Annotated in this window: 50 protein-coding genes (2 of these 50 only partly in view); 33 read left to right on the top strand and 17 right to left on the bottom strand. The window is 67.0% G+C overall.

What is annotated here, in order from left to right:
• A protein-coding gene (locus tag AC07P1_RS21765) for a methyl-accepting chemotaxis protein (protein ID WP_494697795.1) crosses the window boundary here: on the top strand, positions 1-37 show its 3' portion. Its footprint begins 1,592 nt before the window's first position; 37 of the gene's 1,629 nt are visible here — the last part of the coding sequence; the start codon falls outside the window, past its left edge; the stop codon is at positions 35-37.
• A gap of 30 nt (positions 38-67) precedes the next feature.
• On the opposite strand, the gene AC07P1_RS21760 is transcribed toward AC07P1_RS21765, so the two are convergent.
• From AC07P1_RS21760 to AC07P1_RS21750, 3 genes are all read right to left on the bottom strand, one after another.
• On the bottom strand, positions 68-748 hold the full coding sequence (locus AC07P1_RS21760; RefSeq protein ID WP_494697794.1) for a ribonuclease HI family protein: 681 nt from the start codon (positions 746-748) through the stop codon (positions 68-70).
• 11 nt (positions 749-759) lie between these two features.
• On the bottom strand, positions 760-1,536 hold the full coding sequence (locus AC07P1_RS21755) for a YXWGXW repeat-containing protein (RefSeq protein ID WP_494697793.1): 777 nt from the start codon (positions 1,534-1,536) through the stop codon (positions 760-762).
• Positions 1,537-1,773: 237 nt separating this feature from the next.
• Positions 1,774-2,001: a hypothetical protein gene (locus tag AC07P1_RS21750; protein WP_494697792.1), complete on the bottom strand. Its 228-nt coding sequence runs from the start codon at positions 1,999-2,001 to the stop codon at positions 1,774-1,776.
• A gap of 212 nt (positions 2,002-2,213) precedes the next feature.
• Between AC07P1_RS21750 and AC07P1_RS21745 the strand changes: the two genes are divergently transcribed.
• The 10 genes from AC07P1_RS21745 to AC07P1_RS21700 all read left to right on the top strand — a co-directional run bounded on the left by AC07P1_RS21745 (position 2,214) and on the right by AC07P1_RS21700 (position 16,410).
• Positions 2,214-5,543, top strand: coding sequence for a penicillin-binding transpeptidase domain-containing protein (locus tag AC07P1_RS21745; protein WP_494697791.1), 3,330 nt, complete (start codon positions 2,214-2,216; stop codon positions 5,541-5,543).
• Positions 5,544-5,642: 99 nt separating this feature from the next.
• Positions 5,643-6,974, top strand: a complete 1,332-nt coding sequence (locus tag AC07P1_RS21740) for a hypothetical protein (protein WP_494697790.1) — start codon at positions 5,643-5,645, stop codon at positions 6,972-6,974.
• Positions 6,975-6,985: 11 nt separating this feature from the next.
• Positions 6,986-7,573 carry a hypothetical protein gene (locus AC07P1_RS21735; protein ID WP_494697789.1) on the top strand — a complete coding sequence of 196 codons (588 nt, stop codon included), beginning with the start codon at positions 6,986-6,988 and terminating at the stop codon, positions 7,571-7,573.
• A gap of 6 nt (positions 7,574-7,579) precedes the next feature.
• Positions 7,580-8,716, top strand: a complete 1,137-nt coding sequence (locus AC07P1_RS21730) for a hypothetical protein (protein WP_494697788.1) — start codon at positions 7,580-7,582, stop codon at positions 8,714-8,716.
• Entirely contained in the window at positions 8,713-9,771 is a 1,059-nt protein-coding gene (locus AC07P1_RS21725; protein WP_494697787.1) for a hypothetical protein, read from the top strand. The genes AC07P1_RS21730 and AC07P1_RS21725 overlap by 4 nt, the downstream gene beginning before the upstream one ends.
• A 99-nt stretch (positions 9,772-9,870) precedes the next feature.
• On the top strand, positions 9,871-12,141 hold the full coding sequence (locus AC07P1_RS21720; protein WP_494697786.1) for a hypothetical protein: 2,271 nt from the start codon (positions 9,871-9,873) through the stop codon (positions 12,139-12,141).
• 167 nt (positions 12,142-12,308) lie between these two features.
• On the top strand, positions 12,309-14,630 hold the full coding sequence (locus tag AC07P1_RS21715) for an SUMF1/EgtB/PvdO family nonheme iron enzyme (protein ID WP_494697785.1): 2,322 nt from the start codon (positions 12,309-12,311) through the stop codon (positions 14,628-14,630).
• Positions 14,631-14,687: 57 nt separating this feature from the next.
• Positions 14,688-15,032 (top strand): zinc ribbon domain-containing protein YjdM, encoded by a 345-nt coding sequence (locus AC07P1_RS21710; RefSeq protein ID WP_494697784.1) that lies wholly within the window; start codon positions 14,688-14,690, stop codon positions 15,030-15,032.
• 81 nt (positions 15,033-15,113) lie between these two features.
• Positions 15,114-15,512 (top strand): OsmC family protein, encoded by a 399-nt coding sequence (locus tag AC07P1_RS21705; RefSeq protein WP_494697783.1) that lies wholly within the window; start codon positions 15,114-15,116, stop codon positions 15,510-15,512.
• Between the two features lie 4 nt (positions 15,513-15,516).
• Positions 15,517-16,410 carry a pirin family protein gene (locus AC07P1_RS21700; RefSeq protein ID WP_494697782.1) on the top strand — a complete coding sequence of 298 codons (894 nt, stop codon included), beginning with the start codon at positions 15,517-15,519 and terminating at the stop codon, positions 16,408-16,410.
• A gap of 199 nt (positions 16,411-16,609) precedes the next feature.
• Here the strand turns inward: AC07P1_RS21700 and AC07P1_RS21695 are convergent, their stop codons facing one another.
• Positions 16,610-17,680, bottom strand: coding sequence for an SDR family oxidoreductase (locus tag AC07P1_RS21695; RefSeq protein WP_494697781.1), 1,071 nt, complete (start codon positions 17,678-17,680; stop codon positions 16,610-16,612).
• Positions 17,681-17,760: 80 nt separating this feature from the next.
• Between AC07P1_RS21695 and AC07P1_RS21690 the strand changes: the two genes are divergently transcribed.
• On the top strand, positions 17,761-18,693 hold the full coding sequence (locus AC07P1_RS21690; RefSeq protein ID WP_494697780.1) for a LysR family transcriptional regulator: 933 nt from the start codon (positions 17,761-17,763) through the stop codon (positions 18,691-18,693).
• On the opposite strand, the gene AC07P1_RS21685 is transcribed toward AC07P1_RS21690, so the two are convergent.
• The 8 genes from AC07P1_RS21685 to AC07P1_RS21650 form a co-directional block, all read right to left on the bottom strand.
• Positions 18,690-20,219 (bottom strand): FHA domain-containing protein, encoded by a 1,530-nt coding sequence (locus tag AC07P1_RS21685; protein WP_494697779.1) that lies wholly within the window; start codon positions 20,217-20,219, stop codon positions 18,690-18,692. The two genes, AC07P1_RS21690 and AC07P1_RS21685, sit on opposite strands and share 4 nt — an antisense overlap.
• Positions 20,220-20,405: 186 nt before the next feature.
• Positions 20,406-21,416, bottom strand: coding sequence for a protein phosphatase (locus AC07P1_RS21680; RefSeq protein ID WP_494697778.1), 1,011 nt, complete (start codon positions 21,414-21,416; stop codon positions 20,406-20,408).
• 131 nt (positions 21,417-21,547) lie between these two features.
• The gene (locus AC07P1_RS21675; protein ID WP_494697777.1) at positions 21,548-22,042 is read right to left on the bottom strand and encodes an SH3 domain-containing protein; all 495 of its coding nucleotides are present in this window, start codon (positions 22,040-22,042) and stop codon (positions 21,548-21,550) included.
• 10 nt (positions 22,043-22,052) lie between these two features.
• Positions 22,053-23,636 carry a hypothetical protein gene (locus AC07P1_RS21670; protein ID WP_494697776.1) on the bottom strand — a complete coding sequence of 528 codons (1,584 nt, stop codon included), beginning with the start codon at positions 23,634-23,636 and terminating at the stop codon, positions 22,053-22,055.
• Positions 23,637-23,639: 3 nt separating this feature from the next.
• Entirely contained in the window at positions 23,640-26,120 is a 2,481-nt protein-coding gene (locus tag AC07P1_RS21665; protein WP_494697775.1) for an FtsW/RodA/SpoVE family cell cycle protein, read from the bottom strand.
• A complete protein-coding gene (locus AC07P1_RS21660) occupies positions 26,120-27,157 on the bottom strand; it encodes a serine/threonine-protein kinase (protein ID WP_494697774.1) in 1,038 nt (345 codons plus the stop codon). Before AC07P1_RS21660 ends, AC07P1_RS21665 begins: the two co-directional genes overlap by 1 nt.
• A 278-nt stretch (positions 27,158-27,435) precedes the next feature.
• Positions 27,436-27,858, bottom strand: coding sequence for a glycine zipper 2TM domain-containing protein (locus tag AC07P1_RS21655; RefSeq protein WP_494697773.1), 423 nt, complete (start codon positions 27,856-27,858; stop codon positions 27,436-27,438).
• A 167-nt stretch (positions 27,859-28,025) separates the two neighbouring features.
• On the bottom strand, positions 28,026-28,556 hold the full coding sequence (locus AC07P1_RS21650) for a GNAT family N-acetyltransferase (RefSeq protein ID WP_494697772.1): 531 nt from the start codon (positions 28,554-28,556) through the stop codon (positions 28,026-28,028).
• A gap of 133 nt (positions 28,557-28,689) precedes the next feature.
• On the opposite strand from AC07P1_RS21650, the gene AC07P1_RS21645 reads away from it, so the two are divergent.
• Complete coding sequence (locus AC07P1_RS21645; RefSeq protein WP_494697771.1) at positions 28,690-30,123, top strand: M20/M25/M40 family metallo-hydrolase; 1,434 nt, start codon at positions 28,690-28,692, stop codon at positions 30,121-30,123.
• A 199-nt stretch (positions 30,124-30,322) separates the two neighbouring features.
• Here the strand turns inward: AC07P1_RS21645 and AC07P1_RS21640 are convergent, their stop codons facing one another.
• Complete coding sequence (locus tag AC07P1_RS21640; RefSeq protein ID WP_494697770.1) at positions 30,323-31,174, bottom strand: MBL fold metallo-hydrolase; 852 nt, start codon at positions 31,172-31,174, stop codon at positions 30,323-30,325.
• A gap of 125 nt (positions 31,175-31,299) precedes the next feature.
• Between AC07P1_RS21640 and AC07P1_RS21635 the strand changes: the two genes are divergently transcribed.
• From AC07P1_RS21635 to AC07P1_RS21615, 5 genes are all read left to right on the top strand, one after another.
• Positions 31,300-31,539: a hypothetical protein gene (locus AC07P1_RS21635; protein WP_494697769.1), complete on the top strand. Its 240-nt coding sequence runs from the start codon at positions 31,300-31,302 to the stop codon at positions 31,537-31,539.
• Positions 31,540-31,602: 63 nt separating this feature from the next.
• Positions 31,603-32,010 carry a hypothetical protein gene (locus tag AC07P1_RS21630; RefSeq protein WP_494697768.1) on the top strand — a complete coding sequence of 136 codons (408 nt, stop codon included), beginning with the start codon at positions 31,603-31,605 and terminating at the stop codon, positions 32,008-32,010.
• Positions 32,011-32,079: 69 nt separating this feature from the next.
• Positions 32,080-33,471: a TolC family protein gene (locus tag AC07P1_RS21625; protein ID WP_494697767.1), complete on the top strand. Its 1,392-nt coding sequence runs from the start codon at positions 32,080-32,082 to the stop codon at positions 33,469-33,471.
• Positions 33,468-34,832 (top strand): multicopper oxidase family protein, encoded by a 1,365-nt coding sequence (locus tag AC07P1_RS21620; protein ID WP_494697766.1) that lies wholly within the window; start codon positions 33,468-33,470, stop codon positions 34,830-34,832. Before AC07P1_RS21625 ends, AC07P1_RS21620 begins: the two co-directional genes overlap by 4 nt.
• A gap of 200 nt (positions 34,833-35,032) precedes the next feature.
• On the top strand, positions 35,033-36,301 hold the full coding sequence (locus AC07P1_RS21615; RefSeq protein WP_494697765.1) for a voltage-gated chloride channel family protein: 1,269 nt from the start codon (positions 35,033-35,035) through the stop codon (positions 36,299-36,301).
• Here the strand turns inward: AC07P1_RS21615 and AC07P1_RS21610 are convergent.
• A complete protein-coding gene (locus AC07P1_RS21610; protein WP_494697764.1) occupies positions 36,290-37,186 on the bottom strand; it encodes a DUF72 domain-containing protein in 897 nt (298 codons plus the stop codon). The two genes, AC07P1_RS21615 and AC07P1_RS21610, sit on opposite strands and share 12 nt — an antisense overlap.
• Positions 37,187-37,370: 184 nt before the next feature.
• Between AC07P1_RS21610 and AC07P1_RS21605 the strand changes: the two genes are divergently transcribed.
• The 9 genes from AC07P1_RS21605 to AC07P1_RS21565 all read left to right on the top strand — a co-directional run bounded on the left by AC07P1_RS21605 (position 37,371) and on the right by AC07P1_RS21565 (position 46,260).
• Entirely contained in the window at positions 37,371-38,390 is a 1,020-nt protein-coding gene (locus tag AC07P1_RS21605) for a dihydrodipicolinate synthase family protein (RefSeq protein WP_494697763.1), read from the top strand.
• 13 nt (positions 38,391-38,403) lie between these two features.
• Positions 38,404-39,855, top strand: a complete 1,452-nt coding sequence (locus AC07P1_RS21600) for an NAD-dependent succinate-semialdehyde dehydrogenase (RefSeq protein WP_494697762.1) — start codon at positions 38,404-38,406, stop codon at positions 39,853-39,855.
• A 28-nt stretch (positions 39,856-39,883) separates the two neighbouring features.
• Positions 39,884-40,609, top strand: a complete 726-nt coding sequence (locus AC07P1_RS21595) for an EthD domain-containing protein (RefSeq protein WP_494697761.1) — start codon at positions 39,884-39,886, stop codon at positions 40,607-40,609.
• A 113-nt stretch (positions 40,610-40,722) separates the two neighbouring features.
• A complete protein-coding gene (locus AC07P1_RS21590) occupies positions 40,723-41,619 on the top strand; it encodes a LysR family transcriptional regulator (protein ID WP_494697760.1) in 897 nt (298 codons plus the stop codon).
• Between the two features lie 112 nt (positions 41,620-41,731).
• The gene (locus AC07P1_RS21585) at positions 41,732-42,742 is read left to right on the top strand and encodes an ornithine cyclodeaminase family protein (protein WP_494697759.1); all 1,011 of its coding nucleotides are present in this window, start codon (positions 41,732-41,734) and stop codon (positions 42,740-42,742) included.
• A gap of 14 nt (positions 42,743-42,756) precedes the next feature.
• Positions 42,757-43,452, top strand: a complete 696-nt coding sequence (locus AC07P1_RS21580) for an EthD domain-containing protein (protein WP_494697758.1) — start codon at positions 42,757-42,759, stop codon at positions 43,450-43,452.
• A gap of 153 nt (positions 43,453-43,605) precedes the next feature.
• Positions 43,606-44,331 carry a MotA/TolQ/ExbB proton channel family protein gene (locus AC07P1_RS21575; protein WP_494697757.1) on the top strand — a complete coding sequence of 242 codons (726 nt, stop codon included), beginning with the start codon at positions 43,606-43,608 and terminating at the stop codon, positions 44,329-44,331.
• Positions 44,321-44,749, top strand: a complete 429-nt coding sequence (locus AC07P1_RS21570) for an ExbD/TolR family protein (RefSeq protein WP_494697756.1) — start codon at positions 44,321-44,323, stop codon at positions 44,747-44,749. Before AC07P1_RS21575 ends, AC07P1_RS21570 begins: the two co-directional genes overlap by 11 nt.
• Positions 44,746-46,260, top strand: coding sequence for a hypothetical protein (locus AC07P1_RS21565; RefSeq protein WP_494697755.1), 1,515 nt, complete (start codon positions 44,746-44,748; stop codon positions 46,258-46,260). Before AC07P1_RS21570 ends, AC07P1_RS21565 begins: the two co-directional genes overlap by 4 nt.
• 11 nt (positions 46,261-46,271) lie before the next feature.
• Here the strand turns inward: AC07P1_RS21565 and AC07P1_RS21560 are convergent, their stop codons facing one another.
• Genes AC07P1_RS21560 through AC07P1_RS21550 form a run of 3 tightly spaced genes read right to left on the bottom strand, consistent with a single transcriptional unit; the run spans position 46,272 to position 48,347 of the window.
• Positions 46,272-47,612, bottom strand: coding sequence for a YncE family protein (locus AC07P1_RS21560; RefSeq protein WP_494697754.1), 1,341 nt, complete (start codon positions 47,610-47,612; stop codon positions 46,272-46,274).
• A complete protein-coding gene (locus AC07P1_RS21555) occupies positions 47,609-48,013 on the bottom strand; it encodes a DUF305 domain-containing protein (protein ID WP_494697753.1) in 405 nt (134 codons plus the stop codon). Before AC07P1_RS21555 ends, AC07P1_RS21560 begins: the two co-directional genes overlap by 4 nt.
• A gap of 4 nt (positions 48,014-48,017) precedes the next feature.
• Positions 48,018-48,347 carry a CzcE family metal-binding protein gene (locus AC07P1_RS21550; RefSeq protein WP_494697752.1) on the bottom strand — a complete coding sequence of 110 codons (330 nt, stop codon included), beginning with the start codon at positions 48,345-48,347 and terminating at the stop codon, positions 48,018-48,020.
• A 406-nt stretch (positions 48,348-48,753) separates the two neighbouring features.
• Here AC07P1_RS21550 and AC07P1_RS21545 point away from each other — a divergent pair, with 406 nt between their 5' ends.
• The 6 genes from AC07P1_RS21545 to AC07P1_RS21520 all read left to right on the top strand — a co-directional run.
• On the top strand, positions 48,754-49,275 hold the full coding sequence (locus AC07P1_RS21545) for a sigma-70 family RNA polymerase sigma factor (RefSeq protein WP_494697751.1): 522 nt from the start codon (positions 48,754-48,756) through the stop codon (positions 49,273-49,275).
• A gap of 115 nt (positions 49,276-49,390) precedes the next feature.
• The gene (locus tag AC07P1_RS21540; protein ID WP_494697750.1) at positions 49,391-49,660 is read left to right on the top strand and encodes an MbtH family protein; all 270 of its coding nucleotides are present in this window, start codon (positions 49,391-49,393) and stop codon (positions 49,658-49,660) included.
• Positions 49,660-50,403, top strand: coding sequence for a thioesterase II family protein (locus AC07P1_RS21535; protein ID WP_494697749.1), 744 nt, complete (start codon positions 49,660-49,662; stop codon positions 50,401-50,403). Before AC07P1_RS21540 ends, AC07P1_RS21535 begins: the two co-directional genes overlap by 1 nt.
• Positions 50,404-50,449: 46 nt before the next feature.
• A complete protein-coding gene (locus tag AC07P1_RS21530; protein WP_494697748.1) occupies positions 50,450-51,427 on the top strand; it encodes a TauD/TfdA family dioxygenase in 978 nt (325 codons plus the stop codon).
• Positions 51,428-51,452: 25 nt separating this feature from the next.
• Complete coding sequence (locus tag AC07P1_RS21525) at positions 51,453-56,801, top strand: amino acid adenylation domain-containing protein (RefSeq protein ID WP_494697747.1); 5,349 nt, start codon at positions 51,453-51,455, stop codon at positions 56,799-56,801.
• Positions 56,798-56,868 carry the 5' portion of a type I polyketide synthase gene (locus AC07P1_RS21520; protein ID WP_494697746.1) on the top strand. 4,465 nt of this gene lie beyond the right edge of the window, so 71 of the gene's 4,536 nt are visible here — the first part of the coding sequence; its start codon is at positions 56,798-56,800; the stop codon falls past the right edge of the window. Before AC07P1_RS21525 ends, AC07P1_RS21520 begins: the two co-directional genes overlap by 4 nt.

Genomic DNA, 56,868 nt, shown 5'->3' with positions numbered 1-56,868 from the left:
TCGTCTAAACCACGTAGGGCGGATTAGCGCAGCGTAATCCGCCAACGCATGCGCCGTCGCCGGCGCATCACAGAGCCGCGTCAACGGCCATCTGCGACAACCGGTCCGCGTCACCATTGCGATGACGCGGCACCCACCGCAAACTCACCATCCCCAACGGCTCCAGCAAATCCATCACGCGCACGCGAAGCGCCTCCAACCCCTTCGCACCACGTCCGGCCGCAACGGCCTGCGCGCTCAGATTGACGTCGTCGACCACCACCCGGCTGTCGCCATACACCACCAAATCCTTCGCGCCCAATCGCACCGCCGCCTCCAGCAGCGCGGTCAACGCCAGATACTCGGCTTCGCCACTATTGCCATGACCCGCGCGCCGGCTGATCTCCAACCGCTCCCCCGCAGGCCCGCAAAGCAGCGCGCCGATACCGATCTGTCCCGGATTGGGATGCGCCGAGCCGTCGAACCACCCTCGCCAGGCATCGGCCGCCGGCTGCATGCGCGCCTTGCGCAGCGCCTCCCGCCGCGCCTTCTCATGCGTTCTGGCGGCGCGCAGCGATTCGTCGCGCAAACGCGCCTGCGCGCGGTCATCCAGCAAACGGGGCAGCCCGGCCAAACCCGCGACCCCGGTCAACACCTGACGCAGCGCGTCGGCCTCCGTCAACCGCATCCGCGCCGCCAAACGACGAGCGGCCACGCGCTCGCCCTTGTAGGCGGCCGTGGCCAGCTCTTCAAACCCGGTCTCGTTCATCGGCACTTCGGTCAGTCGCGGCGCGGATTGTCGGGACGGTGATCGTAGCGGTTCGGTACCCCGTCGCCATCGCGGTCGCGGTCATACCGGTTCGGCACGCCGTCGCGATCGCGGTCGCCACGGCCGCTGTTGCGGTAATCGTTGCGATGGTCGCCCCGATAGTCACGGCCGTCGTGGCGGTCGTAGCGGTTGGGGATGCCGTCATGATCGCGGTCGCCGTTCGGACCGCGTTCCCAGCGGCCGTCCTGACGCTCCCAGCGGCCGCCGTGTTCGATCCAGCGCGGCTGGGTGTAGACGTAGCCGGGGCGGGCGCCGACCCAATTGCCACCTACCCAAATATGGCGGTTGCCGCGCCAGTCCCAGTAACCGGGCGCCCAGATATACCCGGCGCGCGGCGGCGGCACGACTTCATAGCGCGGCGGTGGCGGGGCGACGGTCACATAGTCGACCTGCATCGGACGCGGGTCCACGGTGACCCAGCCGCCTTGATCGAGGCGCCAGCCGCCGTTGTCGCGTATCCATTCGGCGCGGCGGTATTGGGCGCCACGGCGCTCGGCTTCCCAGCGGCCGGCGGCCCACACGTGGCGGTGACCGTCCCAGTTCCAGTAACCGGGCGCCCACACATAACCGCGCCGTGCGACCGGCACGCTCTCGAAGCGCGGTGGCGGCGGGGCGTCCCCGATGACGATGCTCAGGCCGACCTGCGCGGACGCGGTGGCGGGAGCGAAGGCGGCGGCGCTCAGCGCGAGCATGGCGGCGGCGAAGATGGTGTGCGAGCGTTTGATCATGATGTTCTCCTTGACTGCGTCGATTGCGGCGCATGGACGAACTATATCAAGCGCGTATCGCGGTTGCGCCGAATGATGCAACTTTTTACATATGACACAAACATGCGCGGGTGATTTGTACGCTGGCGTACGGATGGGGCGTGCGCGGGGAGGGCGTTGCGGAGGGTGTGGAGGTGGCCGGCTTCGCCTGTTACGCGTGGGTGGGAAGGTGCGTACAGGCGAAGGGGTGGCGCGCGTTCAAATCTTGGTCGACGTGGAGACGTCGGTGGCCAGCGTGGTTTTGTTCTCGTCGATGAGCATCTGTTTTTTCTGCTCTTGGGTCAGGCGTTTGGCGCTGACGACGACCACTTGCATTTCCTGTGCCGCGACTTGGTCTTGTGCTGGAACTTGCAGCGCGAAGTCGGCGGCGAAGACCAGGCCAAGGGTGACGATGAATGCGGCTTCGAAGTTTTTCAGGACGTTCATTTTGCTTCCTTTCGGTGGTTGATTCGGTGGTTAAAAGTGTGTTTCGATGTGCTCACTTTAGGCCAGGCCCCGTCAAGGCGCCACGGGATTGCGACGAGCCGCGTTTTTCGCGGCGCGAACTGCGAATAGGCGCGATAAACCCGTTGAGGCCGCCAGCTTTCTCCGGCCCTCCGCTAAGGCTGGGAGACACCGTCCACCAGCGCGAGGGGCATATGCCGCCATTCATCAGCACTTTTCTGCAAGCTTGGGCCGAGCGCCGCCGCGCGCGCCGCCGGCGGGCCAACCTGCGCGCCGGTGAACGCGGCGATTCGGCCAAACCGGGCCGCCCGGCGCTGAAACTGATCCGTCTCGATGCTGATACCGCTCCCATTCGTCCCGGGGCCGGGTCGCGCCGCGCCGTCTGGATCATGGTCGCCGCCGTCTGCGCCGCCGCCGGTGGTGGCGCGGTGATCGCCGGCCACGCGCGCCATCTGGCGGCCACCACCGCCAGCACGCCGGAGGCGGCCAACAACATACGCGCCGCCAACGCCTATCAATCCGCCATGCCCGGCGTAGCGTTCACTGTGCCGTCGCAACCTGGCATCAGCACCAGTCTCTATCCCGGCGGTGTCTTGCTGGTGGCTGCGGGCATGCAAGCCTCGCCGACGGTGCGGGTGGACTTGTGCAGCCAGTTGCGCAGCCCGGCGGGGAACGATGGGCGCCTGCTGCCGCTGCGGATCGGCTACCGCTTCGACGACGTCAAGCGCTGGGTCGCCCGCAATCAGGCGGCCGATGTGCAGATTTCGCTGCGCAATGTACTGCTGGTTTCCGACAGCGGAGCGGGAGCGGACGCGATGCCGGAAGTGCAAATCGAAGGCACGGCGCGCGCCGACTTCACCGATCCCCTCAGCGAACCGCTGCAACTGAAATGGAACAGCCGCCGGGCCGACGTGCGCTGGCTGGGCGACGCTAGTCTGGGCCAGGTCGAGCAGGGCGCCAGCGGCCGGGTCGCGTTGCGCCAGCAAGGATGGCTGTTATGGGGCGCGGCATCGGCCCTGCGCATCGAACGGCGGGCCAACGTCATGTGCCCGCGGGCGGGCGAGCTGCTGGTGCGGATATACCGGCCGGCGGACGATGCTTCCACCGCGCCGGCTTCCGCGCTGGTCACCGCGTTCCCGGCGCGTGGCAAGGCGGTCGGCGCGTATCTGGCGGCGGGGCGGTATCAGGTTCCCGCGTCGCCCCCCGGCGCGTTGGAAGACCAGGCGCTGTTTCTCGCATTGCAAGAGCATGGGCTGGTGCGCCTGAACGCCGCCGGCGCCATCGAACTGGCTCCGCGCGATCTGCCGCAATGGCTGGCCGCCGACGCCCCTACGCGCGCGGCGGAGCTGGCGGACTGGAAGCAAGTCAAAGCCGATACGGCCACCACCAAATTGTTCAAGCGCCTGTACCATCAGGCCGATGGCGCCTACGTGCGTGAGCAGATCGACATCTACAACAGCGAGCGCCGGCTGCTGGCGTGGCGGGTCAAGGCGCCCGCCGGCATGGTGCTGGACTGGAACGCCAGCGTGGCCGGGCCGCCGAACGCCGGCGGCGCGCCGGTGATGGTGGCCACCACCGGCCAGATGCCGGTCGCCGCCTCGCGCTTGTTCGCGTCGTTGCCGCAGGGCTGGCAGCCTTGGACGCGTGTGGCCCGCTGGCCGCGGGCGGGCGAGACGCCCGGGGCGCGTCCGGTGCTGCGTTTGACGCTGGCGCTGCCGCGTTCCGCCACCGGCGGCGAAGTGCTGCGGATGATGGTGGCGGGCCGCGTCGAAAGCGGTGGCGTCTCGGGCGCCAGTGTCCAAATGTCGGCCGCCTGCACCGGCCGCGCGTGCGCCGGCAAGGCCGATGTGCAGGAACTGACGCTGTCGCTGCAAGCCGGCACCCGCGAGGTGTCGCTCAAGCTGCGGCCGCTCGACTTCAGCGCGCCGGAAGACCAGAAGTATCGCCACCTGCGCGTTGCCGGCGGCCGCGTGAGTTGGCAGGCGCTCGCGCTGACGGATGCCGGCGCCAACCCCGCCCGCGCTGCCGCTCCCGCGCCGGCGCCGGTGCGGCTGGAAGACCGCAACGGCACGCCGCTGTGGACCGACGGCGCCCCGACGCAGGCGGCCATCGATGCCGGCCTGGCGCCGTTGCTGGGCGTCGGCCCCGAGCACGCCAATAGCGTCGCCGGCATGCTTGCGCGGCTGCCGTCGGCGGGCGCGCAGGTCGACGCCAGGCTCACGCTCGACCTGCCGTTGCAGGCGCTGGGCCAGCGCATCCTCGACTGCGTCGGCATGCGGCAGGGGCGCTGGGATGGCAAGGGTTGCGTCGGCGGCCAGGCCGCGCCGGAGGCCCGTCATGCGGGGCTTGTGATCCTCGATACCGAAACCGGTGACGTGCTGGCCGCCGCCGGCGCCGGCGCGGGGGAGCTTAACAGCGGTAACTGGGCCGAGGTGCGCGACTTCGACCGCACCAGCCCCGCACGCAGCCCCCTGCGCCTGCCGGCGTTGCAGCACGACGGCGGCGCCCATCAAAGTCCGGGGTCCACCTTCAAGGTTGTCAGCGCGCTGGGCCTCGAAATGGCCGCCAAAACCGATCCGCAGATCGATGCGCTGTTGGGCGGCATGCCGCTGCCGGCCATCAACCGCCTTGCATCGCAGCGCGGCTTCGACTTCCAGACCGACGCCGCGACCTATCCGCTTAATCCCAAGCTGGCGCACATCACCAACTATCGCGAGCAAAGCCTGGACCGGCGTGCGCAGGAGGGGCGCCTGGGACTGGCGCAGGCGCTTACCTACAGCCTCAATACCTGGTTCGCCTGGTCCGGCGAATTGAGCGACCATAGCCTGTTCGGCCGGCCCGACGGCGGCGCGCCGGACCTGCAGGCGCTGGACGCGGACGCCCTCGATGGCGTGCGGCCGATCGTGGCGGCGGCGCACCGTCTCGGCTTCGAGCAATCCATGCGCCTCGACGGCGGGCTGCTGCCGGCGGACTTCAACTGGCGCAGCTGGGACGCGCTGCAGGCCACGCCGGCCCACATCGACACCATCCACACCCGCCACGAGCTGCGGCAGATGGCGATCGGCCTGCGCATGCAGGTCACGCCGCTGCAAATGGCGCTGGCGTCGGCGGCGGTCGGGCAGGGCAAGGTGGTGGCGCCGCGCATGCTGCTGTCGCTCGATGGCGCTGACAGCGTGGCCCAGGCCATGAAGCCGGTCGGCGTCCGCCTGGACCGCATCCGGGCCGGCATGAAGGGCGTGGTCGATGTCGGCACCGGCGCCGGTGCCTTCGGCGGCGCCGCGCTGGCCGGCGTGCGTCCCGGCTTGTACGGAAAAACCGGCACCGCGCCCACCGGCGACGACACGGCCACCGTCTGGTTCACCGGCTGGCTGGAACCGGGCAGCCTGCCCGGGCAAACCCACCGGCTGGCGATGGCGGCTTTCGTCAGCCATTCCGACGTCACCGGCGGTGCGCACGCGGCGCCGGTGGTCGCGGCGGTGCTGTCCACGCTGGCGGGGCAGCAGCGGGAACAGAAGGGGAAATAGGCTTGTAAACGGGATAATGAAAGCGGTCCGTCTGTGGCATTATTTATAAGCGTGAGCCATAGCGCCCATTTTTTGTTTTTCCATCATTTACAGGACCTTATGCGGTTGCCAGGAACCCGGTACCAGGAGCACGGCTGGGAACAAGTGCGCAAGCTGTTGGGACACTGCTCGTTGCAGGCTTTCCGGCGGATTGAGATGCAGCGGATGCTCGAACCAAGTGCGCACGCGGAGCTGCTCGATAGCTATACCGACGCGGTGGCGGCGGCCCTGCACGCGGGTGCCCGGTCGGCGCGCGGCGAGGCGGAGGGCAACAGCTATGGCGAAAGCGTCTACGAGCTGTCGCTGGGTTTGTTGTATGAACTGCAGGCGCATCCCGGCTTCTGGCAAGCCTTCGTGGCCGCGGTGGCCGCCGAACACGCGCGCAGCGGCGCTTTCTGGCTGGACGCGGCGGCCGACGGCATGATGCGCAAAAAGGTCAACGACATGTACGCAGGGCTGCGCGACAAGGTCGATGCCGACAACTACATCGTCATGACGGGGCGCGACTGCTCGCCCAATAAAATCTACACGTACCGGATGCTGGACACGGCCTATCGCGAGATCGCCGCCTTGTTCACCGCCTGGAAGGAGCATGACGCCCTGGTTGGGGCAATATTGGGCCGCACGCTGGAAGGCAGTCCTATCGAAGTGCGGCAGATGAAGTCGATAGGCGCTTGCAAGGCGGAGTGGATCATCCGCTGGAGCGAATCGCTGGAGCGCTTCGGCGGGGCTCCCGGGCCGCTGCACACCCGCTCCAAGCGTTTCGCCAGCCTGAAAAACAGTCCTGACAAAATCGCGGCGATGCTGGCCGAAATCGGCGATTATGAGGAGCTGTCGTCGAACATGGACCGTGCGGACGACTGGCAGGGCGAAGCCGGCGAGGCCGCGTCATGGCTGGAAGACTACTGGCGCGTGACCGGCGAATCCGAGCGGCGGGAGGCGCAAGGCGGCGTGTCAGAAGACGATCGCATACTGGCCGTTCCCGCGCCGGACGGATTCGAGGCGCAGGAGCAGGGCGGGGACGCCTGTCTGGAGGACGGCGGCGACGGCCAGCCGATCCCGGAGCCGGCCGTTCTGGCGGTGGAGCGGGAGGTGGCCGGGGCGCTTTCCCTGCCCCCCCGCTACATGGAATTGGCGCGGGCCGCGCAGCAAACCGGCAGCTGGATGCTGCGCGTTCTGCAAGACGAGTCGCTGCCGATACGCCTGGCCGTGTACCACAAGCTGCTGGGCGCCGCCGACGATACCTATCCGGATGCCTGGCTGGACCCGGCCACCGGCGAGCTACCGACATTGCAGCAGTTGGCGGCGCTGGACCGGATTTCGATGCCGACCCTGCGCAAGCGCCGCAACGAAGCGATCGACAAGCTGCATGCCGCCAGTGCGGCAAAATGAAGGAGAACGAATTGAATTCAGCACAAGACGAGCAGGACGCCAAGGCGCTGGACGCGCGGCTGCGCGAACGCGCGCTGCTGGCCCGCCCCGTGCCGGACGACCGGCTGATGCTGGCCGACACCACGCTGCTGGCGGCCCTCGACGGCAGCCGGGCGCTGACACCGAATGAGCGTCAGGCGCTGGCCGCGTCGCCGCTGACGCTGCGCCGCTTCCGTCAACTGGCCCTGGAACGCCGCGCTGCGGGCACTCCGGCGGCCAACGACGCGCGGTGGTCCGGCAGCACCGGCATGCTGCGCGCGGCCTCCAGCACCGCTTCGCTGGAGGCGCTGGTCACCGACGACAATTACTGGACGCTGCACTTCGTGCCGCGGGATGGCGGCTGGCAGGTGATCCTGTCGCTGTCGGCGCAAGCGCCGTTTGCCGCGCGGTTGTTGAGCGAACAGCCGCAGTTGCGGGTGATCGACGGCGGCGGCGCCATCGTGCTGCAAGGCCGGCTCGATGCCGACGGCGAGTGCGAGCGCGCCTGGCCGTTCGACACCGCCCCGGCGCCGCATTTTCAAATGTACGGTGCCGGTTTCGCCGTCGAGCCGGTAGCTTAGCCGATCATGGGTTTTTTCACGCGCCGCCGCAAACAGCCCACCGATACCGGTGGGCTGGGCGTGGACCTGATCGCGCTGCGGCTCGACGGGGGCGACGTCGCGCCGGCCGACAGCACGGTGGTGGTGTTCAATGCCGCCGGCCATGCGCGGCGCGCGGCGCCGGGCAAGGTGGCGTGCGAGCAGGGCGAATCGGTGTTCTGCTTCCATCCCGGACCTTATACGGTCGACCTGATACCGTTCGCCGCCGCGCCGGAGTGGGGCCTGCGCTTGCGCTTTGTGGTCGACGCGGCCAATCCGCGCGTGTCGCAGCAGCGCTTCGACCTGTATTTGTACAGCGAGACATCGGGGCGTTTGCAACTGGCGGGCTTCGGCGCGTCGGTGGAGGCGGCGTTGCAGGCGGAGCTGGCGCAAGGCGCGCTGGATCTGCCGCCTTGCACCTCGCTGGATGAATGGCATGCGTTCCGCGCCGGACTGAATCAACTGATGTACACGCGCTACGGCGTGACCGTCGACGACTGCGTGCCGGTCGATCTGGGTGAACAAGTCGATTTCGCCGACATACTCAAAGCCCGCGCCGCGCGCGCGGCCGAAGCCGAGCGTCTCGCCGCCGCCGGAGCATCGGCGCCGGTCATCGATGCACCCGCGCCCGTCGAGTTCCATGTGCTGGACGAGCCGGTATCCGGCCTGCCTTCCGCGCCGGCCGCCGTGCCGCCGCCGCAATTGCGGCCCGAGGCGCACAACGATGCGCAAGCTTTACGGCGCCTGTTCCTGGAATTGCCCGCCGTGAGCCGCGAACTGCGATTGCTGCAACTGCCGGAAGGCCTGCCCGTCTTCGAGCGGCATCAGGCGTTGCTAATGCGTCTGGGCATGGCAAGCTTGAACGTCACCACCATGCCGGCCCTGGCCTGGGCCGCGCCCGACCAGCCGCTGGCCGAGGCGGACCAGAATCGCCGCAGCGGCCACACGCTCGTCGCCCGCGACGCGCTGGATGAAGCCTGGTCGCTGCTGGCGCGCCTTCAACTGGCCGGCCACGAACAATGGCCGCAGTTGTTGGACGAAGCGGACCGCATCTGCGCCAACCTGGAAACCGGCTTGTCGCTGCGCCGCGCGCCATATGCCGAGCGCGTCGAGCCGTCGCTATGACCATCCTGTCCATCACCTCCACGCCGACCATCGCTGAATGCCGCAGCATCCTGGCCGACGGCCGCGTCCTCACCATCACCGCCAGCCGGCGTCCGCGCGCCAACCGCGCCGAGGTCAAATGCAGCGTCCCCGGCGCGCCGGCGATCGCCGAACGTATGCAGGAAGTGGTCCGCCTGGCGCGGCATACCGAAGTGCGTTTCGACAGCCGCGACCAGGTCGTCCTCAGCATGGACATCGCGCCGGGCGACGCGGAGCGCGACTGGGAACTGGCGGCCGTGTTGGCCGACCGTGCCGTGCGGGGCCTGTTCCAGCCTGTTGCGGGCGTGCAAACCGTCGCCCACGGCTGGTCCGACAGGTGGCATCTCGGTCAATTGTCCGGCCGGGCCGATGGCGGCAGCGCCTCCGTCGGCACGATGCAAGTGACCCACCTTGGCGCCTTGACCGGCCACGCCGATCCGTCGGCCGCCGTGTCGACGGTGCGCGCCTGGTTCCCGTTGCACAGCGGGGGCGTCAACGATGAACTGGCGTGGGTGGAGGTCAGCGTGTTTCCGATCGACGCCGGGCCGGCGACCGTCGACGTGTCGGCCAACGCCACGCACACCGCCGCCGCCAACAGCGAGGAAGACACCATCGCCGCGCCGGGGCTGGACCTGAGCGCGCAGCAGGACATCCGCCAGGCGCTGGCCGGGGCGCGCCACTTCGACGGCAAGGGGCTCGGTCGCTGGCGCAGCGTGGTGCGCTTCGGCCAGCCGCGCTTCCAGGGCGGCTCGTACCAGTTGGCGCTGGTGATGGCCGACCGCCTGGCGCGTGGCCGGGAATTCGTGCCGCGCGGGCGCATCATCGCCACCGGCTGCTCGAGCGCATGGCATGCCGGCCGCGTGGACACGGTCGAGGGACGCGAACCGAAACTGGAGTTGATACTAAGGCAAGTCAACGCGGGCGACAGGGTGCTGCTGCCCAAGGCCTGGGAGGCGGGGCTGCCACCCGGATTCAGGGCCGATTTGCGCCAAAAAGGCGCGACTTTGGCCTGTATAGACCGTATTGGCATGATTTAAGCTAGCGCTGAATCGTGCGCAAGAGTGAAACCGGCTTGCCCTGCTAAAATCGGCGGATGACAGGGTGGCACGGAAGATGAATCGAAGAAGGAGTCTGACATGTTCCAAATGTTTGGTTTTGGCGGCGTTAAATGCCCGCGGTGCGAGCACAAAAACGATGACCAGTCGGGCTACTGCAAGCATTGCGGTTTGACCCTGGGCGCGCCGCGCAACGAGCCGGTCCTGCGCGATAACCGCTGGATTCCCGGCGACGACGAGCTGGCGGTTTATTTCGGCGTCAGCGCCTTGTCCGGCATCTTCACCAAGACGCTGCGCGTGCCGGCCACTTCGCGCGCCTACATCCTGCAAGCCGACAAGGCGACCGAAGTGCCGCAGGGCGAATACGAGATCGAGGGCTTCTTCACCCGGCTCAATCACCTGCTGCGCAACCAGAATGCCGAGATCCTGATCACTCGCAGCGCGCCGTTGCCGGTGGAGTTTTCGTTCAGCGACCTGCAAACGGCCGAACACCTGAAGATTTCCGCGCGCTTCACCGTCGCCATCCGCATCGAGAACGTGCCGGCCTTCGCGCAGCACTTCATGACCGTGCCCGGCGTCGTCAGCACGCTGCACCTGCACGAACTGTTGTCGCCATCGGTGCGTCAGCTGGCGGCCGAATTTGTCGGCGGCCGTTCGATGCGCGACATGGCGCAAAACGCCGATCTGCGCCTGCAACTGGACGAGCGCCTGCAGGCCGCGCTCAAACTGCGGCTGGCCGCCTACGGCCTGGCGGTGGAGCGGGTCGAGACGGCGGCGCTGCGCCACGATAAATTCGACCATAACCGCGAGCGCATCGGCACCCTGTGGCTGGTGGCCGACGAGCGCCATGTGCAGCTCGAACATGTCAAACAGCTCGACCAGATCTACGACGAGGAGGAATGGCAGGCCATCTGGCGCGAGGAGCAGAAGATGCGCTCCGACTTCCGCCGCGCGGAGCTGCGCCAGGACGCCAGCGTCAACAAGGCCGAACTGACGTTGAAGGAAAGCGAGCGGATACAGTCGCTGCGCGCGCGCGAGGTGGAGCTTTACAGCCGCGTCATGGAATCGAAAACCCGCAAGGTTGCCCTGGACAAGGGCGCCGGCACCGTCCTGGCCGACCTGGAACACGAACTGGCGAAGAGCAAGTCGCACCGCGCCGGCGAGCAGGCCGACTGGGAGCATGTGCGCCAGCTGGCGCAGATCAAAATGCGCACCGAGCTGGAAGTGCTGCAGCAGACCGCCGCCGAGCAGCGCCAGTTGGCGCAGCAGCGCTTGTCGCACCAGCTGCGCCAGCAGGCGATTGAAAACCAGATCGCGCAAGCGCTGCTGATCGAGGACGAATCGCAACGCCGCAACGAGCTGGCGGCGTTGCGCCAGCGCGAAAAAGACGAGAAGGCGCGCGAGCTGCAAGTGGAGTCGGAAGCCCACGAAGCGCGCATCCAGGGCATGACCCTGGCCGGCGCGGCGCGCCGCCGGGAGGCCGAGCGGGTGCGGGAATGGGAAGACCAGCTCGCGCTGGCGCGCCAGCGCGAGCTGCTGCGCGGCGACGCCGTCAAGGACGCCGCCAACGCCGTGCAGGTGGCGGAGATCAACCAGAAGATCGAGGAGCTGAAGCGAGCCGGCGCGCAGGCCGACTCCATCGCACAGTACGAAAAGCTGTTGCGCACGATCGAGGCGGACGGCATCCACGCGCGCCAGAACCAGGCCAACAGCAAACAGGTATTGCTGGACCAGTTGGCGGTCAACGAGCAGCGCCAGATCCTCAAGCAAAAGGAGCAAGAGGCCGAATGGCAGCGCGAGCTGAAAAAGCTGGAACACGAGCGCGAAGAGAAGTTCGCGCGCTGGAAGGGCGAGTACGACGTGCTGCTGGCGCAGCAATCGCACGAAATCAAGCGCATCGAAACCATCGGCGGCTTGAGCGACACCGGCAAGGTGGCCACCGCCGCCGAGCCGAATGCCCAGGCGCTGTCGCAGATCATGAAGATGCAGATCCAGGGCGGCATGTCGGCCGAGCAGATACAGGCGCTGGCCAACGTGGTGGCCGCCGAACATGGCATGACGCCGGCGGAAGCGTCGCAGCAGGCCTACGAACGGGTGCTCGAAGAGCGCGCGCACCGTGACGCGGAATTGGACAAGGATCGCCGCCATCAGCTCGACTTGCTCAACGTGCAGAACGCGGCCAGCGCCAGCGCGCTGACAACCCAGAGCCAGTTGGGTATCGGCGTCGCGCGCGCCGGCGTGCCTTTGCCGGCCACGCCGAAAAGCGTGGGTTACTGCGTCAACGGCCACCCGACGCGGATAGACCACCCCCACGACAAGTTCTGCGCCCAATGCGGCGTCCCGTTAACGTAGGGCGGATTAGGCGGAACGCCGTAATCGGCCATGCATGGGCCCTCGGTGCGCATATATGGCCGATTACGCTGCGCTAATCCGCCCTACGTGATTTAGATGAGCGCAGGCGCCGATAGCCCAGCGTCAGTCCCCAACGCCAAACAGCAGGAACGGTTACACTTCAGTCAATGATGCAAACGGCAAGAGACAAGATCCGCGAACTGCGGGCCTTACATGAAGACGGTCTGTTAAGCCTCCAAGAGTTCGACCGTCGCAAGAACGCCATCCTGGATGCGGAGTACGCGCCGCCGGGAGGCAGCGCCACGCCGGTCCCGATGCCGGTGCGCCAAGGCACGGAACTGGGACTGATGTCGGGCCAGGAGATCGGTCCGCAAAACCGCCGCTACCGGCTGGAGCGCCTGATCGGCATGGGCGGCATGGGGCAGGTGTGGCAAGCCACGGACCTGGCCACGCACGCGGAGCTTGGCCACAGCGAGATGGTCGCGCTGAAAATCCTGCCGCCGCAGCTGACCCAAAGCGCCACTCACGCCAAGCTGTTGATCGAGGAAGCGACCCAGGCGCGCAAGCTCGCACACGAAAACATCGTCCGCGTCTACGAATGGGCGCAGGACCCGGCCACCTCCAGCTACTTCATCATCATGGAATACCTGGAAGGCCAGGACCTGGATGCCTACCTGGCCGCGCAAGGGCCGCTGCCGCTGGAGGCGGTCTTCAAGCTGCTGTCGCCGGTCGGCGACGCGCTGCAATACGCGTGGGAGAAGCACAAGCTGGTCCACCGCGACATCAAACCCGGCAACGTCTTCCTGACCCGGCGCAGCGAAATCAAATTGCTCGATTTCGGCATCGCCTCGCGCGCGCGCAGCGCCGGCAGCAGCCTCGGTCTGCAGACGCCCAACGCCGGGACGGTTGGCTACCGAGCGCCGGAAGCGGGCACGCATCAACGCCAGCCCGCGCCCAAGCTCGATGTGTACGCGGTGGCCGTGATGATCTACCAACTGCTGGAGGGCCGCATGCCGTTCGACGACATGCGGCCCGCCGACTTTCATCCATCGCCGCCGCATGGTTTGAACGATCGCCAATGGCAGGTGCTGCAAACCGGCTTCGCCTATCAGCAGGAGCGGCGCCCGGCGTCGGTCAACGAGTTGCTGGCGCAGCTGCAGCGGGCCACCGGGCCGACCGACGAGGAACTGGCCGCGCTGGCCGCGCAGAAGGCGGCGCAGCAGGAGAAGGACCAGCAGGAGCACCAAGAGCGCGAGCGGCAGCGCAAGAAGGAGTTGGCGGCGCAGGCCGAGCAAGCCCGCCTGACGGAACAGAAGCGGCAGGCGCAGGCGGTGGAACTGGCCGCTCGCCGCGAGGCCGAGGCCAAGGCCGCCGCGCTGGAGAAGGTGCGGCTCGACCAGCAACGACGCGCGCTGGAGGCCAGGCAGCGCGCGGAGGCGGAAGCCGCCGCGCAGGCACGCAAGCAAACTTTGCGCGAGCAATTGCAGGCGCGCCGCGACGCCGACGCCAAGAAAGCCCGCGACGAGCGCGAAGCGCAGCAGCGCAAGGCCGCGCAGCTGAAGGCGGAGGCGGCGTATCGCGCGGAGCAGGAGCGCCACCGCAAGCAGCTGGCCGAGCGCAACGCCGCAGAACTGGCCGCGTTGATGCCGACGGCGGGCAGCCCCGTGGCCGACCCCAGCGGCGTGCTGCGCGACCGCTTTATCGACGGTACCGGTGTCGGTCCCGATCTGGTGCTGATTCCCACCGGGCGTTTTCAGATGGGGTCCCACGAACATGAACACGCGGTGGCGATCAAGGCGGGCGCGCAGAAGAACTGGCTGGACCGGGAGACGCCGCAGCACTGGGTCGGCATCGAACAGCCGATCGCGATGGGCCGCTTTCCGGTGACGGTGGGGCAGTGGCGCCAGTTCGTCCGCGCCACAGGCTGGGAATCGCAGTCCGATACCGACTGGCGCGCGCCCGGTTTCGCGCAGGACGACGACCATCCGGTGATCGGCGTCAGCTGGATGGACGTGCAGCTGTATCTGCGCTGGCTGTCCGAAAAGACCGGCCAGACCTACCGCTTGCCCAGCGAATCCGAATGGGAGTACGCCTGCCGCGCCGGCACCAAGACCGCCTTCAGTTTCGGCGACAGCATCACCACCGATCAGGCCAACTACGACGGCAACTACACCTACAACGGCAGCGCGCGCGGCGCCTTCCGCCAGGGGACCAGCAAGGCCGGCACCTTCCCGCCCAATCCCTGGGGCCTGTTCGATATGCACGGCAACGTGTGGGAGTGGACCCAGGACGTGGTCCACGACAGCTACGTGGGCGCTCCGGTCGACGGCAGCGCGTGGGAGGAGGGCGGCGACAACGTACGGCGGATACTGCGCGGCGGCTCATGGTTGTACAACCCGCGCTACTTGCGCTCTTCCGTGCGCAACGGGTTCTCGGCGGTGCTGGCCAACGATATCGTTGGCTTCCGCGTCGCCCGCAAACTGGTCTAGCAGTAGATGGGGGTGTATACTGCCGCCTTCTTTGCTGTACAACCTCCAGGACCCACGATGAGCGCTTTGCCCCCATGCCCGAAATGTCATTCCGAATTCACCTACGAAGATGGCGCCCAGCTGGTGTGCCCGGAATGCGCGCACGAGTGGAGTGCGACGGCCGCCGACGCCGCCGATGAGGGCGCGCGCGTCTACCGCGACTCGGTCGGGAACATTCTGCAGGATGGCGACACAGTCACCGTCATCAAGGATCTGAAGCTCAAGGGCGGTGGCGGCACCGTCAAAGTCGGCACCAAGGTCAAGAACATCCGTCTGGTCGACAGCGACCACGATATCGACTGCAAGATCGAAGGATTCGGCGCCATGAGCCTGAAGACGGAATTCGTCAAGAAAGTGGTGTGACGCTTCCCCGTTTAGGGGAGGCGAAACTCTCCTAAACGGTGTAAATTGTGGGTTCTGATTATCGCCCACAAGGAATACGGAATGACTATCAAAGTACTGCGCGATCAATCGCTGCCGATGCGACACATCGTCCACGTGCGCAACCACATCGTATCGACCGACGGTTCGGTGGAAGAAGGCGGCAACGACGCCGGCCCGTCGCCGCACGACCTGTACGACGCGGCGCTGAGCGCCTGCAAGGCGCTCACGGTGGTCTGGTTCGCCAAGCGCAAGAACATCCCGCTCGAACATGTGGAAGTGAGCATGGAGCGCGACGCCAGCGAAGAGCGCCAGGGTGTCTACCGCCTGGCCGCCACCTTGCACCTGACAGGTAATCTGAGCGACACCCAACGCGCCGAGCTGCTGGCCGCCGCGCAGAAATGTCCGATCCATAAATTGATGACGTCCGTGACCACCGAAGTCACCACCGTTCTGGGATAAGCCGATGACGATCTCCAATCTGTTGAAGGGCCATGAAAAAGATCTGGGCGGCGGCTTTGTCGTGCGCCGTTATCTGCCGTCCGCCATCAAGCAGGCCGTGGGCCCGTTTATCTTCTTCGACCATTTCGGCCCGGTCGACGTGCCGCTCGACGCCGACCACGACGTGCGTCCGCATCCGCACATCGGGCTGGCGACGGTGACCTATCTGTTCGAGGGCGCGATGGATCACCGCGACAGCATCGGCACCTTCCAGCGCATCGAACCCGGTGCGATCAACTGGATGACGGCGGGGCGCGGCATCGTCCACTCCGAGCGCACGCCGAAGGATTTGGTCGGCAAGCCGCACCGCACGCACGGCTTGCAGCTGTGGGCCGCGCTGCCGGTGGCGCACGAGGAGGACGAGCCGGGGTTTTGCCATACGCCGTCCGCCGATATTCCGGAGCTGACGGTTGATGGCGCGCGGGTGCGGGTGCTGATCGGCACCGCGTTCGGCAGGACCTCGCCGGTCAAGACCTTTAGCCGCACCTTGTATCTGGATGTGATGTTGAAGGCGGGGCAGGAGTTGGCCTTGAGCGGTTTGCCGGAGGAAGCGGCGATCTATCCGGTGGGCGGCGATCTGGAGATCGACGGCACGCCGCTGGAGAAACATAATATGGCGCTCCTCGATACTGGCAGCACGCAGCGGGTGAAGTCGACGTCGGAAGCGCACTTTGTGGTGATTGGCGGCGAGCCGCTGGATGGGCGGCGCTTCATGTCGTGGAATTTCGTCTCGTCGAGCAAGGAGCGTATTGTGAAGGCCGGCGAGGACTGGGAGGCGCAGCGCTTCGACAAGGTGCCAGGCGAGACGGAGTGGATACCGCTGCCGGTCAAGAAGCCGGCGGGCGGGCAGTACCTGTAAGTCGTGCGTCGTTGGCGGCTCCGTGGCGGATTACGGCGTTCCGCCTAATCCGCCCTACGTGTCTCCGAGGCATGCCGATGGCGCCATGAATGCACGTTCCGACGCGCGTCTCCTATCGGCCAAGGCCTTTGCGCACGCGCCGCGCGCAGACACGTAGGGCGGATTAGCGAAGCGTAATCCGCCATTTCCGAGCCGCCGGTCAGCCACCCGGAATGATACGCTCCGCCTTGAGCCGCTCGAACAAATCAAAAAACGCATCCGGCGTGCTCTGATACGCCAAAAAACCCGCCTTGCGGCTCTTGGTCATATCCGCGAGGACTTCCATCGGCCGGCCCAAGTCCGCGTCCGTATGCCACCACGACGCGAGCTTGCCGATATCACTTTCCGCCAGCCCGTGCCGTCCCGCGATGTCCTCCCACGCGCGCGGCGCATCATCCATCCTGCCCTCCAACGGCTGGACAACCCCGTCGAACGGCGCCGCCTCGACACCGAAATACTCCGCCAGCTTGGGCCACAGCCACTTCCACCTGAACACATCCCCATTGACGACATTAAAGTCCTCGTTGGCGCCCGCCGCGCTGGTCGCCGCCCATTCCAGATGCGCCGCCAGCAGCCGCGCGTCGGTCATATCCGTCAATCCGTCCCACTGCGCAGCCGATCCCGGGAACACGAACGGCGCGCCGGATTCCTTACACAGCGTCGCATAGGCGGCCAAGGTCAAACCCATATTCATCGCATTGCCCACCGCGTAACCGATCACCGTATGCGGACGATGAACACTCCAGCTATAGCCGCCCTGTGCCGCCGCCGCGAACAAACGGTCTTCCTGCTCATAATAGAAATTGTCGACCGGCTTGCGTCCTTGCTCTTCCCTGAACGGCGTCTCGGGAACCGCGCCGGTCGCATACGCCTCGAAAGGTCCGAGGTAATGCTTCAAACCCGTCACCAGCGCCGCGTGCTTCAGGGTGGCCGCGTCCTTCAAAGCATCGAGCACATTGCTGACCATCGCTCCATTGACGCGGATGTTCTCTTTCTCGTTGGCCTGGCGCGCCCACGCGGTGAAAAACACATGGGTGACGGCGCGCCCGGCGAGCGCCTGCGCCACATCGTCGCGCGAGGTCAGATCCGCGCGTATCGGCTCGACGCCGGCCAGCAGCGGCGTGCGGCCGCGCGACAGGCCCAGGACCGACCAGCCATTGCCCAGCAGCCGCTCGGCCAGCGCGCTACCCGTGACGCCGCTGGCGCCAACGATCAATGCGATATTTTTCATGCGAACACTCCCTCAATTAAGCGATAAGGAATGATAATCGCGAAAGGAATTCGTATTTACGATAAGATTTCAATCAATTCATGAAAATTATTCCGCTAACTCGACCAGTGAACGCTTCCGACCATCTCAAAGACATCGCCTACTTCGTGCAAGCCGCCGACGCCGGCAGCTTCACCGTCGCCGCCGCCCGGCTGCAGCTGAGTAGCTCCGCCGTCAGCAAAAGCCTGGCGCGGCTGGAAGCGCGGCTCGGCGTCAAACTGTTCGAGCGCAGCACGCGCAGCCTGACCCTGACCGACGCCGGCCGCAAATACCACGAGACCTGCCGGCGCGTGCTGATGGAGCTCGGCGAGACCGAAGCCGCGCTGGCGCAGGACGCCGAACCTGCTGGTCGCCTGGTGCTCGGCTTGCCGGCGACGTTCGGCCGCCTGCGCGTCATGCCGGAACTGCTGCGCTTTTGCGGACAGTATCCGAATCTGCGCCCGCAGGTCACCTTCACCGACCGTTTTGTCGACGTCCAGGAGGAGGGGCTGGACCTGGCGGTGCGCATCGGCGGGCCAGCCCACTGGCCGGCATCGCTGGGACACGTTCACCTGGGCGACGAACGCCTGATTTTCTGCGCCACTCCCGTCTATCTGGCGCGGCGCGGAACGCCGCACTCGATCGCCGAGCTGGCGCTGCACGATTGCGTCGTCTACGGGCGCGCCGACGGCACCGCGAGTCCATGGCTGTTCGCATCCGCCGGCGGGCAGACCGAGCGCCGCACCATGGCGCACCGGATCATGGCCGGCGACGGCGAGGCGCAGATGACGGCGGTGCTGGCGGACATGGGCGTGGCGCAGCTGGCGACCTGGCTGGTGCGGGAGCATCTGGCGTCGGGCGCGGTGGTGGAGGTGATGGCGGAGCGGGCGATCGACGGGCTGCCGCTGCACGTGGTGTGGCCGTTGGCGCGCCCGATGTCGCCCAAGGTCGCGGCGCTGCTCGATCAGTTGAAGGCGACGCTGAAAATACGTTAGGCGGTGTGCATGTCGCGCGCGGAGACGGTGTTGTACATGTCGGCGGCGCCGGTGCGGATGATCCAGTGCTCCGGATACGGATCGCTGGCGAAACGGCTGTGGCGCGGAATGCGGCTCAGCTTTTCCAGCGACACGCCCGGCGCCAGCGCGGTCTCCTTGCCGGTCAGCTGGTCGAGGTGCCAGAAGCCGCCGTCGCGGTGCAGCAGCAGCGGCAGCGCGGCCGCGTGCGGCGCGGCGGCAAACGATTTGACCGGGTAACCGGGATGCGTTTCCGGCATCAGCACGTAGAAGCATTCGGCGTTCGCGCCCTGGTCGATGCGGTGCAGGATCACGCCGTGCGGCATGATGGCCGACACCGACAGCACGACGATGCCCTTGATGCTGGCGCTCAGCTCGATGCGCATGCCGAGGCGCAGCGTGGTCGGTTTGTGCTTGCCCGGCCAGACGCCGTCCAGCAGGATGCCGTAACGGGACACGTCTTCGATCTCGAAGCCCTGGCCGCAGCGGCGTATTACAGCGTGGCGGCCGGACAGTCGCCGGGTCAGGCCGTTGGTGTCCTGGCCGTCGGCGGTGTAGTGGGTCAGCATCACGTCGGATTCCGGATCGACCAGTTCAAAGCGTCCCAGCACGCATTCCTCCATCGCGAACAGTCGGATCTGACGCTGCGCGCCGCTCTCCGGCGCGGCGTTGACGAAGCTGGCCGCGCGGCTGGCGTGCGGATGCACTGCGTTGGTGACGGGGATGTCGATCTCGATGAGGTCTTCGTCCCAGGCGATGGTCGTGAAGCCCAGGTCCACTTTGCCGGCCGGCGCGTTCAGGTCCAGATGCGCGATGCCGGCGTTGCGGGCGGTGACGTCGATATCAAGACTGTCGCCGCCTTGCGCGCTGACGCGGGCGATGGAGGCGTCGTCCGCCATCACGCGCACGTTCTTGTGGGTGCTCAGGAAGATGCGGTGGATCTCGGTCAATGTCGCGTCGAGGCGCGGCACCAGGATGACGAAGGTGCACACCCATTTGCGGGCCGCCATGCCGGTGTGCTGGCTAAGCAGCTCGATACTGATCTGGTATTGGCCGTGCTCTTTGCCGCGCGACGAAAACTCGACGAATACCGGACGCCATTCGCCATTGGTGGCGCGCACGAACTGCTGGCGCGCGGCGCCGTTGGGGATCAGGTCCGACTGCAGTTGCAGCGTCAGTTGCGGCGCGCAGGCGTCGGGCATGCCACGCAGTTCCATCTTCAGCGTTTGACGGCCGCCGGCGGCGCGCGGGTCGAAGCCGCTGATATGCAATTGCGGGCGCTCGGATTGGGCGCGTTGCAGCGGCCGGGCGTAACCCGATGGCGCGCTGGTGATGGCGGACGATGCGGCGGAAGGTGCGACGAAAAGCGGCGCGGCTATGCTGGTGTCGGCGGTAGCCGGCGTCGTCGCCGGACCACCGGCGCGGGCGCTGCGCACGGCGCTCAGCAGGTCATAGCTGGACGGCTCGGCTTGGGCGTGACCGCCTTCGCAAGCTTGTTCTCCAGACATGACCCAATAGGTGCAATGCGGATGCTGGGCATTACTGCATTTTTTCATGGCATACCGACCGATGGAATACCTGTCAGTTTATGCGGTTTACGCGGTCCTTGGCAATTAAACGCGCACCTGACCGGCATATTTTTGCCCTAAGGCACATGCGGCGATCAAGACGCAACACTTACCCCTCTTTAACGCTCAAAAATGCGGCGGGATTGATGCCGCCGGCAGTGCCGTTTCGTCAAGATTGCGGATTTCCGGGGACGGCGCGGGTTGTGCAAATCGCATCACGATGGCCGTCACGTTGTCGATGTGGAGGTTGACCGGCGGATGGTCGGCGTAATCATTGAATAAGGCGTCGAGCGCGGCGCCGGCGGAGTGGCCCGGCCGAACCATCAGCGCCGGCCAGCGGGCGGTCCAGGGCAGCGGACGGCCGCACGACCAGAAGCCGTCGGTGGCCAGCAAATAGGTGGCGTCGGCGCGGACCGTCACCGCGCGGCGGTCGGACAGGTGCCGCAGGAACGGCGGCAGGTTGGCCGCGTCCAGCGGCAGCAGGCCGTCCTCCAGCACCTGCGGATTGGCGAAGGCGTTGCCCAGGATGTAGGCCTGCGAGATCTGCGACCGGTGCTCGCCGTGCACCTGCTGCCACCATTCCTCTTCACCCAGCAGTCCGTGCATCGCGAAGCAGGTGGCCGGCACATGGTCCACCGTCAGCGGCCGGACGGTTTGCGCGGTGATTTCGTACAGCCGCGAATCGCCGGCGTGGTACAGCATCGGCGCTTGGCCGGGCGGGATTTCCAGCAGCGTGAGCGTGGTGCCGGGACGGCGGAAGCCGTCGGTATCGCCGGGCTGGCGGAAGCGCTGTTGAAGTTCGTCGTGCAGGCGGTCCAGGTGCTCGCCCAGTTGCTCCAGCGTGCCGCATGCGGGCACGCGCAGCAGGCCGTCGGCGACCGCCTCGGCGGCCTCGCGTCCGTGGCCGTGGCCACCCATGCCGTCCATGACGGCGAGGCGCACATGGCCTTGCGGCCAGTTCGCGAGCGTGGCCGACTGGCCGGTTTGGTCGCGCAGGAATACCGCGCGTCCGCTGGCATCGATGACGAGCAGATTGTCCTGGTTTTCCGGCACTTGCAGTTTGCTGATGCTGGCGCTGCTGCGGGCCGCGATATCGAGCGAGGGGCCGAAGTCCAGCATGTCGGTGATTCTTGTCATCGTGGCGGGCGGCGCGGCGCGGAGTCCGAAAAGCCACAGCTTAGCTGAAAAACCCGCGCCTGCGGAAGCGGGCGATGAAGTGTGCGCGGAAGTGTGCGCGGACGGGAAGGCGGGCTCGCTGCGCGGATGCGTCATTCGCCGCCCCGGCGCAGCCACAAGCTGCTGACCCAGCCCGTTTGTTCATGGCCGCCGGCCCCGGTTGTGACCTGCCACCAGTCGCCTTCGCGCACGCCGGTGGGCGTGACGGTGGCGCCGGCCGGCACGGTGGCCAGGCGCGCCGCATGCACCCCGGCGGCCTTGCGCACGTTCAGGTCGCGGTGTACCTGGAAGGGCCTGCCGGTAATGAGTTCGGGCGGGAGCCGAGTCGGCGAGGATGCCGCCGCCCGCATGTCAGGCGACGATCGATTCGCGGCGCCTTCGAGCGTGCCCGCCGCGGCCGGCCGCGTACCCTGTACCGCATACAGGATCAGGCTACCGAAACCCCATGCGCCCACCACCATGATCAGCAGCGCGCGCGCGTTGGCGCGACGCCACCATCGATTCGGGGTCAGATAGGCGGCCAGGAAAAGTGTGATCACCAGTCCCGTCGCGAACGCGCAGACCGCGTAGAGTTTTGCCGTCTCCATCGCAGGTCCCTCAGGCGTCGAAGCGCAGCACGTAATGGCCGGCGACGAGATGGTGACCGGTAGGCAGCAGATACGGCGCGTCGGTGCCCGTGTCGCCGACGCTGGCGACGAACTCCATTTTTTCGTTCAGGTGGTACAGGCCCTGGGTGGCGGTCAGCCGGCCGATCTTGTAGCCATCCGATGTCGCTTCAAAACTGAAAGCGTTGCGCGACAGGCCGATGCGGTCGGCGCTGGCCCCGTTGACGCCATCGGCGCGCTTGATGAAGCGGGGCGAGTCGAGTATGCGCAGCGCCGACAGCATCGGCGAATTGCGCCCGAAGGTGAAGCGCGCGCCGCCGGCCACCGCCGCGCCGACAGGCTGGGCGAGACAGAGCAGGGCGCGATAGCGGTCGGCCATTTCCGGCGCCGCCGGCAGCAGCCGGATCGCGCGCCCGTCGACCGGCGAGAACGTGGATGGCGCGTTGATGCGTTGGCGGCCTTCGGCGGTGCAGGCATACAGCTCGTCGGCCGCGTCGACCACGAAACTGATGACGGGCGCCGCATCGGCGGACAAGGCGAGCGCGCGGTCGAAAGGCAGCTCCAGCGTCTGGGCGCCGGTGTCGCGATAGCGGCTCAGGCGGGGCAGGGCCAGCGCCACCAGGTTGACGCGCTGCCGGGACACCGGCGCGTAGGTGGCGTCGCTTTCCCCCGGCTTGTTGGCCGGCTTGTGGCTGACCGGCACGGCCGTCAGCTCCAGCGGAGCGCCGTCGGCGCGGCTTTGCCATACAGCCGGCCTGGCCGGCGTGGCGTGGGCGGCCGGCGCCTGCATGGGCGCCGGATTGATACTGATGCCTTCTCCGGCGCCGGACTGCGTGCCGACGGGCGCGCCCGAGGCGCGGGCGATCTTGAGCATGAGACGGGGGCTGCCGCCCGGCGCCTCGCGCTGGGATTTGATGGTGTAGTAGCCGCTGCGCGGATCGAAGCGGCACTCGAAGGCATCCTTGGGACGCATCTGCACCACCGGCGCCGCGTCGGGACCGTCGTTGATGATCAGGATCGCGCCTTCGGGGCCGAACGGCCAGCAGTTCGCGGTCACGCTGGCCGCACCGCCTTCGCCGCCGATCAGCGCCAGGCGCTGGTTCGGATAGATCGGGCAGACCGGATGCCAGATCGCGCTGTCGCGCGAAACGCTGACGTCGAAGAGGATTTTTTCGTCGGCCGCCGGCAAATACACGGCGTGGCCGAACTTGACTTCGATCTCGCCCGGCGACAGCGCCTCGGTGCCGATCACGTCGTAGCGCACCTGGTCGCCGCCCAGCAGATCGCCGAAGTCCTTCTGATGCAATGCCGTCAGGGTCTGCGCCAGGTCGCGGGCGCGGGCGCCGCGCGTGAGGTGGTAGTCGTCATCGACGTCCTCCTGCGGCAGCATTAGCGTCACGTGGGAGAAGCAGCGGGTGGCGGCGCGGCCCTTGTGCTCGCGCGGGCTGCGTTCCAGCAGGTCGCGCAGCAGCGGACGGCGAGAAAAAAGCGCCAGGCCGGGAGCCTGCCAGATCGCCTCGCCGTTGAAAACGTCGGGAAGACGGCCCAGGACTTCGTGTTGGACATAGATCGGCATGATTCAGTCTCCTTCTAAAGATTGCGCGCTGATGGCACTAAACGCTAGCAGGGGGCAAAGGAAAAACAGCAGATGGCTGCCACCGGCCGACAGAAAACTCATCGGCTGCCCCATGATCGGGAAGATCGCCAGGTTGGTCCCCCACGACAGCAGGAAGTGACCGAGCACGAAGGCGCCGCCGCCGCACAGCGCGAAGTAGCGGAAGCGGCCGGACCAGGCCTGGCGGAAATTGCGCGCCGTGGCGCCCGCGTGGTGGGCGCGCAGCGCGGTCAGCACGATCCCGGCCAGGAAGGCGGCCTGCGCGCCCCACAGCAGCAGCGCGCCGGCCAGGCCGTGGCGGTTGACGAAGAAGGTGGCCGCGAAGTCGTCCTGCACGGCGGGGATGCCCACCACGCCGCCGGCCGATTGGCCCAGCCCGCGCAGGCCCAACCAGTGGTCCGCCCCCAGCCAGCCGCCTTCGCCGATGGCGCGGGCGCCGAGCAGCAACTGCTGGCCGGTGTGCGGATGTTCGGCTGGATTGAGCCAGACCAGGAAGCGGTCGGCGTAGAAGCCCCAGCGTATCAAATCGTCCGTGCCGGCCAGGCGCAGGTAGACCACGGCGCCCACGGCGAGCAGCGTCGTCGCGGTCAGCCCGGCCGTCATCATGCGGTGGCGGGCGGCGAGGGCGTAGGCGAAGGCCATGGCGGTGCTCCACACCAGCAGCAGTATCAGCGGCGAGAAATCGTCGATCTGCACCAGCGACAGGCCGAGCAGGGCGATGAAGAGCAGGGCCGGCGCGATCAGTTGCAGCCAGCGGGCGCGGTGGTCGGCCGGATGCCGTGTTTCGCTATGCCAGCCGAAACGCAGCGCCAGGCAGTGGGCGGTCAGCGCGGTCAGGGCCAGTTTGGCCAGTTCCACCGGCTGCAGGTCGAACACGCCGGTTTCATCGCCCCACAATACCTGCGCCGCCAGCGCCGCCAGCGCGACGGCGGCGAATATCGCCAGTACCCATTCGATGGTGCGTTGCTGCCAATGCGCGGCGCGCGCGACCTGATATTGCGCCCACAGGCGCAGCAGCCCGCCAAGGCCGGCGCCTATCGCCAGCATGGCGGCGCTTTTCTGGTAATAGCGCAGCCACGACGTTTGTGGCGCTCCGAGGCCGAGTTCCAATTGGGCCAGCAGACCGACGGAAAGCAGCACGACGCCGGTGGCTGTCGACAGCGTGAGGCGGCCGGGGAAGGCCAGCCAAAGCAGCAGCGCGCAGGCGCCGAGCATCATCGACAAGGCGGCGCCGGGCGGAAGCCCCGCGCGTTGCGAAATCAGGGCGGCGACGCCGGCGATCAGCAGGATCGTCGCGCCCAGCAGCCTGGCGCCGGCGGCCGCGCGGCGAAGCCACGGAGCGGGCGGGGACATCGCGCACGCCGCACCGATGGCCACGCAGGCCAGGCAGCCGGCGATAGCGAACCACAGGGCGTTGGCATGGCCGCTATTCCACAGCGAGCGCTGTTGCCACCGCCAACTGATCGCTTCCGGCAGTTTCAGATCCGGCACGCCGAACAGGCTGACATGGCGGCTCGGTGTCAGCTGCAGCTGGTCGCCGGTTGGCGCCAGCTGAAAACGGGTGTGGCCGACGATCATCGCGTTCACTCCGGCCAGCGAGGCCTCCTGACGGCGCAAATCGGTCTGGACGCCGTCGCTATGCACCAGCACCGAGGCGCGGTCGCCGTCCGGATTGCCGGCCGAGAGCTCCAGCCGGCCGTTGGCGCGCGACAGTTGCGCCGCGCCCGGCGTGGTTTGCGCCAGTCCGAGGCGGTTGCCGCAATATAGATTGCCGCCGAATGACAGTGGCCGGGCGATGGTCAGCATCATCGGCATGGCGCGGTTCCATAGCGACAGCGCGTGCCCGGACAGGCGCGCGTCCGGGCAGCTCGATTGCGCGCGGCCGTCGCGGTATAACACGGCGCCGTCGTAGCGCCATTCATGGCCCTCGCGGGTGAAGACGATGGTGCCCGCACCCGAGGTGGTGACGTTGAAGACGGCGCCGTCGACCTGGAAGCTCTGCCGGGCGCGCAGCGCCACGCTGCCCATCCGCTGCTCGCCGCCGTCGCGCAGCAGGATGACCTGTTTGGACGGGCTGATATTGCGCAGCATCCAGCCGTCCTGCGGATCGCGACGCAGCGAAAGGTGGCTGCGATCGGTCTGTGGCGCGGCCAGTTCCCGCTGGCCCAGCGTGATGGCCTCGCCGGGTGTCAGCGTGATGCCGATGGTGGCCGGCAGCCAGCTTGCGGGTGCGCGCACAAGGGCCAGCGCCTGCAAGCCGAAAAGGGCGGCCAGCAGGGCGAGGGTGGCGGCGAGGCCGATATTTTGCGCGGCGAAGCGTGCCAGCCATGCGGCGGCATCGGCGATGATCTCCGCGCAAGGCCGTGCCGGGAGCCAGGACAGCGGCGGCCGTGCGCCCGAGGGGCCGCGCGCCGGCGCCTTGTGCAAACGCAGTGGCGTCGTCATCACGCCCCCTGGATATGCAGCCAGCCGTTGCTGGCGCTCGGGCGGCGCATGGCATGAATCGGATCGGCCGGATTGAAGGCACCCCGCGCCGGCTTCACACCCTGGATCGCGTTGAGCATGCGGCTGATCTGAATCGCATGGCGCGGACGCTTGGCCGGATCGACATGCAGCAGGGCGCGCAGCAGCTCCAGCGCCGGATCGCGCGCCTCAACCGGTATGGCCACGGCGAAGCGCGCCTCTTCTTCCGGTAGCAGGGCGCGGGGAATAGCGCCGCCGTGCATCTGGCGCAGCAGGTCCGCGCCGGCTGTGTGGTGTTCGCGGTAGGCCTGGCCGCAATCGGCGCAGAAGCGCAGTGGCAGGCCGCCGGTGACCATGAAGTAAAACATCGCACCCAGCGAAAAATAGTCGCTGCGCGGACTTGTCGCGTAGCCGCCGCCATCGGCGGGGAAAAACTGTTCCGGCGCCTGCCAATTGGCGGTGCCGGCATACGAGTGTGCTTGCAGGCTGCCGAGATGGCGATTGGTGCCGAAATCGGCCAGCTTGACGGTGTGCAGATGCCGGTCCAGCAGCACGTTGGCCGGTTTCAGGTCCAGATAACGCCAGCCATATTGGTGCACCTTGGCCAGCGCCTGATTGATTTGGGCGATCCAGCCGAGCGCCATCGGCAGCGGCACGGTGCCCTCGGCGCTCTTGAGGGCGGCCATGTGCTGGCCCAGATCCGTCGTCATCAACTCCAGCGCGAGCACCGGCAAGCCTTCGTGCCAGCCGCTATCTAACAAGCGCACGATGTGGCGCTCGTCCCACGGCTCCAGCGACTGCAGGAACGCGATCTCGTTGTTCGCGCAGTCCACCCAGCGGTCGCGTTGGGCGGGCAGGGCGCGCGCCATCTGCTCCTGGTTGATCAACTTGATCGCCACGTCGCCGGTGGGACCGGGGCCGCCGGCGCGCCAGATGATGCCGTAGGCCGAACCGCCGATCTGCTCGCGCAGGCGGTAATGTCCCAGTTCCAAAGCGATGATTGCGTCTGTTGTCGTCATGATTTCCCCTCGGCGCCGGCCGTCACGGCTAGCTAGCGGGGGGAGACGAAAAACAACTCCGGGGTCAGGTCCTAATGCCGCTAAGTTAAGGCGATTTTCGTAGGGCGGATTAGGCGGAACGCCGTAATCCGCCAGGAGCCGCCGACGGAGCTTGGCGGATTACGCTGCGCTAGTCCGCCCTACGTGATGTAGATGAACGCTTAACTTAGCGGCATTAGGACCTGACCCCGGATTAAAAAAAGCCTGTCGGATGACAGGCTTTCTATGTTGGCTACGAATTAACGGTCGTAGCGGTCGCGGCGATGGCCACGGTCGTAGCGGTCGCCGTAGTAATAGTCACGGCGCGATTCGCGGTAGTACGGACGGGCCGGTTCCACATACACCACCCGTGGAGGCGGCGAGTAGTAACGCGGTGGCGGCGCGTAGTACACCGGGGCGGGTTGGTAGTAGACCGGCGCGGGCTGCGAATACACGCGGGTTTCGACGTAACGGCCGTCGCGGTAGCCGCGATGACCGTCGCCCGAGCTGATGCTGTTGCCGACGGCCGCGCCAACCAGGCCGCCGACGATGGCGCCGTCACGGCCGCCGGCGCTGTTGCCGATGGCGGCTCCCACCACAGCACCGGCCACCGTGTTGAACCCACGGTCGCTCGCGTAGACCGACGATGACACAGTCGCTGCGGCCACTAACGCTACAGCCATAAATTTTTTGCTCAACATGGTGATTCCCCTTGCTGCGGCTCCGGATCGGAATGATTCGTTAGCCAGTGATCTCACTATAAATGTCCGGCGAAAAATCGCCATTTGTTATACACATGCTTACAAAGCGGCCGTTTTGGTAATGGCTTGTAACATTTAAAAGCGAAGTTTTAGGCCTGCCGCGCTTCCCACTCCGGCCGCAGCAGGCTGAATATCTGCACATCTTGATATTGGCCGTTGATGAAGAAGCTCTGGCGCATCATGCCCTCGGCCGTGAAGCCGCATTTTTGCGCGACCCGGATCGAGGCCACGTTCTCGGGCGCCGATAGCAGCTCCAGTCGGTGGTACTGGTGAACGTTGAACAGATAGTCGACCAGCAGCCCGCACGCCTCGGTGACATAACCGCGTCCGGACAGCTTGGCGTCGAACAGGCGGTAGCCGATTTCCCGCGTGACCGGCGTGCGGCTTTTGAAGTGCGTGATGACGCCGACGATGTGGTGCAGGCTGTCCTCGATGACAAACAGTTCGCTGTCGTCGGTGACGAAGCTGTTTTGCATGAACTCCTTGCGCAGCGTCTCGGGCGATTTGAAATGGAGCGAGAAATGGTCGCCGCGCGAGGGCAGGTCGTTGACCAGCGCGATGAAGGTGTTCAGATCGGTGCTGACCAGGTGGCGCACCGTGCAAATTCGACCCTTGAGCATAGGCGCTTTCTGGAGGTGTGAGGGTACATGGTAGTGCAGCGTCGATGACAAATCAATATGGATGACAAGCGCGCCACGATCGGTTATCGTCTGATTCGTTCTTGCAATTCACTCACTCTTATACAGGACCCGCATGAAATCCGCCTTTCCGTTCAAACTGTCCCTGACCATCCTTGCCGGCTGCATGCTGAGCGCCGGCGCGATCGCCGCACCCGCCAACGATCCCGCTACCCTGGCCCGGATACGCGACAGCGCGATGAAGGAGGATTGGGCCTATGCGCGCCTGGCCGACCTGACCGATCTGGTGGGCCCGCGCCTGTCCGGTTCCGCCGGCGCGGCGGCGGCCGTCGAACAGGTGGCCGAGGCGATGCGCAAGATCGGCGCCAAGGTCACGCTGCAGCCGGTCAAGGTGCCGCATTGGGTGCGCGGCGTGGAGACGGCGGAACTGGTCGATTACACCGGACGTCCGGCCGGCGTCACACAGAAGGTGGTGCTGACGGCGTTGGGCGGATCGGGCGCCACGCCGGCGGCCGGCCTGACCGCGCCGGTGATCGTGGTGCGCGATTTCGACGAGTTGAAGGCGCGCGCGGCGCAGGTCAAGGGCAGCATCGTGCTGTTCGACGTGGCCTTCGATCAGGAGATGGCCGAGCGTGGACACGCCGGTCCGGCCTATGGGCGCGGCTCGAACTTCCGGGTGAACGGTCCCAAGGTGGCGGCGGAGATGGGCGCGGCGGCGGCGCTGGTGCGCTCGGTCGGCGGCGCCGACTACCGCATTCCGCACACCGGCGTCACCGGCCTGGTGGACGGCGCACGCATTCCGGCGGCCGCCGTGACGGCCGAAGACGCGATGCTGATGACCCGCCTATCCGCCCGCGGTCCGGTCAAGATGCATTTGACGCTCACGCCGCAGAATCTGCCGGACGCCGACAGTTTCAACGTCATCGCCGACCTGCCGGGCAGCGACAAGGCCGACGAGGTGGTGATCGTCTCGGGCCACCTCGATTCGTGGGACCTGGCCACCGGCGCCCATGACGACGGCACCGGCGTCGCCGCCGCGATGGCGGTGATCGATACGTTGAATAAGCTGAACCTGAAGCCGCGCCGCACGATCCGCGTGATCGCCTGGATGAACGAGGAAAACGGCACCATGGGCGGCAAGGGCTACTTCGAAGCCAACAAGGACAAGGTGGAGCGGCACTTCGCCGCCATCGAGTCGGACAGCGGCGGTGGCCGTCCGTTCGGCGTGATCGGCAGCGTGCGGCCGTCGGTGGTGAAGTATTTCGCGCCGCTGCAAAAATCGCTGGAGCCGATCGGCGCGTCGATGTTCGATCGCCGCGATGTGACCGGGGCGGCCGACACGGGCCCGCTGGAGCGCGCCGGTGTGCCGGTGTTCATGCCGCTGGTGGACGCCAGCAGCTATTTCAGCTACCACCACACCCCGGCGGACACGCTGGACAAGGTCAATCCGCTGGAGCTGAAGCGCCACGTGGCGGTGATGACGGGGTTGACCTGGTATCTGGCCAATATGGACGAGAACATCGGCCGTACGCCGAAGCGCGACGACTGAGGTTTGTCCACGTAGGGCGGATTAGCGGGCGAGGCCCGCCAATCCGCCCCGGGGGGCCATCGAAGAGGCGGCCTACCTAGCCGGTAGGCCTTGAGAGAGGCGGAACGCCGTAATCGGCCAGTGCGTGCGCCGTCGAGACGCATGCATGGCCGATTACGCTGCGCTAATCCGCCCTACGTGTTTTAGAATAGTCAGTGTTCTAGAATGAATTTAGCGGTATCTTCAGATACCGCACGCCGTTCTCCTCGGCCTCCGGCAGCTGCCCGGCGCTGATGTTGACCTGGATCGCCGGCAGTATCAATACCGGCATGTCCAGGGTCGCGTCGCGCTTGGTGCGCATCTCCACGAACTGCTCCTCGGTCACGCCCGCGCGGATGTGGATGTTCTTTTCGCTTTGCTCGGCCACCGTCACCTCCCAGCGCGCCTCGCGGCCCGCCGGTGGATAGTCGTGGCACATGAATAAGCGCGTTTGCGGCGGCAGGTCGAGCAGCCTGCGCACGGACCGGTACAAGGTGGCCGCGCAGCCGCCGGGGAAGTCGCAGCGCGCCGTGCCCACGTCCGGCATGAACATGGTGTCGCCGACGAAGACGGCGTCGCCGATCTGGTAGGCCATGTCGGCCGGCGTGTGGCCCGGCACATGCAGCGCGCGCGCCTGCAAGGCGCCGATGGCGAATACCTCGTCGGGCTGGAACAGGTGGTCGAAGCTGCGCTCGATGCCCGGCCGTTGCGGGAAAACCCGCGCGAAGGCTTGCTGCACGACCGAGATCGCGGCGCCGATGCCGGTGCGGCCGCCCAGCTGCCGCGACAGATACGGAGCGGCCGACAGGTGGTCCGCATGGGCGTGGGTCTCCAGCAGCCAGACGGCGTTGAGGCGGTGCGCTCGGACGAAATCGACCACCAGATCGGCCGAGGCGGTGGAGGTGCGGCCCGATTTCGGGTCGAAATCCAGCACGGAATCGATGATCGCGCAGTCGGCGCCGTCGTTTTCGTACACGACATAGGTGACGGTGCCCGTGTTTTTGTCGTGGAAGGCTTGTATAAGTGGCTTCATGCGTTCATTATAATAAAAAATCATAACGATTACCCTAGGCGCATGTTTTTTAACTGAAAGATCCTCAGGCGTGCGCATAAGCGGTATCTCTTCATGATAGTCTGTCCGAAAACAAGGAGTCAGTCATGGATAAAATTCACTACAAAGGCTGGGACATCATCCCAACGGCCTTGCCAACCAGCGACAACAAATGGAGCGCCAGCTGCGACATCGAACGCGCCAACGCCAACGGCGTCGAAGTGTTCGAGGGCGCGACCATGCAATTCGTGCGCGAGAGCGAGGACGAAGCCATCGCCGCCGCCTGCGACGAGGCCATCCGGCAAATCGACAATATCATCGCCAACCCGTTGGTGCGACTGGCTTAAGGGAGCCTTGGCGGCGCCTTGCCCGCACTTAGCATCCCGGGCAGCTTGTGATACCATAGTCGCATGACCTTGTTCCGAACCTTCATCGTGTGGCTGATGCTGCTGGCGCTCCCTTATCAGGGATATGCGTCCGCTTCGATGATGCCGTGCGCGCCCGACGCTCCTGCGGCGTCGGCGACAGGGCATATGGCCATGCCCGCCGGTCCGCACGATCATGCGGCGATGATGGCCGCCATGCAGGATCAAGATCAGCAAGCGTCATCCGACCAGTCAAGTCATGCCGGCCACAATCACGGCGGCATCAAATGCGGCGGCGCGGCCTGCTGTGTCGCCGGTGCGCCGTTCATGGCGCAGACGATCGCCGTGCCGGTGCTGCCGGCGGTATCGTCCGCCATTCCGTTCCACTCCGAATTCCCCCGCGCGGTCGATCTGGCCCACCCTGAACGTCCCCCTCAAGGCAATTTCGCCTGACCCCGCGACAGCTCCGTCCGCGAGCTGCGCAACGCATCCCATTTTAATAATTTACCTGAGGTGTTGGACATGAATTGTCTGCATAAACTCGCCGGTGGCGCCAGCATGGCGCTGCTGCTCGGCGGCTGCGCGTCCCTGTCCGGTGACGGCGGCTTCGGCGCCGCCGCCGGCGTCAGCGAACAACGTACTGGCCTGAGCGCCAGCGTCGCCGGCCGCCTGCCGCGCAACGACGACGACGCCCGCGCGCTGGCCGCCGTCATCGACAAAAAACTGGGGCAGCCTTTGGCTGTCGACGAAGCGGTGCATGTCGCGCTGCTGAACAACCGGGGACTGCAAGCGAGCTATTGGTCGCTGGGCATCGCCGAAGCGGACCTGGTGCAGGCTGGCCGCCTGCAAAATCCCGTGTTCGATTTCAAGCGCAGCCACGGCGGCGGCGAGGTCAGTATCGAACGTACGCTGACCTTTAATCTTCTCAGCCTGATCACCGCGCCGCTGGCCGGCCGCATCGAAGGACGCCGCTACGAGCAGACCAAATTGCTGGTCTCGAACGAGGCGCTGAAGGTCGCCGCCGACACCCGCCGCGCGTGGGTGGAGGCGGTGGCCGCCAACCAGAGCGCCGAATACGCCGTGCAGGTGGAGGAATCGGCGCAAGCCAGCGCCGAACTGGCCGATCGCATGCGCAAGGCTGGCAACTGGAGCGCCATGGACGTGGCGCGCGAACAGGCCTACCACGCGCAAACGGTGGCCGACGTCGGCGCCGCGCGCAAGGCGGCCGTCGCCGCGCGCGAAAAACTGACCCGCCTGATGGGACTGAGCGGCGCGCAGACCGCGTACAAGCTGCCGGACCATTTGCCCGAGCTGCCCGCGGCGCCCCAGGAGCTGGGCGACATCGAGCAGATCGCCGTCAACGAGCGGCTGGACATCCAGGCCGCCAAGCTCGACACCGCGCACACGGCGTCGACCCTGGGCCTGACCAGGACCACGCGCTTCATCAACGTGCTCGATCTGGGCGTGGTGGCCAACAGCGAAGGGCCGGTCAACACGCGCGGCTATGAGCTGTCGCTGGAGATCCCGCTGTTCGACTGGGGTTCGACGCGCGTGGCGCGGGCCGAGGCGACCTATATGCAGTCGGTCAATCTGCTGGCGCAGGCCGCCGTCAACGCCCGCAGCGAGGCGCGCGAAAGCTACGCCGACTATCGCGCATCGTACGAACTGGCGCGCCACTACCGCGACCAGGTCGTGCCGCTGCGTAAAAAGCTGGCCGACGAAACCCTGTTGCGCTACAACGGCATGCTGATGAGCGTATTCGAACTGCTGGCCGACGCCCGCGAACAATCGGCCGCCGTCAACGGCTATATCGGCGCGCTCAAGGACTACTGGAGCGCGCAAGCCAATCTCGAAGCCGCATTGGGCGGCCGTTTAAGCGGCCGCCTCCCAACCAACAAAGGAGTAACACCATGACCACCCGCAGATCATTCCTTAGCGGCGCAGCCCTGATCGGTGCCGGCATGGTCACCAAGGCCGGCGCGGCCTCGCTGCCGGAGGCGCCGGTGCAGTCGTCGGCCGCCACCGCGCCGCCGCTGGTGCCGCCCAACGGCCGCCCGTACAATCCCGTCGTCACGCTCAATGGCTGGACTTTGCCGTGGCGAATGAAGGACGGCGTCAAGGAGTTCCATCTGGTGGCGGAACCGGTGGTGCGCGAACTGGCGCCCGGCATGACGGCCAACCTGTGGGGCTACAACGGCCAGAGTCCCGGCCCGACGATCGAGGTGGTGGAGGGCGACCGCGTACGCATCTTCGTCACCAACAAGCTGCCCGAGCACACCAGCGTGCACTGGCACGGCCAGCTCCTGCCGAACGGCATGGACGGCGTCACCGGCCTGACGCAGCCCGGCATCCAGCCGGGTAAGACCTTCGTCTACGAATTCGTCGCGCGGCATGCCGGCACCTTTATGTACCACCCGCACGCCGACGAGATGGCGCAGATGGCGATGGGGATGATGGGCTTCTGGATCACCCATCCAAAGGATCCGAAGCAGCACGCGGTGGACCGCGACTTCGTCTTCCTGCTGAGCGCCTACGACATCGAGCCGGGCAGCTACACGCCGAAGATCAACACGATGCTCGACTTTAATCTGTGGACGTTCAACAGCCGCGCCTTCCCCGGCATCGATCCGATAGTAGTGCGCAAGAACGATCGGGTGCGCATCCGCGCCGGCAATCTGACGATGACCAACCATCCGATCCACCTGCACGGCCACACCTTCGAGGTGACGGGCACGGACGGCGGCTGGGTGCGGCCGTCGGCGCGCTGGCCGGAGGTGACCACCGACGTCGCCGTCGGCCAGATGCGGGCGATCGAGTTTATCGCCGACGCTCCCGGCGACTGGGCCTTCCATTGCCACAAATCGCACCACACGATGAACGCGATGGGGCACGACGTGCCGACCATGATCGGGGTCGATCACACCGGTGTGGCCGAGAAGATCAACAAGCTGGTGCCGGGCTACATGGTCATGGGCGACAAGGGTGGTTCGATGGACGGCATGCAGATGCCGCTGCCGGAGAACACCTTGCCGATGATGAGCGGGGACGGTCCGTTCGGCGGGGTCGAGATGGGCGGGATGTTCACCACGGTCAAAGTGCGCGAGGGCTTGGCGCGCAACGATTACAAGGACCCTGGCTGGTACCAGCATCCGAAGGGCACGGTGGCTTACGAATGGACCGGCGAAGTGCCGCCGGCGCCACGCGCACCGGGCGCGCCGCCGTCCAAACCGGCTGAGGCGATGAACGTCAAGCGGGACGCCAAGCATCACCATTGAACCGGACGGGCGCGTCGCCACTGTTCCACGTAGGGCGGATTAGCGCAGCGTAATCGGCCATGTATGCGCCGTCGGCGACGCATGCATGGCCGATTACGGCGTTCCGCCTAATCCGCCCTACGTGTTTCCTCCCACCCTCGGTGGTAGCGATGTGCTCGTGTAGAATTGGCGGACCTGACCCCGGAGTTGCCGCTGGCCGCATGAAATTCTCTCTTTATCCCGAACAAACGGCGTTGCTGGCGTACGTTGCCAAGTGGACCTGTATCGCCGGCGCGATCGCCGCGTTGAGCGGTACCGCCTCGGCTTTCTTCCTGTTCGCGCTCGATTATGCGACCCACTGGCGCGAGGCGCATGCTTGGATCATCTGGCTGCTGCCGCTGGCCGGCTTCGCCGTCGGCTGGGTGTATCTGAAGACGGGTAGCAGCGTGGAAGCCGGTAACAACCTGCTGATCGACGAAATCCACGATCCCCAGAAAGTCGTCCCGCTGCGCATGGCGCCGTTGGTGTTGATCGGCACCGTCGTTTCGCACCTGTTCGGCGCCTCGGTGGGCCGCGAGGGCACGGCCGTGCAGATGGGCGGCGCGCTGGCCGACCAGCTGACCTACGCGATGCGCCTGCGTCACGCGGACCGCCGCATCGTGCTCATGGCCGGCATCAGCGCCGGTTTCGCCTCCGTCTTCGGTACGCCGCTGGCCGGGGCCATCTTCGGCATGGAGGTGCTGGCCGTCGGCCGCTTGCGCTACGACGCCATCTTTCCTTGCATCGTCGCCGCCGTCGCGGCCGACCAGGTGGGCATGGCCTGGGGCGTGCACCACACGCACTATCCGATGAACACGGTGGTGGCGATCGGCTTCGCCAGTGTCGCAGCGGTGCTGGTGGCGGGCATCGTGTTCGGCCTGGCCGGCATGGCCTTCGCCAAATCCACGCACGCTGCGTCGGCCTTCATGAAGCGCCATATTCCGTACGCGCCGCTGCGGCCGATGATCGGCGGCGTGGTCGTCGCCATCGCCGTATGGCTGCTCGGCACGCGCTACATCGGCCTTGGCATCCCGGTGATCGTCGAGGCGTTCCAGCACCCGCTGGCGCCGTGGGATTTCTTCGGCAAGTTCGCCTTCACGGTCGCGTCGCTGGGCAGCGGCTTCAAAGGCGGAGAGGTGACGCCGCTGTTCTTCATCGGCGCCACGCTCGGCAACGCGCTCGCGCCCCTGCTGCACATGCCTTTCCCTTTGCTGGCGGCGCTGGGCTTTGTCGCGGTGTTCGCGGGAGCGGCCAATACGCCGCTGGCGTCGACCATCATGGCGATCGAGCTCTTTGGCCCGCAGATCGGTCCCTTCGCCGCGATGGCGTGCGTGGTCGCCTATCTGTTCTCGGGCCGCTGCGGCATCTATCGTTCGCAGAAATCCGGCATGGCCAAGTACCGCGTGCCGCCGGTGCCGCGCGACCGCCTTCCTCCGCCTTCAGCCAAATGACGCCAGGTCGCCGCCCAATCCCAACTTCTCGATCAGGCTACGCGCGTCGAATGGCGCCCGCACCTTGATGTCATTGTCGAAGTAGCAGTAGACGTCGCGTTTCGCACGCGCCGGCGGCGGCTTGTCCGAGATGAGTTTTGCGTCATCCGGTTGTCCGCCCGTGCTCCAGGCGCGGATGCGGGCGGCCCAGCGCTCCAGCGCTTCGTCGTCGTAGCCGCTGGCATAGAGTTCCTCGGCGCCGTGCAGCCGCAGATACATGAAGTCCGACGTCACATCCTCGTAGTAAGGGAATTTCCCTGCGGTGTCGGCCACCACCAGCGCCACCTTGTATTTGCGCAGCAGCGCGACGAACGCGGGATCGACGAAGCTGTCGTGGCGGATCTCCAGCGCGTGACGCAGCTTGTGATTGGCGTCGATGTCCAGCGCGACCTTGCCGTTCATGCGTGGCTCGTGCTGGCGCGCCAGGCGCTGCGCCTGTTCCAGGTCGCGTGGCAGCAGGCTGAAAAAATGCTCCAGCCGCTCGGCGTCGAAGCGGAAGTTGGGCGGCAGCTGCCACAGGAACGGCCCCAGTTTTTCGCGCAACTCGAACACGCCGGAGGCCATGACGTTGGCCAGTGCCTTGTCGGCGCCGTCGCCCAGGCGCAGGATGTGGGTGAGGTAGCGGTTGCCCTTGTGGCTGAAGACGAAACCGGGCGGCGTGGCCTCATACCACGCGGTATAGCTGGACGGACGCTGCAGCGAGTAAAAGGAGCCGTTCAACTCTATCGTCGGCAGCGCGCGCGAGGCGAATTCGAGCTCGCGCGCCTGCGCCAGCCGTTCTGGATAAAACACGCCGCGCCAGCCTTTGTAGCGCCAGCCCGAGATGCCGATGTAGATTTTTCCCATGGCTAAAATATAGCCAAATCCGCCGGCCTGTGGGGCACGGTTGCCTGCAGGCAGGACGGCTCATCGCGGCTGATATAACAAAAATGCGATATCTGCTTTCCCGCCCGGACCGTTTCTTCATTCCTCCATGCCAATTAACATCGGTCTCGTCTCTGGCACACCAACCTTACGAACGGAATCAGACATGGCAAATTACAAGAAGCGGGATGCGCGCGCCTGGGCGCGGGACCATTTGACGGGATGCAGCGCGGTTTCCATCCCGAGCTACTCGGCCGATCTCAAGCGGCTCAACGAGCGCGGCATCCGCCACGATATCGAGCTGGCCGCCAAATTCGGCTACAGCTACACGCTGTTGTGCGCCGAGGTGGCGATCACGCCGGAGGAGAACGCACAGTTCACGGCCTGGGCGCGCGACACGGCCGGGCAGGGCATGGGGCTGTTCTTCCACGCCGCCTTCGGCACACTGCAGGAGAACATCGAGGCGGTCAAGCTGGCCGGGAAGGCCGGCGCCGACATCGTGCTGCTGTCCTACCCGCCGCAGTTCTGGCCGGCGAACGAGCAGCAGATCTACGACTACACCAAGGCGTTCTGCGATGCCACCGATCTCGCCGTGATGCTCTTCCCGATTCCGCTGTGGGGCTTCGAGCGCGTGCATCCGGCCGGCATGTCGGTGGCCTTCGTGCGCCGGCTGCTGGACGACATCCCGAACATCGTCGCCATCAAGTCCGAGCAGGGCTTCCCGCTGGTGTCGGGACTGTGCGAGATGTGGCACCACTTCCGCGACGAGGTGGTCATCAGCTGTCCGATCGAGGGCGACGCGATACCGATGATGAACCTGATGGACCTGCAGTTTTCCGGCACTAGCAACACCCAGTGGATGCAGGACTATTATCCGAAGGCGTTCCAGCTCGCGCGCGAGGGCCGGTGGGAGGCGGCCATGGAGCTTTACTGGAAGGTGCATCCGGCGCGCCTGGCCAACGGCGCGGCGTCCGCCAGCTACGCGGGCGGCACGGGCGTGCTCAATCGCACGCAGTGGAAGTACCAGGATTGGCTGGCGGGCTTCAACGGCGGTCCGCTGCGGGCGCCGGCGATGCGCTGCCCGGACCGCATCATGCGGCAGCTGCGCGAAGGCCTGCGCGCCTCGGGCGTGACGCCGACCGCCGATGCCGACAGCGAATTCATGGTCGGCCGCCATCCCGCCTGAGAGAGGAAGAACCATGCGACATCCTGAAGTGAGCAAGGCGCCCAAGGGCTTGTACATCAACGGCCAATGGCGCGACGCGTCGGACGGCGCCACCTTCGAGGTCTTCGACCCGGCCACGGAGGAGGTGTTGGCCTCGGTGGCCAGTGCCTCGATCGACGACGCGCTGGAGGCGGTGGCGGCGGCACACGCGGCGGGCGGCGCGTGGGCGGCCACCGCCCCGCGCCGGCGCGGCGAGATCCTGCGCAAGGCGTTCGAGCTGTTGATGGCGCGCCAGGAGGAATACGCGCGCCTGATCGTGCGGGAAAGCGGCAAGGCGCTGGCCGAGGCGCGTGGCGAGGTGGCGTACGCCGCCGAGTTCCTGCGCTGGTATGCGGAGGAGGCGGTGCGCATCGTCGGCGAGGTGTCGACCGCGCCCGGTGGCGCCAACCGCATCCTGGTGGTGCGCCAGCCGATCGGCGTGGCGGTCTTCGTCACGCCGTGGAACTTTCCGGCGGCGATGGCCACGCGCAAAATCGGCCCGGCCCTGGCGGCCGGCTGCACGGTGGTGCTCAAGCCGGCCTCCGAGACGCCGCTGACGGCGCTGGCGATGGCGGACCTGTTCGAGGAGGCCGGCGTGCCGGCTGGCGTGATCAACGTGGTGCCGTCGCGCCAGTCCGGCAAGATCGTCAACGCGATGCTGCACGACCCGCGCGTGCGCAAGCTGTCGTTCACCGGTTCGACCGAGATCGGGCGCGTGCTGCTGTCGCAGGCGGCCGACCAGGTGGTCAAGTGTTCGATGGAGTTGGGCGGCAATGCGCCGTTCATCGTCTTCGCCGACGCCGATCTGGATGTGGCGGTGGCGTCGGCGATGGTGGCCAAGCTGCGCAACGGCGGCGAGTCGTGCACTGCTGCCAACCGCTTTTATGTCGAACGGCCGGTGGCGGCGGAGTTCGCACGGCGCTTCGCGGCGGCGATGGCGGCGGTCAAGCTGGGGCCTGGGCTGGACGAGAGCGTGCAGCTTGGGCCGCTGATCAACCGCAATACGCTCGACAAGGTGGCCGAACTGGTCGCGGAGGCGGTCGGGCAGGGCGCCACGGTGCTCACCGGCGGCAACGCGCGCGGCGGGCCGGGCTATTTCTACGAGCCGACCCTGTTGACGGATGTGCGCGCGGACGCCCGCATCCTGAAGCAGGAGATCTTCGGGCCGGTCGCGCCGCTGTGCGTGTTCGACACCGTCGAGGAGGCGATCGCATTGGCCAACGATACCGAGTTCGGGCTGGTGTCTTTCGTGCACACGCGCGATCTGGCCAAGGCGTTGGCGGTCTCCGAGCGCATCGAGGCCGGGATGGTGGGCATCAACCGTGGCGTGGTATCCGATCCGGCGGCGCCGTTCGGCGGCTGGAAGCAGAGTGGCGTCGGCCGCGAGGGCGGCCATGACGGCTTGATGGAGTATCTGGAATCGAAGTACATCTGCGCCACATGGTAGCGGACCACCACTTACAACAGGAGCGAACATGATCAAGACCCTGGCCGCGATCCGCCGCAAACCCGGCATGACGCAGCACGAATATTTCAGCTACATCCGCGACGTGCATGGCGCGCTGGCGCGGGCCAAGCCGTTGGCCATCCGCCGCTATGTGCAGAACCACGTCGTCGACAGCGCCTACGGCGCCGAGGGCGATTCCGCCTACCAAGGGCTGTTCCACCGCGACTCCGTCACCGAACTCTATTTCGACGATGTCGAGGGCATGCTGCGCTCATTCACCGACGCCTACGTGCGCGACGTCGTCGGGCCGGACGGCGCCAATTTCAGCGACATGTCCACCGCGCTGGCGATGCTGGCGCGCGACGTGGAGCTCGACGTCCCGGCGCCCGCCGATGCGCCGGTGAAGATGATGTACTTCCTGCGCAAGCCGGAGGCGCTCACGTCCGAGCGCTTCACCGGGGAGCTGCGCCTTGCCGTCGACGCCGCGCGGCGCGGGACGCCACAAGCTGCCGCCGCGGTGCGCCGCGCCGTGCTGACCCTCGCCATCCCCGACGAAACGGGCTTGATGGCGTACTTCGGCGCCAGGGACATGCCCGGCTACGACGCTGTGGTTAACCTGTGGTTCGACGAGGGCGGAGCGCTGCCCGCCTTCCGCGCCTGGCAAAAGGCCTTTTTGGGCGGGAACGGGCAGGCGGCGTTCCATCAGCCGTCGCAAGCCTTCGTGCTGGTGGCGCGGGAGGTGGATATCATTTGACGGGAAGCGGCAGGCAGGCGGGCCACGAAACGTCCCACATCGCGCCGGAAAAATGCGACACTACGTGGGCCGTTTCCGCCATAAAAGTCAATTCATCCACGGGTACCCGCCGCATGCTGCCGATTCTCGATCCCCGCTGGGGGCTGTTCGCCAAAGTCGCCGAATTGGGCAGCCTGACCCGGGTCGCCAACGCCCTTAACAGCCCGCAGTCCGCCATCAGCCGCCAGATCGCGCAGCTCGAAACGCAATGCGGCGGCAAGCTGTTCCGCCGCACCGGACGCGGCGTGGTCCTGACCGAATTCGGCGAGGTGATCCACGCCCGTATTCTTCCCTTGATCGCCGAGGCCGACCGGCTGGCCGACGATATCCTCACGACCAACAGCATCCCGATGGGCGAAGTGCGCGTCGGCCTGTTGCCGAGTAGCGTGTCCATGTTCGCGGGCAGGCTGTATCGCCGCGCCAGGGAGCAGTTCCCACGCGTCCACCTGCATCTGGCCGAAGGCTCCAGCGCCCAAATGGAGGAATGGCTGGACACCGGGCGGCTGGACCTGGCGTTGCTGCTGCGCGAGGGGCCGGCCGCCGATCCCGGTGAACCATGCCTGCGCACCGTCGCCCTCGACCTGATCGGTTTGGCCGACGATCCGGTCATCGCGTCGGGCCGGATCGCGTTCGCCGCGCTCGAGGGCCTGCCCCTGATACTGCCGGCCGAGCCGCATGTGCTGCGCCGGCGGCTCGATGTGCTGGCGCGCGAACATGGCATTCAGTTGGCGGTGGCGATAGAGGCCGATACCATCCAGCTGCAAAGGGAGCTCGCCGCCGCCGGCGCCGGCTATGCCATCGTTGCGTCGGTGATGGAGCAGGGTGGCGGGCAGGCCGGCATTGGCGCCGCGCGCATCGTGCAGCCGGAACTGGTGCGTAACATCGTGCTGGGTACAACCCGGCATCGCCCTCACACGCTGGCGACGCGCGCCATCACGCGGCTCATCATCTCCTTGTTCGCGGAGCGGTAGCGCCGTTTTCCGCTATCCGCATTTGTGAAAGCTGCTATGCGGGCGGTGCGCTTCCTGGCCGGCGCGGCGGTGGTTACCCTGTATCGATCATAAGCCTGAGGGAGTTTGACCGATGACCGCAACCGCAACCGCCACCGCCGGTGGCCCGCCGCTGTTCCTGACCGACCATGACGTCGGTGAACTGCACAACTGGAAGGACGCGATCGAGGCGCTGCGCGCGGCCTATGGCGCGCCGATCGACGGCGCCATGGTGCCGCCGCGCTCCATGGCCAGGGGCGATGGCGTCTGGCTGCGCGGCCTGAGCGCCATCTCCTCCGGCGGCCATATGGGCTGCAAGCTGATCGCCGCCTCGACGCGGGCGCGCCGCGCCAGCTACCTGATTTCGCTGTTCGACCAGCAGACGATGGAACTGGCCGCGCTGATCGACGGCAACCGGATCACCGCCATCCGCACCGCCGCCACGGCGGCCGTCGCGGTGGACGCGCTGGCGCCCCGGCGGCCGCTGCGCGTGGCGATGATCGGCTCCGGCTTCGAGGCGCGCTCGCAATTGAACGCGCTGCACGCCATCCGCGAGATCGCATCGGTTTCCGTGTTCAGCCCGACGCCGGCCAGCCGCCAGCGGTTCGCCAGCGAATTCCAGCGGTTGCTCGGCATCGAGGTCGCCGCCGCCGATACGCCGCAACAGGCCATCGAGGGGGCCGACGTCATCGTCTGCGCGGCGCGTTCGCGCGACGAATCGCCGGTGCTGCGCGGTGAGTGGCTGCGGCCCGGCGTCACCGTGGTGTCGATCGGCTCGACGCTGCCGGAGCAACGCGAGGTCGATGCGGACGTCATACGCAGGGCGGGTTTGATCGTCGCCGACATGGTCGACGAAGTCGCGCACGATACGGGCGACATGCTCGCCGCCGTGCGCGAGGGTGTGGACTTCGGCGGCAAGCTGCATTCACTGTCCGATCTGATCGGCGGGCGCCTGCCGCCGCGGGGCGCCGACGACATCGCCGTCTACAAGTCGGTCGGCTCGGCCTTGCAGGACGTGGTGACGGCCGAAATGCTGCTGAAGCGGGCCCGGGCCGCCGGCTTGGGAACCTTGCTGCCGGTGTCGATCGCGCCGGTGCAAAAATAAGAGGAAACAACACCATGATCAAACTGAATATCTGCGCCGCCCGCGTGCCGCGCATGACGCACGCGGAGTATTCGCGCTATATGAAGGACACGCACGCGCGACTCGTGATGGGTTCCAGGGCCATGTCCGGCCTGATTCGCGCCTACATCCAGCAACACGTCTTCGACGCCGCCTACGGCTCGCTGGCGACGCCGACCCGCTACGATTCCGTCAGCCATATCATGGCCGACACGGTCGACGACCATCTGGCGGCCACCAGGACGCGCGACTACCAGGAGGCCATCGCGCCGGACGAACCGAATTTCGCGGATGGCCGCACGGCGGTATTCACAATGCTGGAGGAGAGCGTGCTGGCGCTGCCGGTGGCCGGCGCCTCGCCGCATCGCCTGTTGTACTACGGCGTGTGCAAGCCGGGTATCGATCGCGTCGAGCTGCAGGAGAGCTGGATTGACGCGCACGCGCAGGTGGTGGCCAGCACCCCGGGGGTGGTGGGCTCGGTGCGCCATGCGGTGCTGAACCGGGTCAAACCGATGCCGGATGCCCAGCCGGCGTTCGACGCGATGGGCGAGCTGGGATTCCTCGAGCGTAGCGACGTGCCGGCCATGCGCGATTACGTCGCGATGATGGAGGAGCGGTTGGCGTCACTGCTCGACACGGACCGCGGCTTCTTGCTGCTGGCGGACGCGGTGCCGTTGCGCGGTTCGTTGTAGTCGCCGGCGCCGCCGGGAGGGTTTGCACGCGGCCCTGTGTTCATTTTCGGACAGTCGGTGTTCGGGAATGGGCAGCGGGCGCTCGGGTGGTGGCGGGAGAAGCGCGAAAAGGCGGCGACATGGGCCTGGCCCGGACTTTGCTATGTTCCGGGCATGCACAAAAATCTCCCCCTCGCACTAGTCGCCACGCTCGCCCTCCATAACATCGCCCATGCCGCCGATATCAATATCGTCGAACAGGCGGCGGAGGGCGGCGCGGCCATTGTCGTCACGCTCGGCCTGTCGGTGCTGTTCCTGGCCGTCACGATCGAGCGGCTGATGCGTTTCCGCGTCCGCGCCATCGTACCCGAGGGGCTGGTGGAAAGGGTCAAGCCGCTGTGGGCGGCGCAGGATTTCACCAGGCTTCAGCAACTGCTGGCCGAAGAGGGCAGCACCCTGGCGCGCGTGATCGCCTACATGGTGACGCACCGCCAGCACGGCTACGCCATCGTCAACAGCGGCGCCGGCGACATCGCGTCGATGGAGCTGCGGCACCATCAGCAAAAGGCCTATCCGCTGGCGATCGTCGCCACGGTGGCGCCCATCGTCGGCTTGCTTGGCACCGTGGTCGGCATGATCGACGCCTTCCATGTGATCGCGTTCTCCGAGGGCATGGGCAATCCGGCCCTGCTGGCGGGCGGCATTTCGAAGGCGTTGATCAATACGGCCGCCGGCCTGTGCGTGGCCCTGCCGGCGCTGGGGATGCACCACTTCCTCAAGAACCGGCAGGCGTTCTTCGGCCTGGCGCTGGAAGGAAAAATCAATAGCCTGATCAACGAATGGTTCCTGCATGGCGACGCGGCGCCGCAAAACCTGCACGTGGTGTCCCATGCGCATTAACCTGGGGGAGGACGAGCAACCGGAGATCGGCCTGATCGCGCTGATCGACTGCATCTTCTTTCTGCTGATGTTTTTCATGGTGGCGACGTCGTTTAAACAGCCGGAGCAGCGCAAGCCGCAAAAGGAGCTGCCGGTGACCTTGCCGACGTCGCAGATCAGCCTGGAGCGCGACGAGGCGGGGCCGTCGCCGCTGGCGATCGGCGTCGACAAGGACGGCAAGTTCTTCCTCGATGGCGAGCCGGTGTCGACCCAGACGCTGCACGGCCGCCTGAAGGCGGAAGCGGCTCGCGACCCCGGTCGCCGCATCCGTATCGACGGCGACCAGTTGGCGAAGTACCAGGATATCGTGCACGTGCTCGATCTGTGCCAGTTCGAGCGGCTCACCAACATCTCCATGCATACCCGTGGCGCGCGATGAGGTTCGGTCATTCCTATGCGCCGGAATCGCCGGCCCTTGCGTGGCTGCGGCGGCATGCCTTCGTGCTCGTCTCGCTGGCGGCGCACGCGGCGTTGGTCACGCTGCTCTATTATTTCGGCGCCTACCAGGTGGAGCAGGCGCTTGAGCGCGAGCAGGCCAGTGCCGGCGCCGAACTGGCAAAGCAGTCCAGCATCGAAAAGCGCGTGATGGACATGGAGAAGATCAAGGATTTGCTGGACCGGAGCCGTCCCGGCGCGCCGCCGTCCGGGAGCGCGGGCGCCGTGGACGAGCCGGATTTCCGTGCCACGTCGCTGCCAAAGCCACCCGAGCAATTGCTGGCCGAGGCCAGGGAGTTGTCGGCCTCCATCGCTGAAATAGAGAAGGACCTCAAGGCGGCCGAATTGGCCAGAATCGAGAAGATCCCCGAGGCGCAGGCCCGCGAGCGGCTGGCGTCGCCGCAGACGGACAGCGCCGGGCCGCCGCCTGATTCCATGCCTCCGCCGGGCGTCACGCCTGCGCCGAACGCCGCGCCGCCGCCGAACGGCGCTCCGCCGCCCGGCGCCATGCCGGCGCCCGGCGCCACGCCCGGCCAACTGGCGGCGGAAATCCAGCAGTTGGAAAAGAAGGCGCGCGCGGCGCTGGCGCAGCGCCAGCAGGATCTCGCGCGGCAGCGCGATGGCGTGGCCGTGAAGAGCGCCCGGGCGGAAAGTGGCGAGGCGCAGGTCGGCAACGAGCTTGGGAAAGGCCTCGGCGGGAGCGGCGGGGGCGATGGGCAGGACGGCGACGGCGGAATCGGCACGACGCCCGGCGCCGGCGACAACGCCATCGAGCAGCAGATAGCGGCCTTTATCAATCGCGACATGACGCTGCCGACGGGCGCCGCGCGCAACTACACCCGTGGTGGAGAGGCGATCTTTAGACCGGGAACCGGCCATATCCCGCCGGTCGACGCGCGCACGATGATCAAGGGTGCCGGCCGCGTTCTGGGCCGGGACGGCGCGTTCGCCAATCGCGTCTATGTCAACAGCTGGTATGTGATCGGCCCCTTTGAGGGCAAGCACGGCGCCGGGCTGTTTTCCAACCATCGTTATCCGCCCGAACAGGGCGTGATCCTGGACGCCGTGTATGCCGGCAAGGGCAACCGGCGGGTGGCGTGGCGCTATGTGAACGCCGCCAGCTATCCGCTGGTGCCGCCGGAACCGGACGAGGACGCGGTGTACTACGGCTACACCGAAGTGATGATGGACCGCGAGCAGGACCTGACGCTGTGGATAGGCGCGGACGACGACGCCCAGATTTGGCTGAACGACGTGCAGGTCTGGGCCGGCGGTAACATCAACAAGCTGTCGTTCTGGCCCGCGCTGTACGACGTTCCCAACACCCATGGGCGTGACTACAATATGACCGAGGGAAAACGCACGGTCCGCTTCAGGAAGGGCCGCAACAAGATCTTCTTCAAGATGGCGAACGGGCCGACGCGTCTGTTTTTCTCGTTGGTGTTGACGAAATAAGACGGCAAGCGCTAGCTGCGCGGCACTGACACCAGCACAGTGGCCGCGCCGGCCTCCTTCACCGAGATGGCGCCGTCCGTCCCGCCCGGGCCGATCATCGTTCCATTCGCCATGCCCGCGTCGTTGGTCTGGAAGCTGCCGACCGGCGCTGCGTCGGTTCCCGCGTAGACATCGTACCGGGTGTTCGGTTTGAGCTTGTACAGGAACGCTTCGATCGATTCGACCACGCCCAGCGGGCGCACCACCACAAAGCCCCTGCCGCCGCCTTGCACCGGCTTTAGCTGGATATTGACGGAGTCCAGGTTCACGCGTGGAGCCAGGTTGGACTTGTCGTTGGCGGACGGCGCCACGTTCGACAGATAGACCAGGGCCTGCGGCGCCTGGCCCCCGCCGACGGTGGAGACCACTTTGTTCGAGGCGGTATCGATCACCTGCACGCCATCGCCGTTTTCCAGTCCGATGTAGACGCGGCTGTTGTCGTCCGAGGTCCACGCGCCGTGCGGCAGCGCGCCGGTGGGGATCGTGGCGAACAGTTTTGCTTCCTTGCCGGTGCTGTAGACCTTCACCACGTTTTCGCCGCCGATGGTTACGTAGGCGCGCACCTCGTCCCTGACTTTGGCAAACGCCAGGTGGTTGGTGATGAAGCCGGTGTCGATCACGCCGGTCACTTCCAATGTTTTGGTGCTGATGCGCGTGACCTTGCCGACGTCCTTGTGCGTCATCCAGATCTCCTCGTGGTCCGGCGTGAATTGCAGGAACGGTGAGAACGGGCTGACGACACCGATGCGTTTGATGATGGTGTGCGAGGCGACATCGATGATGTCGACCGTCGGCGTGAAACTGGACACGGCGAACGCCAGCTTGCCGTCCGGGTGGAACTGCACCATGCCCGGTCCGAGGTCGGTCCGGATGCGGCGCGTCTCCTTGAACGTGGCCGGATCGATGACCGAGATATAGTCCTCGCCCCGAACCACCACCCAGACCTCTTTGCCGTCGGCCGTGAAGAAGCCCTCGTGCGGCGAGCGGCCGACGTAGGTCTTGCCCTTGACTTTATTGGTCGCGGTGTCGATGAAGGTCACCGAGTTGGAGCCGTTCGAAATGGCGATCAGCGTCTTGTGGTCCGGCGAGAACCCCAGGCCGTGCACATTGGTCTCCCCGCGATACAGCGGCGACAGCACGTCTGGCCGTTGGTTACCCAGCTTGATCTGTCCCAGCAAGGTGTTGGTGGCGGGGCTGAACACCGACACGGTGTTGGTGTTTTGGTCGGCGGTATAGACGCGGTCCAGCGGCGAGATGGCGGCCCACGCGCTGGCGCACATCAGCGCGCCCACGGCGAATGCGGCTTTCTTCATTTTGGATTCTCCTTGGAAGGGTGTTGGCGCAGCCAGGCTTGCATGACGTTGATCTCCACCTGTTGTTCGGCGATGATGCCCAGCGCCAGATTGCGGATTTCGGGGTCCCTGGTCGTCAGCAGGACGGCCTTGGCCATATCGATGGCCCCTTGGTGGTGGGGCATCATCATCGTCACGAAATCGTGTTCGGGCACGCCGTTCATCGGCGCCTGCTTCATGCCGGCGTCCATGACGGCCATGGCGTCGTCCATCAGCGCGCCGAAGGGCTTGGCGGTGCTGGCGACGAAAGGGGGCGGGGCGCCCGCCGCCGCGCCGTGATGGTGGTCCTGCGCGCCGGCCGCAGCCGCCGCCAGCATGGCGACGATGGCGGCCGCACCACGAGCGATGTCGATGGCGCCCATCACATTAACCGCGATACAGCGGGTTGCTGGCGACGTAGACGGTCACGTTCCCCACTTCCACACCTTCCGGCGCGATCTTTTCCAGTCCGAACTGGTCTTCCGCGTGCAGCGTTTCGAAGTGCCAGGTGAAGGTTTTGCCGTTGATGTTGAAAGCGACGGTTTCGCCATTGTTGACGTTCACGCATTTCGTGCCTGGCTCGATGGTGATTTCGCGGTCGGCGAAGCCGGTGTTGGACGCGCTGCCGTAGTTGGCCAGTGCGCCGGGTGCCGCCTGTGCCAGGCCGGCGCCGACGATGGCGGTGCAGATGATGAGGATGCGCAGTGTCTTGAACATGATGTGTCCTTTCGGTTGTTGAGGTGAAGACAGGACAAGTTTAAGGAGGGCGCACTGACAGGAACATGACGCTTGCGTGACAGATTTGTCATCTTGTCCGATTGCGCGATTGGCGTGCCAGCCAGCGCTCCGCATCCCGGTACCGCCCGCATGCATGTGGTGCGTCACATTTCCTCGGGTTAAATAATATTGCCCCGCGATGCGGGACGTATGAAATGCGATTACGTACACCTACCGCATAGTTGGTTCCCAGCCGGCCAAAAATCTGATGTAATGAGAATTATTCGCATTCTCAAGGACGGCGAAAATACTGAAATTGTGGCGGGTGGGATGCCCCCGCCGCACGCCGTCCGCTTCCCCCGCGCTTCGCCGCCGCCGCGCTCCTCACCTGACAGGAGAGACCCTTTTGTTGCCCGCCGTTACGCCAAATCATGCGCTCATCGAGGTTTACCTCGCGCGCCGCCGCGATCTTCGCGCCGTCGCTTCCAAAATATTGCGGCACCCCGACCACATCGACGATGTGCTCCAGGATGCCTACCTCAAGCTGGCCGACTGCGTCTGCGCCCGCGATATCCCGAATCCTTTCGGCTATTGCTGCCAGGTGGTGCGCAATTTGGCGCGCGACCATTGCCGGCGCCGCATGGTGGAGTCGGGCTACATCGTCATGACCGCCGCCGACGACTTTCCCGAGGTCGATGGCGGCCGCCCGGCCGACGCGGGCATCGACGCGCGCCGCGTGCTGGCGAAGGTCGACCACGCGCTGGCGGCGCTGCTGCCGCGCACGCGCCTGGTCTTCGAACTGCATCGCATCGACGGCAAGACCCAGCGCGAGGTCGGGAAAATCGTCGGCGTGTCGGCCACGCTGGTCAACTTCATGATGCGCGACGTGGTGCACGCGCTGGCCGGCTGCCGCGAGCTGCACGAGTGACGCGCGGCCGCCATGACTAAACACGCGGCGCCCTGTGCCGTCTAGGAGGGAGGGGCGGTCATGCATGCGCAGCGCCGACGCTCCCTTCCATTCACCCGCAACGCAAGGAGATTTTATGACCACCAGCTGCTTCGATCGCGAAGGCGAGACCTTCATCGTTTTGATCAACCACGAGGGCCAGTATTCGATCTGGCCGCACTGGAAGGCCGTCCCCGGTGGCTGGACCGCCGTCGCCGATGAACACGGCGTCCAGGTGCGCGGCGACAAGCAACTGGTGTCGGCCTATGTCGAGCGGCACTGGACCGATATGCGCCCGCTGTCGCTGCGCACCTGGATGGACGAGCAGGCGCGCCAGGCGTCCGGCGCCGGGACGGCCGCGCGGTGATGCCGGCGACGCCGCACGTCAAGCTGCTGGTGCTGCCGTGCGCGGGCGCCAGCGCCACCATGTACCTGCGCTGGCGCCGTTGGCTGCCGGCATGGGTGCAACTGGTCCCGGTCGAGCTGCCGGGACGGGGCGGCCGGCTGGACGAGCCCTGCGTCGAAGACTATGAGCGGCTGGTCGCGCAACTGTGCGACGAGCACGCCGGGACGATGCGGGGCGATTACGTCCTGTTCGGCCACAGCATGGGGGCCATGCTGGCCCACGGCATCGCGCGGCGCCAGCGGGAGCTCGGCAGGCCGGCGCCGTCGCTGCTGTTCGCGTCGGGCAGCCCGGCGCCGTCGCAGCACGACCCGCAACGCTTCGAGGGCAAGGACGACGACGCCTCGCTGATCGCCGACATGCGCAAGCAGGGCGGCACGCCGGAAGAGGTCTATGCCTGCGAGGAGCTGATGCGGCTCACGCTCGACACGTTGCGCGCCGACTACCGCGCCTGCGCCAGCTTCCGCTACGGCGCGCCGGCATCGCTGCCGTTTCCGCTGCACGTGTTCGCGGGCAGCGACGACGACATCGCCGGCCGGCGCATCGAGGCCTGGCGGCAGGAGGCGGCCGGCGCCTTTTCCCTCGACTGGTTCGACGGCGGCCACTTCTTCGTGCGCCAGCGCGAGCCGGAGGTGCTGGCCGCGCTGATGCGGCATCTGGCCCGGCGCTTTTGCGCGGCGCCCGGTGAGCCGGCGCGCGCCGCATGACCTGCCGTCGGCGGGCGCCGGCCTGTGAATTGGAACTCTAGGAGACATGATGAACGCATTTACACGATTTGAATGTATGCGCCCGGCCGACTGCGTGCTGCCGGCCCTGATCACGCCATCGTCGGCGGGACAATCGCTGCTGCAGGCCTTGCCCGGGCTGCGCGCGCAAATCGAGGCTACCGTGGCGGACGTCGGCGGTGTGCTGCTGCGCGGCTTCGACGTGTCCGGCGTGGAGGAGTTCCGCACCTTCGCGGCCGGCTTCGGCCATCCCTTGCTGTCCTACGAATTCGGTTCCACGCCGCGCACGGCGCTGGGCGGTGGCGTCTACACGGCGACCGAATATCCCTCCCACCAGTCGATCCCGCTGCACAACGAGCAGGCCTACACGCGCATGTGGCCGATGAAGGCCTGGTTCCATTGCGTGACGCCGTCGATCGAGGGCGGCGCGACTCCGATCGCCGACAGCCGCAGGATCTACCGGCGCATGCCGGAAGCGATCCGCGCGCGCTTCGCGCCCGGCATTCTGTATGTGCGCAATTTCGGCGAGCTCGATGTGCCGTGGCAGCAGGTCTTCAATACCGACAACCGCGCCGAGGTCGAGGCGTTTTGCCGCGAGGCCGCGATCCGCTGGGAGTGGAAGCCGGACGGCGGCCTGCGCACCACGCAGCTGTGCCAGGCCACCGAGGTCCACCCCGTCACCGGCGAAACGGTGTGGTTCAACCAGGCGCACCTGTTCCACGTCTCCAACCTGCAACCCGAAGTGCGCGAGACGATGGAGGAGGTGTTCGGCGTTGAGAACCTGCCGCGCAACACCTATTTCGCCGACGGCTCGGCCATTCCCGACGCCTTGCTCGACGAGGTGCGCGCCGTGCTGGACGCCGAGACCGTGTCGTTCGCCTGGGAGCGGGGCGACGTCCTCATGCTCGACAACATGCTCGCCGCGCACGCGCGCGCGCCGTTCAAGGGCCCGCGCAAGGTCGTGGTGGCGATGGCCGAATCGCACGGCAACCTCGACAAATTCTAAACGCTTCACACAGCAAGGATATCCGATGACGATACGATCCAACTCCAGCGGCCAGGCCTTCCAGGCGCCGCGCGACTTTGTGCGCTGCTTGCGGGACCTGGCGGCAAGCCGGCCGGCAGAGCCGGCGCTGGTGGTGGTCGCCGAGCGCGGCGGCGAAGCCTCCGAAATCGTGTTGACCTACGCCGCCTTCGACCTGCGCGTGCGGGCGCTGGCGGCGGACCTGCAGCATCGCTTCGCCGCCGGCGAGCGCGTACTGATCCTGCTGGACAACGACGAGCACTACGCCGTTGGCATGTTCGCATGCTTTTATGCCGGCGTGATCGCGGTGCCCGTGTTCCCGCCCGAGTCGACGCGGCCGCAGCACCTGGCGCGCCTGGCCGGCATCGCCACCGATGCCCGGGCGCGCGGCATCCTGACGGTTGGCGCCCTGCTGGAACTGGTGGGTGAGGCGGCGCAGCGGTTCGGCGGGGCGGAGATCGTCGTCGTCGACCAGGTCGATCCTGTGCTGGCGGACCGCTGGACGGAGCGCCAGCCGTCGCCCGACGACGTCGCGTTCCTGCAGTACACCTCGGGTTCGACGTCGACGCCCAAAGGCGTCATGGTGACCCACGGCTGCCTGATGGCCAACGAACAGGCGATCCGTGAGGGCCTGTCGATCGGCGCCGACGACAAGTTCGGCGTATGGTCGCCGCTGTTCCACGACATGGGTCTGATCGGCGGCCTGCTGCAACCGTTCTATAGCGGTATCCCGTGCGTGCTGTGCGCGCCGGGGTATTTCGTCGAGCGCCCGCTGCGCTGGCTGCAACTGATCTCGCGGCACCGCATCACCATCAGCGGCGGCCCGGATTTCGCCTATCGCCTGTGCCTCGACCGGATCAAGGAAAGCCAGCGCGAAGGGCTCGACCTGTCGTGCTGGCGCATCGCCTATACCGGCGCCGAGCCGGTGCGCCACGATACGATGGCGGCCTTCGTCGAGCGGTATGCGCCGGCCGGCTTCGACGCCGGCGCGGTCTATCCGTGCTACGGGCTGGCCGAAGCCACGCTGTTCGTCACCGGCGGCCGGCGCGGCGCGGGAATGGCGGTGGGCCGCTTCGACGGCGGCGCGCTGCTGCGCAGCCTGGCCGTGGCGTCCGACGATGGCGCGCCGCTGGTCGGTTGCGGGCGCACGCCGTCCGGACACGCGACACGCATCGTCGATCCCGCCAGCGGCATCGAGGCCGCACCGGGCGTGATCGGCGAGATCTGGGCCGGCGGCCCCAGTCTGGCGGCGGGCTATTGGAACCGGCCGGACGAGACGGCGAAGACCTTCGTCGAGCGCGACGGCGAACGCTGGCTGCGCACGGGCGACCTGGGATTTTTCACCGGCGATGAGCTGTTCGTGGCCGGACGCCTGAAGGACATGATCATCGTGCGCGGGCACAATATCTACCCGCAAGACATCGAGCGCGCCGTCGAAGCCGGCGTCGAGGCCGTGCGCAAGGGGCGGGTTGCCGCTTTCGCAGTGACGATGGACGGCCAGGAGGGTGTCGGCGTAGCCGCCGAAGTGTCACGCGGCTTGCAAAAACTGATACCGCCGCAGGCGCTGGCCGATGCGCTGGGCGCCGCCGTGAGCGAACAATGCGGCGAGGCGCCGAAAGTGGTCGTGTTGCTGCAGCCCGGCGGACTGCCCAAGACTTCGAGCGGAAAACTGCAGCGCGGCGCCTGCCGCCAGGGCTGGATCGACGGCTCGCTCGACTTCTATGCGGTGGTTGAACAGGGGCGTCCGCCCGTCGGCGCCGGAGCCGATCCTGGACCGATGGTCGGCGCCGACGACACGGCCAACGAGCTTGCGCGTCTGTGGCGCGAGGTGCTCGGACACGAGGAGAGCCGCTCCTATGCCGATGACGCGCATTTCTTCGCCCTGGGCGGCAATTCGCTGGCCGCCGTCCAACTGGCGGCGGGTATCGCCCGGCGCTGGAATGTCGATTTCCCCGCGCGCCAGGTGTTCACTCATGCCAGCCTGGGGGCGCAGGCCGCCGCCGTGCGCCAATGCCGGCAGGCCGACACACCCGCGCCGGCGCCGATTCCCGTGTTGTCCGCCGCGCGCCGCGCCCAGCCCATGCCGCTGTCGCCGGGCCAGCAGCGCCTATGGTTCCTGTGGCAGCTGGCGCCACAAAGCACCGCCTATCATGTCCAGGGCGCGTTGCGCCTGACCGGCGCGCTCGATGCCGATGCGATGCGCGCGGCCGTGGCCGGCGTGGCGCGGCGCCACGAATCGCTGCGCACCGTGTTCCGCGCAAGCGCCGACGGCGGCGTGGAGCAGGTCGTCGCTTCGGATGGCGCGCTGGAGCTGCAACTGATCGACCTGTCGGACGCCGGCCCGGATGGCACGCCGCTGCTGGCCGAGGCCTTGCGCGCGATGAACGCCAGGCCTTTCGACCTGACCAGCGGCCCGCTGGCGCGCGCGGCGTTGATCCGCACCGGCCGCGAGACGCACGTGCTGGCGCTGCTCATGCATCACATCATTTCCGACGGCGCGTCCATGCGCATCCTGGTCGATGAACTGGCGGCGCGCTACGCCGCGACCGTGGCGGGCGACGACGGGGCGCCGGCACCGGTGGCACATCAATACGCCGATTATGCGGCCTGGGAGAATGGCCGCGCCGGCGACGAGACGACGCTGCGGCAGCTGGCCTACTGGCGCGGGCGGCTGGGCGTGGCGGACGGCGAAACGCAACCGGTGCTGGCGCTGCCGACGGATCGGCCGCGCCAGCCTGTCGCGCGCCACCGCGTTGCGCATCATCGTTTCGATCTGCCCGCCGGCTTGGCGGCCGACGCGCGGCGGCTGGCGCAGGGCCAGGGCACGACCTTGTTCACGGTCTTGCTGGCGGCCTTCCAGGCCCTGCTGCACCGCCACACGGGCCAGCGCGACGTCCGCGTCGGTGTGCCGGTCGCCAATCGCGGGCGGCCGGAGCTGCAGGAGGTGGTCGGCTTCTTCGTCAACACGCTGGTCCTGCGCGCCGATGTCGACGGCCGCCAGCCGCTGGCGCGGTTGCTGGCACTGACCCGGGAAGCCACGCTGGAGGCGCAAGCCAACCAGGAACTGCCTTTCGAGCGGCTGGTGGAAGCCCTGCAACCCGAGCGCAGCCTGGGCCACCATCCGTTATTCCAGGTGATGTTCAATCATCTGCCGGAGGACTACGCCGGCTTCGCGGCGCGCACCGGCCTGGCCGCCGAGGCGCTGGCACTGCAGGAGGACGAAGCGCAGTTCGAACTGGCGCTGGACACGCGCGAACATCCGGACGGCCGCGTGAGCGCCCAGTTGAGTTATGCGTGCGAACTGTTCGACGCGTCCCGGATGGAGCGCCTGGCGCGCCACTATCTGATGTTGCTGCGCGCCTTCACCGTGCAGCCGGCACAGTGCCTCGGCGACGTCGATCTGCTGGACCAGGACGAAGCACGGCAGCTGGCGGCTTGGGGCGCGAACCCGCGGCGGTATCCCGATGCGGTGCCGCTGCACCGGCTGATCGAACTGCAGGTCGGTAAGACACCGGATGCGCCGGCCGTCATGCTCGGCGACGAGGCGCTGACTTACGCCGAACTCGATGCGCGCGCCAACCGCCTCGCCCATCGGCTCATCGGCCTGGGTGTGGTGGCGGAACAGCGCGTGGGCCTGGCGGTGCCGCGTTCCGTCGACATGGTGGTGGCCTTGCTGGCGATCCTGAAAGCAGGCGGCGTGTTCGTGCCGCTCGATCCCGACTATCCGGTCGAACGGCTGGCGGCCATGATCGAGGACAGTGGCACCCGGCTGCTGCTCACGCAACGCGGCGTGGGCGTGACGCTGCCTTCACATGCGTCCGTGCGCTTGATCGCGCTCGACGAACTCGATCTCGTCGGCGCGCCGGCGCATGCGCCGGCGGCGGTGCTAAAAGGCGACAACCTGGCCTATGTGATCTACACCTCCGGCTCCACCGGCAAGCCGAAGGGCGTCGCGGTCGCCCATCGCGCGCTGGTCGAACACGTCCAGCTGTCGGCGGTTTTCTCGGGCTTGACGCCGCGCGACCGGATGCTGCAGTTCGCCACGCTCAATTTCGACGGCTTCATCGAACAGTTGTTTCCACCATTGATCGTGGGCGCGGCCATCGTGCTGCGCGGCCCGGTGCTGTGGAGTCATGACGAGTTCCTGCGGACCGTGCGGGAACGGCGCATCACCATCGCCGACCTGCCGACCGCCTACTGGTTCACACTGATCCAGTCCTTCGCCCAGGGCGGTGAGCGCGACTACGGCAGCCTGCGCGAAGTGCATATCGGCGGCGAGGCCATGCCCGCCGAGGCGGTGCCGGTGTGGATCGCGGCGGGGCTGGGGCATGTCAAGCTGCTCAACACCTACGGTCCGACCGAGGCGGTGGTGGTGGCATCGATCTTCGACTGCGCCCCGTACATCGGCGGGGCCCGCGACGTGCCGGTGCGGATGCCGATCGGCCAGCCGCTGCCGGGCCGCAGCCTGCACGTGCTGGACGCCGACCTGCAGCCGGCGCCCGCCGGCGTGGCGGGCGAGCTGCACATCGGCGGCGCGCTGCTGGCGCGCGGCTACCTCGGGCGGGCATCGCTGAGCGCCGAGCGCTTCGTCGCCGATCCGTTCGACGCCGCCGGCGGCCGCCTCTATCGCACGGGCGACCGGGTGCGATGGAACGCCGACGGCGAGCTCGAATACCTGGGACGCATCGATCATCAGCTCAAGATTCGCGGCTTCCGCGTCGAACCGGGCGAGATCGAGACGGTGCTGCTGGCGCAGCCGGAAGTGCGGGAAGCGATCGTCGTCGCCATGGATAACAGGCTGGTGGCGTATGCGTCGCCGCAGCCGGGCCAGGCTATCGACGCCGGCGCGATGCGCGCGCGGCTGGCCGGCCTGCTGCCCGATTACATGGTGCCCGGCGTGCTGGTGCCGCTGGCGGCGCTGCCGCTTAACCCGAACGGCAAAGTGGACCGTCGCGCGCTGCCGGCGCCGGCACGGCCCATCGCCCTGGCGTTCGAAGCGCCGCAGGGCGACATCGAGGCGGCACTGGCGACGCTGTGGAGCGAGGTGCTTGGTGTCGAGCGCATCGGCCGGCTCGATAATTTCTTTGAACTGGGCGGGCACTCGCTGCTGCTGCTCAAGCTGCACCGGCAACTGGTGCCACCGCGCTTCGCTTTCGCGCCGACGGTGGTCGACCTGTTCCGCTATCCGACGGTGGCCTCGCTGGCGGCGTTCATGGCGGACGGCGGCGCGCCACGGGAAGACGGCGAAGAAGGAGCACGAGGGGAAGAACGAACGAAACACGTCGCCGAGCGCGCGACACGCCAGCGGCAGGCGTTCCTGGCGCCGCGCGCGCGCGGCGGGAGGGCCGGCGCATGAACGATTCAAACGCAAACTACAGCGGCGTCGACATCGCCATCGTCGGCATGGCGGGCCGCTTCCCCGG

This window comes from Duganella sp. GW821-FHT07F09 (genome assembly GCF_059418705.1).
This window is presented reverse-complemented; position numbering and strand designations above follow the sequence as displayed.

Excerpts from the sequence above, each read along its gene's own strand:
- AC07P1_RS21760 (WP_494697794.1), bottom strand. The coding sequence starts at position 748 with ATGAACGAGACCGGGTTTGAAGAGCTGGCCACGGCCGCCTACAAGGGC.
- AC07P1_RS21755 (WP_494697793.1), bottom strand. The coding sequence starts at position 1,536 with ATGATCAAACGCTCGCACACCATCTTCGCCGCCGCCATGCTCGCGCTG.
- AC07P1_RS21750 (WP_494697792.1), bottom strand. The coding sequence starts at position 2,001 with ATGAACGTCCTGAAAAACTTCGAAGCCGCATTCATCGTCACCCTTGGC.
- AC07P1_RS21745 (WP_494697791.1), top strand. The coding sequence starts at position 2,214 with ATGCCGCCATTCATCAGCACTTTTCTGCAAGCTTGGGCCGAGCGCCGC.
- AC07P1_RS21740 (WP_494697790.1), top strand. The coding sequence starts at position 5,643 with ATGCGGTTGCCAGGAACCCGGTACCAGGAGCACGGCTGGGAACAAGTG.
- AC07P1_RS21730 (WP_494697788.1), top strand. The coding sequence starts at position 7,580 with ATGGGTTTTTTCACGCGCCGCCGCAAACAGCCCACCGATACCGGTGGG.
- AC07P1_RS21725 (WP_494697787.1), top strand. The coding sequence starts at position 8,713 with ATGACCATCCTGTCCATCACCTCCACGCCGACCATCGCTGAATGCCGC.
- AC07P1_RS21720 (WP_494697786.1), top strand. The coding sequence starts at position 9,871 with ATGTTCCAAATGTTTGGTTTTGGCGGCGTTAAATGCCCGCGGTGCGAG.
- AC07P1_RS21715 (WP_494697785.1), top strand. The coding sequence starts at position 12,309 with ATGATGCAAACGGCAAGAGACAAGATCCGCGAACTGCGGGCCTTACAT.
- AC07P1_RS21710 (WP_494697784.1), top strand. The coding sequence starts at position 14,688 with ATGAGCGCTTTGCCCCCATGCCCGAAATGTCATTCCGAATTCACCTAC.
- AC07P1_RS21705 (WP_494697783.1), top strand. The coding sequence starts at position 15,114 with ATGACTATCAAAGTACTGCGCGATCAATCGCTGCCGATGCGACACATC.
- AC07P1_RS21700 (WP_494697782.1), top strand. The coding sequence starts at position 15,517 with ATGACGATCTCCAATCTGTTGAAGGGCCATGAAAAAGATCTGGGCGGC.
- AC07P1_RS21695 (WP_494697781.1), bottom strand. The coding sequence starts at position 17,680 with ATGAAAAATATCGCATTGATCGTTGGCGCCAGCGGCGTCACGGGTAGC.
- AC07P1_RS21690 (WP_494697780.1), top strand. The coding sequence starts at position 17,761 with ATGAAAATTATTCCGCTAACTCGACCAGTGAACGCTTCCGACCATCTC.
- AC07P1_RS21685 (WP_494697779.1), bottom strand. The coding sequence starts at position 20,219 with ATGTCTGGAGAACAAGCTTGCGAAGGCGGTCACGCCCAAGCCGAGCCG.
- AC07P1_RS21680 (WP_494697778.1), bottom strand. The coding sequence starts at position 21,416 with ATGACAAGAATCACCGACATGCTGGACTTCGGCCCCTCGCTCGATATC.
- AC07P1_RS21675 (WP_494697777.1), bottom strand. The coding sequence starts at position 22,042 with ATGGAGACGGCAAAACTCTACGCGGTCTGCGCGTTCGCGACGGGACTG.
- AC07P1_RS21670 (WP_494697776.1), bottom strand. The coding sequence starts at position 23,636 with ATGCCGATCTATGTCCAACACGAAGTCCTGGGCCGTCTTCCCGACGTT.
- AC07P1_RS21665 (WP_494697775.1), bottom strand. The coding sequence starts at position 26,120 with ATGACGACGCCACTGCGTTTGCACAAGGCGCCGGCGCGCGGCCCCTCG.
- AC07P1_RS21660 (WP_494697774.1), bottom strand. The coding sequence starts at position 27,157 with ATGACGACAACAGACGCAATCATCGCTTTGGAACTGGGACATTACCGC.
- AC07P1_RS21655 (WP_494697773.1), bottom strand. The coding sequence starts at position 27,858 with ATGGCTGTAGCGTTAGTGGCCGCAGCGACTGTGTCATCGTCGGTCTAC.
- AC07P1_RS21650 (WP_494697772.1), bottom strand. The coding sequence starts at position 28,556 with ATGCTCAAGGGTCGAATTTGCACGGTGCGCCACCTGGTCAGCACCGAT.
- AC07P1_RS21645 (WP_494697771.1), top strand. The coding sequence starts at position 28,690 with ATGAAATCCGCCTTTCCGTTCAAACTGTCCCTGACCATCCTTGCCGGC.
- AC07P1_RS21640 (WP_494697770.1), bottom strand. The coding sequence starts at position 31,174 with ATGAAGCCACTTATACAAGCCTTCCACGACAAAAACACGGGCACCGTC.
- AC07P1_RS21635 (WP_494697769.1), top strand. The coding sequence starts at position 31,300 with ATGGATAAAATTCACTACAAAGGCTGGGACATCATCCCAACGGCCTTG.
- AC07P1_RS21630 (WP_494697768.1), top strand. The coding sequence starts at position 31,603 with ATGACCTTGTTCCGAACCTTCATCGTGTGGCTGATGCTGCTGGCGCTC.
- AC07P1_RS21625 (WP_494697767.1), top strand. The coding sequence starts at position 32,080 with ATGAATTGTCTGCATAAACTCGCCGGTGGCGCCAGCATGGCGCTGCTG.
- AC07P1_RS21620 (WP_494697766.1), top strand. The coding sequence starts at position 33,468 with ATGACCACCCGCAGATCATTCCTTAGCGGCGCAGCCCTGATCGGTGCC.
- AC07P1_RS21615 (WP_494697765.1), top strand. The coding sequence starts at position 35,033 with ATGAAATTCTCTCTTTATCCCGAACAAACGGCGTTGCTGGCGTACGTT.
- AC07P1_RS21610 (WP_494697764.1), bottom strand. The coding sequence starts at position 37,186 with ATGGGAAAAATCTACATCGGCATCTCGGGCTGGCGCTACAAAGGCTGG.
- AC07P1_RS21605 (WP_494697763.1), top strand. The coding sequence starts at position 37,371 with ATGGCAAATTACAAGAAGCGGGATGCGCGCGCCTGGGCGCGGGACCAT.
- AC07P1_RS21600 (WP_494697762.1), top strand. The coding sequence starts at position 38,404 with ATGCGACATCCTGAAGTGAGCAAGGCGCCCAAGGGCTTGTACATCAAC.
- AC07P1_RS21595 (WP_494697761.1), top strand. The coding sequence starts at position 39,884 with ATGATCAAGACCCTGGCCGCGATCCGCCGCAAACCCGGCATGACGCAG.
- AC07P1_RS21590 (WP_494697760.1), top strand. The coding sequence starts at position 40,723 with ATGCTGCCGATTCTCGATCCCCGCTGGGGGCTGTTCGCCAAAGTCGCC.
- AC07P1_RS21585 (WP_494697759.1), top strand. The coding sequence starts at position 41,732 with ATGACCGCAACCGCAACCGCCACCGCCGGTGGCCCGCCGCTGTTCCTG.
- AC07P1_RS21580 (WP_494697758.1), top strand. The coding sequence starts at position 42,757 with ATGATCAAACTGAATATCTGCGCCGCCCGCGTGCCGCGCATGACGCAC.
- AC07P1_RS21575 (WP_494697757.1), top strand. The coding sequence starts at position 43,606 with ATGCACAAAAATCTCCCCCTCGCACTAGTCGCCACGCTCGCCCTCCAT.
- AC07P1_RS21570 (WP_494697756.1), top strand. The coding sequence starts at position 44,321 with ATGCGCATTAACCTGGGGGAGGACGAGCAACCGGAGATCGGCCTGATC.
- AC07P1_RS21565 (WP_494697755.1), top strand. The coding sequence starts at position 44,746 with ATGAGGTTCGGTCATTCCTATGCGCCGGAATCGCCGGCCCTTGCGTGG.
- AC07P1_RS21560 (WP_494697754.1), bottom strand. The coding sequence starts at position 47,612 with ATGAAGAAAGCCGCATTCGCCGTGGGCGCGCTGATGTGCGCCAGCGCG.
- AC07P1_RS21555 (WP_494697753.1), bottom strand. The coding sequence starts at position 48,013 with ATGGGCGCCATCGACATCGCTCGTGGTGCGGCCGCCATCGTCGCCATG.
- AC07P1_RS21550 (WP_494697752.1), bottom strand. The coding sequence starts at position 48,347 with ATGTTCAAGACACTGCGCATCCTCATCATCTGCACCGCCATCGTCGGC.
- AC07P1_RS21540 (WP_494697750.1), top strand. The coding sequence starts at position 49,391 with ATGACCACCAGCTGCTTCGATCGCGAAGGCGAGACCTTCATCGTTTTG.
- AC07P1_RS21535 (WP_494697749.1), top strand. The coding sequence starts at position 49,660 with ATGCCGGCGACGCCGCACGTCAAGCTGCTGGTGCTGCCGTGCGCGGGC.
- AC07P1_RS21530 (WP_494697748.1), top strand. The coding sequence starts at position 50,450 with ATGATGAACGCATTTACACGATTTGAATGTATGCGCCCGGCCGACTGC.
- AC07P1_RS21525 (WP_494697747.1), top strand. The coding sequence starts at position 51,453 with ATGACGATACGATCCAACTCCAGCGGCCAGGCCTTCCAGGCGCCGCGC.